Source organism: Acinetobacter sp. YH16032 (genome assembly GCF_013417345.1).
Lineage (GTDB): Bacteria > Pseudomonadota > Gammaproteobacteria > Pseudomonadales > Moraxellaceae > Acinetobacter.
The window spans coordinates 1-57,671 of the sequence record NZ_VPEE01000010.1 but is presented as its reverse complement, the minus strand read 5'-3'; the positions used below and the strand labels follow the sequence as shown (position 1 = coordinate 57,671).

The following is a 57,671-nucleotide window of genomic DNA, read 5'->3' as shown; positions in this document are numbered from 1 at the left end:
GGCGTTTAGAAGGCTTCATCCACTCTGTTAAATGTTTGCTGTAATATTTGATTTGCTCGAGTGAAGTGAGCAGTTCACCAATTTTAGTTTCAGAAACCGAACGATTACCATAATCTTGGCTAATTGCTTCTGCAATTTGGTCCTGATATTTAATCAAAACTGCTTTAAGACGAGCCAAACGTTCAATACGCTGTTTTGCTGTCGGGTTCGGATAACGTCGATAGGCTGCTTTCTGAAGCGCTAGAAGATCATGTAAATGCTGAACTTCCGATGCTTCAGTCGTCATTAAATTTGTTTTTGTTTGACTGTTCATGACCAGTACCACTAATGTAAGGGTTGATGTGATTTTTATTTTTAGAGTAAATACTCTAAAAGTCAAGTCACTTTTATGTTAGCTTGGGCTAAACGTCATTATTCTTGTTATAGATGGTATTAGGATGTCGCATTCCAAAACGTTAAAAACCAAAGACCGAATCTTGCAAATTAGTTTGCAACTCTTTAACGAACGTGGAGAGCGATCTGTCACAACTAACCATATCGCAGCAGAGTTAGGTATTAGTCCTGGTAATCTCTATTATCACTTTCGTAACAAGCAAGAGATCATTAAAGAGCTGATGGAGCAATATCAGCATGCAACTTTAGAGCTGCTAGCATTGCCAGAAGACCGTGATGTAAATGCCAATGATAAAATCCGATACTTTCAAGTACTCAGTAGTCAGTTATGGGCCTATCGTTTTCTGCATCGTGATGTATATCATTTAACAGAAAATAATGATGACTTTAGAAAAATTTACCCGCGTTTCGCAGGTAAAGTGATGCAACAAGGTCAAAAGATTTACAGAGCCTTCGTCAATGCAGGTCTCATGCAAATGACAGAGTCTGAAATTGAAGCGTTGATCATCAACCTATGGATCGTCCTAACGAACTGGACGAATTTTCTCTATATGTCTGGTCATTTAAAAGATTCCAACCATTTAGATGAAAAGTGGGTTTGGCAGGCACTGCGTCAAATGGTGTTTCTTGAAGGTCCTTATTTACGTGGTGAAAGTCGTCAGACTTATGAGCGCTTGCTTGAAACGCTGGGAACATCTGAATTATTTGCCAGTCTTTCTGCTGATCGAGAAGATTGATTTCAGCAAAGATAATTTGAAAGCATTAAAAAAAGAGTTAGAATACGCGGCTGTTTTTCAATTTAACTGTTAAGTGATATAAATCATCATGAATATGACAACTGCTAACACAGCACGTTTACTGATTACTTGCGAAGATAAACCAGGAATCGTGCAGGCTGTATCGAGCTTTTTGTATCATCAAGGGGCAAACATCACTGCGCTTGATCAATATGCAACAGAAGCTCAGGGCGGACGTTATTTCATGCGTGTTGAGTTTGAACTCGACAATTTGCAAAGCCGTAAGGAAAATATTCTACAAACTTTCGCCACAAACGTAGCTGAACGTTACAACATGCATTGGCGTTTAGCTTTAGTGTCAGATGTAAAGAAAGTCGGTATTTTGGTATCGAGAGTCGACCATGCCTTGCTTGAGCTTTTGTGGCGTCATGCACGTGGTGGATTACCTTGTGAAATCACTAAGGTTGTATCGAATCATGAAGATCTACGTGAGTCTGTGGAAAACTTCGGTATTCCTTTTGAAGTTGTGCCTGTCAATAAAGAGAACAAGCGCGAAGCATATGCAAAAATTGATGAGTTAATGCAAGGTAATGATTTACTTGTACTCGCACGTTATATGCAGATTCTTGATGAAGAGTTCGTCTCTAAGTGGGAAATGAAAGTGATCAACATTCATCATTCTTTCCTTCCAGCTTTTGTGGGTGCTAACCCTTATAAGCAAGCGTATGAAAAAGGAGTAAAACTGATTGGTGCAACAGCGCATTATGTGACAGCTGATTTGGATCAAGGTCCGATTATTGAACAAGATGTTGAGCGTGTCAGCCATGATTTTACAGTTGATCAATTACGTGAATTAGGTCAAGACGTTGAACGTAATGTCTTGGCGCGTGCTGTTAAGTGGCATTTAGAAGACCGTATCATTGTTGATGGTAATAAAACTGTGGTATTCCAGTGATTTTTAATTAAATATCACTGATTTATTAAGGCATGCATGAGCATGCCTTTTTTATTGATGATCAAAAAAACTCATCAAAACTGCAGAATTAATAGTTGCAAATGAAAACACTTCTCATTTATTATTGGCGTACTTTAATTGTACTAACCGATAAGTTTGATTGAAATCTTCCTTCTGAAGACAGTGTCAATGTATATCAGGTCATAAATTTTAATGAGCCCATCTCCCATTCCTATGATGCAAAATCCAATCTCAATGAAAAAGAAAGTGCTTACTTCGCTCATTGCAGTGGTGATCGGGCATATTGGTGTTTTATTTGCCGTGAGTCAGATGAAAACACCTGAATTAAAACCTATTGATAAAGATCCAATTAAGGTTCGTTTTGTTCAGATTAAAGAGGATGCGCCACCGCCGCCACCTCCTGTTGAACCTGTGAAACCTCAAGTTCAACCAAAACCAGAACCTAAAGTCGTTGAACCACCTCCTGTGGTTAAACCCAAAGTCATTGCTGAAAAGCCTAAACCTGTCGAACAAAAAGCAATTGTTCAAGAAGATAAATTAGAAAAGCAAAAGCAGGAACAACAGCGGTTAGAGCAAGAACGTAAAAATCGTGAGTTGCTGGAACAGCAGCGACGAGAGCAAGCATTGCGTGACCAACAGCTACGTGAGCAACAAGAACGTGAGCGCTTGGAAAATGAAAGACGCGAACAAGAACGTCGTGAGCAGCAAGCACGTAATACACCAAAGAATTTAAGTATTGGGCAAATATCATGGTCTCGTACACCGAAGCCATCATATACCAACCGAGATTTACAAGGTTCTGATCGTACTGTTGTAGTATCGATTGAAGCGGACACTAACGGTAATGTAGTGAATGCCAGAATCACAAAATCAAGTGGAATTGATTCGCTTGATCAAAAGATTTTACGCTCGGTGCGTAATGCAAAATTCAGACCTTATAAGGAAAATGGCGTGGCTTATCCGTTTAGAGCGGAACAACCATTTGAACTTAAGTTGAATTCTAACGGCTAACTTTTATTAGGAGTTCGAGTATGAACTTTTCAGTTTATTGGCAACATGCTGATGCAGTCAGTAAGACGCTTTATTTCGTTTTACTCGCAATGTCTATTGCGACATGGACAATTGTCGTTTTACGTGTGATGGGAACACGTCAACTGAAAGAAGTTGCTTATGCTCAACTCTCTAAAGCATTAGCAGGATTGAAAGCAAAACTCGCTCCTTTGGGATTTGAACAACGTAAAGCTGTTGCTGAGCAAGCTTTATTGCGTCAGATTGCTTTGGAAAAAGCATCTGCTGAAAAAGGTGTTGCTGTACTCGGAACAATTGCCTCACTTGCACCATTTGTAGGGCTATTTGGTACAGTATGGGGAATCTTCCATGCATTGGTTGCAGTAGGTAAAAGCGGTCAAGCAGGACTTGCACAAGTTGCAACCCCTGTGGGTGAAGCCCTGATTATGACTGGTATTGGTCTAGCAGTAGCTATTCCAGCAGTGATCGCATACAACATTTGTATTCGCTTTAATCGTACATTAAGTAATGAACTACAAGATCATGCTCACAGTCTTTTAATCGACACGATGCTGCAACAAGATTCTTCTGCGCAAAAAGTTGAAGTGAAAGCGACTCAAGAAAGTTACGTTGGAGGTCAAGCTTAATGGCTTTTCAATTGGGTGAAGACAACGATACAGGCATGACGGAGATGAACCTCATCCCGTTAATTGACATTATGTTGGTTTTGATGATCATCTTCTTGGTGACAGCGACCGTTGCTAACCCATCAATTCCATTAACTTTACCAAAAACGACAGCGGATATCATTGATCCGCCACCTGAATCGATTCAAGTAAGCATTAACTCACAGGGTGAGATTGCATGGGATTCAGAAATTATCAGCTTAGATGAATTGCAAAAAAGATTTAACGATGCCGGTGGTTCAGCACAACAACCGACGATTATTCTTAAAGCAGATAAAGAATCACGTTACGATACTGTTGCTCAAGTGATGTCACGTGCAAGCGAAGCCGGGCTTGCTGACATTGCCTTTGCCACAGATAATTAACTGATTAACACCAGAAAAGCGACCATAAGGTCGCTTTTTTTATACCTGTATTAGTCTTTGAGTAAACCTTCAAATTTAGAGCGAAGCTTTAAAAGTTTTGGTGGGATACTAAAATTGCAGTAGCCCTGAGTCGGGTTACGAGCAAAGAAATTTTGATGATATTCTTCAGCAGGGTAGAAGGTCGGTACTGAGCTTAGTTCTGTAACAATATCTAAACCTTCTGCTTTTAACTGTTGAATCGCTTTCTCTGCAATCTGGCGCTGTTCTTCATTAAAATAATAAATGACAGAGCGATATTGCGTACCTATATCATTACCTTGGCGATTGAGTGTGGTTGGATCATGTGTTGCAAAAAATACATCAAGCAATTGAGCAAAGCTAATTTGACTTTCATCAAAATCCACTAAAACCACTTCTGCGTGATGGGTGTCTCCTTTGCAAATGTCCTCATAGCTTGGATTGGCCGTATACCCACCCGCATAACCACTCACGACTTTAGTGACACCTTTGAGTTGAAGGAAAACTGCTTCAACACACCAGAAGCATCCGCCACCGAGCAAAGCTTGTTGCATGGGATTCACCTTATTGAGTTGCAATGACTGAAATAATGGGGTGTAGAATGAAAAAAGCAACCAGTGAAATGGTTGCTTAACTGTTAACGCGGTTGTATTGCAGACTCATACTGCAATACTGGATTACCATTCTCATCGAGTAGGCGAAGCGTTTTGTCATAGACTTGGAATGCCGCGACTTTTGCCAAGGCAGCATTATAGCGATTTGCAAGTTCTTGAGTATTCACACACATCATTTGTGTAGTTGCAACTTCACTCAAGCTAATTTTGTCAGCTTTAATGCTATATGCACCCATAAAACGGTTACAACCATCTGCACCACTCAAACGACTAGATGCTGCATCAAATTGAATACTTGGAACATTGTGTGCAGTAGGGTCGGTCTTAAATTCTGTTGCGCCAATATGTGTCAAAATCCAAGTTTTATTTTGCAATTGATTAAGTGCTTGTTGTTGCTTTTCAGCAGATGGTGTTGTGGTACACGCTGTAAAAAGTAATGCTGAGCCTATAACGGATACGGCTAAAAGTCGTTTTAACATATGAAATGCCCCTGTGTTATTTCTTTCTAATGTAAATTAAATTCAAGTCAATTTTATGTATATCAACTGAAACGCTAAGGTGCAAGCTCTGGCTGACTCTGAGGGAGACCCAGACGAATCAATTTTGAATAATTTTCACTACTTTGATATTTAAATTGATTAAATTGGTCTGTTCTTGGATTGACATGTGCCTTGTTGTACCATGTTTTGATATCCCAATGATGTTGTAATGCCCCCAAGTCATACAGATAATTAGGTAAATAACCTGAGGCTAATAATCGGTAGTCCACTGGCAATTCATGTTTGGAAATCGCTTGAACCATATCAAAAACCAAAGTGGTACAGTTACTGGTCAAGGTGTTATACCATTTTGGTTCCTGACTAAGTTGATCTGCTTGCTCTAAATATTCCTCAAATAAAGCTTTCATTTCAGCAGCTTCCATGTTGATTGGGAAAAAATAGACCTGCTCATTACGTACATTGCTACGTGTATAAATAATGTCTTTCTCGTCAGCAGCAACTAAACTGACTTCGTACTTTCTAAAAAAACCACCAATAGCAGAAAACTCTTCATCTTTTTCTTTGCGAATTTCAATCGAAAAGGTCAGTGGTTTAGAGTTTTTGAAATCAAAGCTGACTAAAGTGTGGGCGATTTGTGGTCCCATCCAATATGAAGTAATGATGTTAATGCCACTGATTTGATTCAAATCAATTTGACGTGTTTCCCAGCGTTCTTGATAGGTTCCGTCTTCATTCCATGCAAAATTACGCACATTGTGTAAAGTGACCCAATCACCTTGACGTTCATAATTGAGAATTCTTGCGACTTCAGGATTCCACTCACGGTCTTGTTTGGCAGGGATACTAAAATACCAAACTAAACTGAACGCAAAAAAGACAATGTATAAGACAACATCTTTACTACGGCTGAAAAAATGTTGTGTTGCATATATGCCTAAAACACTTAAGGCAAAAGCGACCCAAAAGCCAATGATAATACGACTGACTAACCAGCCAAATGGCTCTTGAACCCATAAGGCCATACATAACCAAATTGAAGAGAAGATGACAAATAAACTAAATAGGGAGTGAAAAGCTCCCTTTGCAAGCGCAAGAATAAACTCTCTTTTACCGATGTTATGCATTGTTATTGGCTATATGTAAGAAAGCTTTATTTTTGGTAGGTTGCGAACTCAAATGCAATATTTGTTTTGTCATCAATGTGTTGCTCTGATGCCACTTTTTTAAATTCAGGTGGAATCTCAGGATAATGAGCATCACCTTGAACGTCTAATTCAACATGCGTGAGTTCTAAGCGATCCGCAATAGAGATCGTTTGGCTAAAAATTTCTCCACCACCTATGATAAAAATAGATCCAGGCTTTTCTGAAGCTTTTACATCATGGACTGCCTGCTCAAGTGCACTCTCGATTGTATGCGCGATTTTTGTTCCTTCAAACTGCCATGACATATCTCGTGTAATGACCCAATTTACACGTTTAGGAAGTGTTCTACCCATAGACTCAAGTGTTTTACGTCCCATCACCACAACACCACCTTGGGTAATTTCTTTAAAATGTTTGAGATCAGCTGAAATATGCCATGGCAAATCATTTCCTTTGCCAATACAACGTTGCTGATCCATTGCAACGACGTGTACGACTTCTAAACCTTGAAATGCCATGATTATTCTTCCAGCGAATATGAGTTAAAGAGGGAAATGTAAAGTTGGATCACGATTGGTACCAACGGTGATCCAAAAAGACTTTAGTTAAAATCAAACCGCAACTGGTGCTTTAATTGCAGGATGCGATTCGTAATTTACGATTTCAATATCTTCAAATTTGAAATCAAAAATATCTTTAATTTCGGGATTCAGTTTGAGTTGGCACAATGGAAGTGGTTCACGTGTTAATTGAAGTTGTGCTTGCTCGAAATGATTGGCGTAAAGATGAGTATCACCACCTGTCCAAACAAAATCACCGACTTCTAGATCACAGACTTGCGCAATCATATGGGTGAGAAGTGCATAACTTGCAATATTAAATGGAACGCCAAGAAAAACATCAGCACTACGTTGATAAAGCTGACATGATAATTTTCCATCCTGAACAAAAAACTGGAAAAGCGTGTGACAAGGAGGGAGTGCCACTTGTCCAGCTTCTTTTGGGTTCCAACCTGATACGATTAAACGACGGGAGTTTGGATTGGTTTTAATTTCATTAATTAACCATTTGATTTGATCGAAACCATCTTGCTCGTATAAACCATCGTCTTTTTTAGTTGCACCAAAGTTACGCCATTGGTGTCCATATACTGGACCTAGCTCTCCTTCAGGACGTCCAAAACGAGCAGTCTGCTCAGCTGTCGACCATTCATCCCAAATTGTAACTTTATGATCTTGCAGATATTTAACATTGGTATCACCTTTAAGGAACCAAAGTAATTCAATCACGATTGAACGGAAGTGAACTTTCTTTGTGGTCAGTAGAGGAAAACCTTTAGAAAGATCAAAGCGCATTTGATGACCAAATACAGAACGAGTACCTGTACCAGTACGGTCGCCTTTATCGCCACCGTTGTCGAGGATGTGTTGTAGAAGGTCAAGATATTGGCGCATAGGTCTCTCTAATCAATTCGTTAATCAAAGCCTCTGATCACTTTCTTCAAGAAGAAGGAAGAAGTTGAAGGTTGGGGCAACTTGAAAATTGGAGTCATCATATCATCTTTTTTGTATTTTTTAGAATGTCTATACCGGTGTGACAAAAGTGAAAGAGGCATTAAAAAAGCACCTGTTTAAGGTGCTTTTTTAATGTAAAAACTATGCAGTTTGACGCCCTGTATGTACGGTGTCTATCAGCTCTGATAAGTCATAGCCAATGGATTGAGCATATGCTAGATACGCTTGTTTGATAGATTCATTTAACACAGGTTCACGGTGCAGAATCCAAAGATATTTTTGATTAGGTTCACCGACTAAAGCAGTTTGATAATTTTCATCGATCTTAAGTACCCAATAGTCACCTTTAGTGAATGGAATCCAACGAAATCCTTCAGGCAAAAAGCTGACTTCTAATTTGCCATGTGCAGCATCTACGACTGTGGCTTCGCCAATAGACTCATCCAGTTCTTTGTTGCCATCAAGACAACGATTTTGAACACGTACAGTTCCATCGCTGTTTAAGGTATAGACTGCCGAAATATCCGTACTGTCTTCAGGTTGATGCTTCATTGGTAAGCGTGCAATCTCATACCAAGTACCTAAATAGCGTTCAAGTTGGAAGTTAGATACGGTCGTTAAATTTTGACTCATTATGATGTACTCCATTTAATCTAAATTAGATACATCCTTTGAGTATAGGCACAGTTTTGGAGTAGAAATAATACTGTTCTGTAGCAAAGCGTTAAGTGAGTGCGATTAATTTATATTTATTTTCATTTGCTTAGTAGTTTTGAAATTCAGCGGGGTGTACGAGATGCATATAAACTCACTACGAATAATCCCACTGCGCTATAACCCATGAGTTGTACAAAAAGTGCAAAAAACTCTCTGCTATTTTGAAAGTTCAGCGCTGAAAGCATGAAGATAAAAAATACAATCAAGATGAAAGGACTAAAAGCATAATATGCTTTCAGCTGATGCTTTAGACGCTTAGATTGGATCAAAACATGATGAATAATGTGTAGACTTAAGCCTAAACATAAGCTCATTAGTGTCGATAGAAAATCAAGTTTTTTAATTTCAGCTGTCAACAGAATCACTACACACGTTGATATACAAATGATCAATTTAAGCCTGCGTGTGCATCGTTCCGAATACCAGAAATTTAACATAATGAAGTCTTAATGCTGATGTTGATGAAGTAGAGACAGTGGGGAAAATAAGCAAATAGATAAAGCCATAAATCCTAATCCTTGAACGCCAGGTAAAAGAATTTCTCCATCTTTTGCATGCATGAAAATCAAGGCAAGTAGCAGAGCGATAGGAATCCAAGTAAATAATCGGTACATCAACCCTGTTGGATGGTGTGAAGCGAAATGAATTTTACAGTAACGGCAAATAAGAAAAACGATACCTGTGCCCACAAACATTAAGATGGCATCAAAGTTAAGCGGTTGCATCCAATATAACGTAGCGGTAGCACTCGCGATCAAAATAAAAAATAAAGCTTTGTGCTGTATTGAAACTTTAGGATCAAACCAAAACTCGAGCATAGTAATCTGAATCAAAGTAAATAAGTCAAAACTCTAGCACAAAAAAAGGTGAACAAGATGTTCACCTTTGAGGGCATGATTTACTTATTTGCCATTATTTTGTAGAGGACCCCAGTCATATACTTTCTTTTGGTAGGCATACCAAAGCATCCATAGGCCGATGAGAATCATTGGAACTGTAAGGAATTGTCCTTTGCTCATCCATCCGATAAATAATTGACCATTATCTGGCTCACGGAAGAATTCAACTGTGAAGCGAGCGATACCATATCCAATTAAGAATAGAGCAGAAACAGCCATGCGTGGACGAGGTTTAGAACTAAACCACCACAGAACAATAAAAAGAATCAAACCCTCACAGAGTGCTTGGTAAAGTTGGGATGGATGTCGTACGAGTTGTAAAGGATCTGTAGGGAAAATCATACCCAATGCGAAATTTGGATCTGTGACTTGTCGGCCATAAAGTTCGCCGCCAATAAAGTTGCCAATACGACCAAACATCAGACCTGTTGGAACACATGGGGCAATAAAATCCAGTGTTTGGAACCAAGTCATTTTGTATTTTTTACACCACAATAACATGGCCAACATGACACCTAAGAAGCCGCCATGGAAGCTCATGCCACCTGTCCAAACTTGGAATAACCATATCGGATTTGCAAGGAATTGATCAAAACCATAAAAGAACACATAGCCTACTCGACCACCAATCACGACACCTAATGCACCGTAAAAGATGAGATCAGAGACCATGTCTGGTGTCCATCCTCGTTGCTTAGCACGGAATGTTGCCAAGCCCCACGCAAATAAAAATGCGAGTAGATACATGAGTCCATACCAGTGAACTTGTAATGGACCCACAGATATTGCCACTGGGTCAATAGAAGGATAGGTCAGCATTGCTTTTCCTTTATATTATGTTTTGTGTCGATTTTAACGGAAAGACTGAAAAAATGTTGTACATTCAATGTGTAAAGTTCTAAGGATGCAACGATGTGTATTGTAGCAATCGCATGGCAAGTGTTGGATGAAACACCATTATGCTTAATTTCAAATCGGGATGAGTTTTATCACCGACCTGCATCACAAATTCATAAGTGGGAAAATAGCCCAATTATTGCAGGTCAAGATTTACAATCTGGTGGGACATGGATGGGGATTACTGCTGCAGGGCGTTGGGCACTTGTGACAAATTACCGTGATGCAAATGATAAGAAGAAATATCCAACTTCAAGAGGACATATCATTCAGCAATATCTGGAGTCTGAATTAGCACCGATCCGATTTGCCCAAGAATTAGAAAAAAAGCAATGTGATTACGCTGGATTTAACCTTTTTATCGGAACCTCTGATCAAGCGGTTTATATGAGTAATCGTGGTGAATCTCCACAAGTGCTTGCCAAAGGTGTATATGTGGTTTCCAATGGTGTATTAAGTGATCCATGGGAAAAAACCAAACATTTGCGTAAACGCTTTACACAAGAGTTCTTGCCCTTATTGCAATTAAATCCCAATGATCAAAAAGCGTATGATTTAGAGTATGTCGTTTGGGATATCTTACAAGATGAAAGAAAAATTGATTTAGACTTATTACCTCAAACGGGCATATCAGTGGAAATGGAGCAGCTGTTATCTTCTACTTTTATACAAAGCCCGATATATGGAACACGATGCTCAAACTACCTGTTGTTGAAAAGAAACCAATGGACTTGGCTTGAAAAAACGCAACAAGGTGAGCATCAGAATCACATAGTCAAAATTGATCTGAATCTCTCAAAAAAAATGCCGACATCGTAGTCGGCATTTTCTATTTCAATGTTTGAATTAAGCAGCAGGAGGATTTTCTTTCTTTTCTAGACTTTCCCCAACAATCTCGCCACCATCTTTACGTGTAATCACGACCGTCGCAGAGCGAGGACGTGTACCTTTACCACCGCTGATAGTGTTGCTGTGATTTGCAGGCCAAGTGCCACCAGGATGCTGAACATTCACAAAGATTGCTTTATAGTCTGGTGTCATCGTTACACCTGTAATTTCACAGCCTGAAGGACCTGTTAAAAAACGACGTAACTTTGAATCATCAAGCTGTGCGCCAGCAGGAGTAAGTTGAGTGGCATTATTTGAACCAGCATTTGCAGAAGTCACTTTACCATCACTTACTTGACCTGGAAGTGCAGCGAGCATCATGCAATTCGTTTCATCTGTATAAGCGCCATCATCAGTCTGTACCCACAAGACACCACGTGGATCAAACCATAGGCCATCTGGACTTGAGAAATCATTTGCTGATGTGAGTCCAGATAGGTTTACACCCGGAAGTGAATCTTCTTCTGCGCCAAATAAGAAGATATCCCATACAAATGTTTTTGCTGTAACAGTATCACCAGTTTCACGGAAACGAATAATATGTCCGTTGATATTCCCGCGAGGACTACCACCTTTATCATTATCAGCATAATTACGAGGGTTGGCAGCATCAATCGTATGCTCACTTCCACGTAATGAGTTATTGGTTAAGGTGACATAAACCTCACCATTCTCTGGGTTTACTGCAACCCATTCTGGACGATCCATTTTGGTTGCACCAACTGCATCACCTGCTAAACGGGCATTTACCAATACATCAGCTTGATCTGTAAATTTGTATTTTGAATAACTAGCAATTAATGGATTGGAGATATTGAGTTCAATCCACTCACCAGACGTCTTTTGAGTTGCTTCATTAAAGTTAAATTTAGCAACATAGAATTTACCGTTATTCATATATTTATCACCAGCAGCATAACCGCCGTTGATATCTTTAGGGTCCCAAACCGCATCTGAAACAAATTTATAGATATATTCGCCTTGAGAGTCATCCCCCATATAGAAGGCTAGTGGTTGCCCAGGAATGGCACGACTCACACGGCAATCTTCATGAGCGAAACGTCCAAGAGCTGTACGTTTTACTGGGCGCTGACGACCATCAAATGGGTCAATTTCAACAATCCAACCAAATGTATTTGGTGAGTTTCTAAAATCTTGAGTTGCAGAAGATGCAGAGACTTTGGTTAACCAGCGCTCATAGACATCTTGAGGGAACAGTTGTGCTTGAACAGTGTGCCACTTATAAGAACTATTTGAAGCAATTTTATAACGTTTTAATGACTCCAAATCCTTTTCAGAACGATCTTTATCATCGCGAGTAAAGTATTGGTTAAAGTTTTCTTCGGTGGTTAAGTACGTGCCCCAAGGCGTATAACCGTTACCACAGTTATTGATCGTACCTAATGTAAATGTGCCTTCTGGACTGATCTTGGTCTGCACCAATTCATGCCCTTTTACAGGACCAGCGAAATCGATTGGTGTTGCAGCTGTAATTCGACGGTTGAATACAGAGCGTTTATTTAGAGTGACTTGTTGAGTTGTTGGATTTTTTTGTACTTCAATCACTGAAACGCCGTGACAGTTGATTTCACGTAATGCTTCATCTTCAGAACGAATATCCGCTGAAATGGTATTATTCGCTGGATGTAAAATTGCTTTGTTATCTACATATTCATGGTTGAGTACCAGTAAACCTACATTTGACTCATTTTGATCATAACGGCTATTTTTCATGCCGAAATATGTCATACCGTCATGACATTCACCTGAACGCATGGTAAATGAAGCACCACTCGGAATATTATCTGCATCCCATTCAGGCATACCTTCAAAAAGCGGGTCTCCTAGTGCATAAATAACACGTGCTTCATATCCTTCAGGCACTGTGAATTCATTTTTAATATTTTTATCAACCGCTTTAAATGTTAGTTCAGTTGGCGTTTTTGATTTGTCGAATTCAGGTAGTGAAGGATTTGAGTTGTTATTGTCATTGTCGTCACTGTTACAGCCTGCGACTGAAGCTGCTACTGTCAATGCTACTGCACCACCAGCAGTCTTCTTAATGAGATCTCTACGCGTAATTTGCTTTTCAAGTAAATGGTTAAATTCTGGATTCCCCGAATCATTGCTATCGTAATCATCGTTAAAAGGTATTAAATCAGTCATGTTCGTTCCTAGCATCTTGCTTGGTAGTTTTTAGCGTCACAAACAACTTAATGCGCAATCATGACAATCAAATGATAGATTTATGTCAGTTGAATTAAGCTTTTATTTAAAGAGTATGAAAAAGGCGAGTCTTAAGACTCGCCTATGTTTAAAAGTGTCAAAATATCAAAGTATTGACTTTGCTCTTCTATTTTCGAGTAATTTTCCAAAGAAAAGTCCCAATTCAAATAACATCCACATTGGTATCGCCAACATAATCATCGATAGTGCATCAGGTGGCGTCACAAACATAGAAACGAAGAAACAACCTACAATAATAAAACGTCTTTTTTCAACCAATTGTTCTGTAGTAACTACCCCAATCATAATGAGTAATAAAGTCACAATTGGAATTTCAAAAGTTAAACCAAAAACCAAGAATAACTTTAAACAGAAACTCAGATAGCTATTAATGTCAGTCATGGGTGCTACCGTTTCAGGTGCAACGCTAATGAAAAAATGTAAAATCGAAGGGAGGGCTACAAAGTAAGCAAAAGCAACACCCGCATAAAATAATGTAATACTTCCGATGAGTAATGGTAGAGCTAAAGCTTTCTCATTTTTATATAGCGCCGGTCTGACAAAAGCCCATATTTGATAAATGATAAATGGCATGGCGATCATTAGAGCAACGAAGAAGTTTAACTTAAATGGTGCCATAAATGTCGCGGTGACATCAGTTGCAATCATTGATGAATTTATTGGGAGTTGAGCTCTAAGAGGCTCAGACATCATTTGATAGCTTTGATTTGCAAATGGTAATAAACAAAAGAATAAAACGAGAATGACCCCAACTATTCTAAATAAATATTTTCTTAAAATAATAAGATGCTTGGTTATTGGCATTTCTTCAAGCTGAGGATTATCTTCATTTGAAGAGATGATATTTGGGAGAGTATTGTGACTCATACTGCCTCCGCTAAGACTACATACGGTTTATTGTGTTGCGCCGAATTTTGAATATGAATAAAACTTTGCTTAGGTGTAGCGTGTCCTCTAAAAGGAACTGCTGTACTTTGCTGAACGCTTAAATACACATAAATAGATCTTGTTTCAGAGAGAACCTGTTGATCGATAGGTGGATTTAAATATTCATCGCTTAATACTGTGTGTTTTTCAATTTCCTGCATTTGCGCTTTCATTTTTTCTTCTAATTCTTGAATGCGCTTCATTTCAGTCTGCATTTGTTCTTTAAGTTCAGACATTCTTAGTTCACGATCAATATCATTTTGTACATTGCTGACCATACGCTTAATTTTGCCATACCATTTACCAGCAAATCGCGCACCCTCAGGAAGCTTTTCAGGTCCAAGAACAAGCAATGCAATGATGCCAAACATTAATAGTTCAGCCATACCAATATTCAGCATTACTGTTACCTACCTTTAATGTTTCGCTGTTGAGTTCAAATCATGAGATGTTTGATGTTCAATCGTGCGTGGTTCTTTTAATTGAGCAGATGTGCTCTGGTCTTCGTCATCCTTAATTGATTTTTTAAAATCTTTAACCGCACCACCAACATCTTTACCCAAATTTTTTAGCTTAGACGTACCGAACAAAAGTAAAACGACAATTGCGAAAATAAGTACGTGCCAAATTGATAATCCAGCCATGATATATTCCTTATTGAAAATGATCTTGAATGATTTCAACAGTTCTTTATGACAGCAAGTTGACGGAATTATTTCAGTTTGAAGTCATGGATTTTTTATGTGTGCAAGAGACTTATTCTGAAGTGAAATAGATGTTGTGCTAAGATGAGAAAAAATCTATTTCATATTTAATATGGTTCTTCTACTCCCACTAGTCTCCTTTCTCATCGGCTATTTTGGCGTAGAATATTTACAAAAAATTCGTCCCTTTATGGCGATGTTGTTGGCGAAAGTGCTGATTCCTCTCATCATTATTTACAATATGGTGTTTTACCAAGAGGGCAGTATATGGTTGATGTTATTTAGTTTTATCGCTTCATTTTTGCTGTATTTATTTGTTTATTACCGTACAAAAGACAAATTAGTCTCCTTATGTTCCAGTTACCTGAACATGGCTTGGCTTGGCTTTCCATTTGCATTCGCTATTTTTGGTGCGCAAGCATCTAGTCCTATGGTTGCACTTTATGTCGGGGGCTCTATTTTTGGTAATATTTGTGCAGTGACCGTATTAAGTGCTGAAAAGCAGTCTGCGATGGAGATTTTGAGAAAATTGACTTTCTCTCCACCGATTTTAGCTTTATTAGTTGCTGGTTTTCTTTCGTTATGGAATGTTAGTCATTTTCAGCAGAATGCAATGATTCAATCATTGTATATATTGGATAAGTGGTTAATGACCTTTACAGGGATGTGTGTCCTTGGGATGTGGTTATCTCAAGTAAAAATTCACTTGTCCGATTTAATTGAAAGTTTAAAACTTGCTTTGATTAAATTTCTATTTGGTTTAGTGTGCTGTGCGGTAGCCTATTTTCTTCTACCGATTCCTCACGAACTGGTTGTTATTGCACTGATGTCTATGTTTTTTTTATTACCACCCGCAGCGAATATTGTTGCTTTAGAAACACATTATTCAGGAACAGGTGTTTCAGCCCAATATATCGCAGCGGGTACCATCGTAAGTTGCATGACAATTGGTTTATTTGCCATGGTTTATCATGGACTGATCGTTTAGTTCGTTTCGAGGCTTGCTTTGAATAACTGCATGGCTTGACCACGATGACTGATCTTATTTTTGTCTTCTTTGGTCATTTCAGCGCTACTAATATTGAGTTCAGGTAGCCAAAACAGTGGGTCGTAGCCAAAACCATTTTTGCCACGTGCTACTTCCAAAATTTCACCTTTCCAGATTCCTTGGAAAATCTGAGGTAAAGGATCTTCAGCGTGTTGAACTAAGGCGAGTACACACACAAACATCCCTTCAATCACGTCACCATTGTTACGTAATGGTGCTAAATCTGCCAGTAATTTAGCATTATTGGCAGCATCATCGCCATGCTCACCAGCATAACGTGCAGAGTAAATACCAGGAGCACCACCAAGTGCAGGGACGCAAATACCTGAGTCATCTGCTATAGCTGGTTTACCCGAAATCTTAGAAGCATGTCGTGCTTTGATAATGGCATTTTCTACAAAACTTAACCCATCTTCCACCGCATCCTCAATGTTCAGTTGTCCTTGAGGCACAACGTTAACAGGGAGTTTTAATTCTTCAAATAACTTTTCGAACTCAGCTATTTTCCCTTTATTGTTGCTCGCTAAAACCAAAGTACCTTGATCTAACCAATCTTTAGACGCCATGTTGAATCACTTTCTGTTTCAAATTTGAAGCTATTCTAACGGATATTTGCGATGATACAGATGAACTCATCTTTAAAATAACCAATCATTAAACATGAGAAATTTAAATAGCATTCATATTCGTCAAGCAGAGATCGCAGATGTTGAAAATATTGCGTCCTGTATTGCTTTAGCTTTGAACCACTTTGATGAAATACCAAAAAGTAAGTCCCTATTTTCAAAATAAGCTCTTGTATCGCACATCAATCATCAAGAGATAAAATACTTTGTTGCAGAATTAAAGCAGTCGCTTGTTGGGATGATTGCTTACAAACAACCCACTCATATTTTTCATTTTTTTGTTCATCCAAATCTGCAATTTCAAGGCGTTGGAACTCTTTTATTTAATTATGTGTTAGATCAATTAAATCAAACGGATATCCAGCAGATAACAGTCAATGCGCATATAGGGGCTGTTCATTTTTATAAAAAATTAGGTTTTACTTCACAGAGTGAAGTGGACATATTCGAAGATCTGAAATTCATAAGAATGAAGAAGATGATCGAATAAAAAAAGCACCGATAGGTGCTTTCTTCAAACTTATAAGCGTTACTAACGGCTTTGAATCCATTGATCAGCACGATCACGTGCAGTACGAATTTGTTCTGGTGTCAGGTTGGCAGCCAAAGCCGTCTTTTTTGTCTCAGACATATTGATCACTTTATTATCTAACATGCCATCACGTGTAGAAAGCTCATACCATTGGTAAGCACTCATATAGTTTTTCTTTTGCTCTTCCATAACGGCTAAATTGAAGCTTGCACGATTGTCACCATGACTTGCTGCTTTTTCGAAGTATTGGCGAGCTAAGGTTTCATTTTTAGCAACACCAATACCGTCAGCATACATACGACCCACATTCAGCTGAGCAGATGAAATACCTTGATCGGCTGCTGCCTTATACCAAACGAAAGCTTGCTTTAGGTCTTTAGCAACATCTTTACCATGTTGATAATGTGTTGCCAGATAAAACTGGGCAGCCGGTTGACCTGCTCGAGCAGCTTTTTGGAGCTCCGATACAGGCATACGTGAATACTGTGCAGCTAGTGCAGAAGTTGATGGTTGTTGAGGTACATAATCTGCATGAACTTGGAAACTCAACAACCCTAGAAATAATGAAGTACCTAAGAATAACTTTTTCATAGAGCGCTCACTCGATAAATCGCGACCTCGCCAAACAAGTTCGGGATATGCTTGCTGAGCAAACTCCCTTGTTGATTCCCATTCACGGCTAAACGGTCAATAATTTTAATTTGATTCTCAGCACAAAGTGCTTCGAAATCCTTAAACGTGCACAGATGGATATTTGGAGTGTTATACCACATATAGGGTAAGGCATCCGAAACAGGCATTTTCCCTTTTAAAGCAAGGAAAGAGCGTGTTTTCCAGTGTGCAAAGTTAGGAAAAGTAATAATTGCTTGTTTCCCAACACGCACCATATCGCGCAAAAGCACATCAGGTGCATCTACAGCTTGCAAAGCTTGTGCCATGACAACATAGTCAAATGACTGGTCTGCAAAGCGTCCCAAACCGAGGTTCAAGTCTTGTTGGATGATATTTAACCCTCGACTGACTGCAATTGCAATCTTTTCTTGATCGATTTCTAATCCGTATGCACGAATGTTGTGCTTTTTGCTCATATGAGCCAGTAACTCACCATCGCCACAACCAAGATCTAAAATGCTTGAATCAGGTTTAATCCATTTTTCTGCAAGCTTCTGATCGATACGCATTACACGGTCTCCTTAGGGGTTGAAGCAAGATGGTCTACACCACCTAAGAAAGCCCTTAAAGTTTTGACATATAAAGGGATAGGGAACAAGAACGAGTCATGACCTTGTTCTGCATCAATATCAACATAGCTCACAGGCTTATGATTGGTAATCAATGCATCCACAATCTCAACAGATCGGGAAGGAGAGAATCTCCAATCCGTAGTAAATGAAATCACAAGGAATTTACATTTTGTATTCGACATTGCTTTAACTAAAGATTGTTCATACTCACGAGAAGGATCGAAGTAATCCAAAGCTTTAGTCATGATCAAGTAGGTGTTCGCATCAAAGTTACGACTAAATTGTTCACCTTGATAGCGAAGATAACTTTCAACTTGGAATTCAACATCGAAACCATACATGAATTTGCCAGATTTTAAATCACGACCAAATTTTTGTTTCATGGCTTCTTCAGAAAGGTAGGTAATGTGACCTACCATCCGCGCTAGAATAAGGCCACGTTTAGGATAGCTGTCTTTTTCTAAATAGCGACCATGATGAAAATCAGGATCAGACAAAATGGATTGGCGCGCGACCTCATTAAACGCGATATTTTGCGCTGAAAGTTTAGGTGCACTGGCAATAATGACACAATTATTTAATCGGTCAGGATAATCTACAGACCACTGAAGTGCCTGCATGCCTCCCAAAGAGCCACCAATAATAGAGTGCCAAACAGTGATACCAAGACGATCAGACAGCATTGCTTGAGTTTTAACCCAATCGCGCACGGTCACTAATGGAAAATCTGGACCATAAGGACGATTTTCATTTTCAGGATTTGGGGAGGTTGGTCCTGTTGATCCGTTACAACCACCAATATTGTTTAATGCCACCACAAAAAATGTATTGGTATCAATTGCTTTGCCTGGCCCAATACAAGCATCCCACCAACCTGCTTTTTTATCATCTTCATGGTGATAACCAGCAGCATGATGATGACCAGAAAGCGCATGGCAGATCAAAATTGCATTAGATTTATCTGCATTGAGTGTGCCATAAGTTTCGACCATCAATTCGAAACGTGGTAAAACGCGGCCACATTCTAATGCGAGTGGTTCTTCAAATTGGAACTTTTGTGGAACAACAATGCCCACTGAGTCAGCTGGAAAAGACACAGGATAAATTCGCCTAAAATCTTAAGTATGAATAAATAAAAGGATACCACTTGAGGGTATCCTTCTAAAGTCATTTTCGTGCTAAATATTATTGCTAATATTTATACTGCCGCAGCGATCACTTGATCTGTGCTCAAAACACCTTGATCAATTAAACGATTTGTACATGCAATAATTCCTTCAATAGATGAAGTCACGATGTTGTCATGTACACCAGCACCGAATGCTGATTTACCTGTACCTTTGACTTGAAGTTCAATTAGTGCCAACGCTTTAGCATTTGCACCAGAACCAATGCTACGTTCTTCATAGTTCACAACATCGATTGGCAACTGTAAAGCATCTAAAATTGCAGAGATTGGTCCGTTGCCTTCACCACGTAGATGTTGAACTTGACCACCGACTTCAATATCTAATTCAATGACTTGATTGCCATTTTCATCAGATAATCGATAGTTTTTCGCGACATAATGTTTATCTTTCTGATTTACATATGTACTTTGGAATAAACTCCAAATTTGCTCAGCAGAAACTTCTACGCCTTCTTCGTCAGCTACCTGTTGCACGACTTGCGAGAACTCAATTTGTAAGCGACGTGGTAATACGACGTTGTAGTTCGACTCTAACAAGTATGCGATACCACCTTTACCTGATTGTGAATTGACACGAATGACTGCATCATAATCACGTCCCAAATCTTTAGGATCAATTGGTAAGTAAGGCATGTCCCAAATTTCTTCGTTTTTCTGGAACTCAAAGCCTTTTTTAATCGCATCTTGGTGTGAGCCAGAAAATGCAGTAAATACTAAATCACCCGCATATGGATGACGTGGATGAACGGGTATACCTGTACATTCTTCAATAGTAGAAATGATTTCATTAATATTTGAAAAATCTAGATTTGGAGCGACACCTTGGGTATACATATTTAATGCAATCGCTGCAACGTCAACGTTACCTGTACGTTCACCATTACCAAATACACAACCTTCCACACGATCAGCACCAGCCATGATCGCTAACTCGGATGCTGCAATACCGCATCCACGGTCATTGTGACAGTGTACAGAAATAATGACACCATCGCGGCGTTGTAAGTTGCGATGCATCCATTCAACTTGGTCAGCGTAAACATGAGGCCCAGAAACTTCTACAGTCGCTGGTAAATTCAAAATAACCTTATTATCTGGACGAGCGTCCCAAATTTCAGTGACAGCATCACAGACATCTTTTGCAACTTCTAATTCAGTTGCGGTAAAGCATTCAGGAGAGTATTGGAACACCCATTCAGTTTCAGGGTATTGCGCTGCATATTCTTTCACTTTTTGAGCCGCATTCACCGCTAAGGCTTTTGCACCCGCTACATCAACATTCAATACTTTTTGGCGGAATGTTGGTGAGTTTGAATTATAGATATGCACAATTGCACGTTTTGCACCTTGTAATGATTCAAATGTACGTTGAATCAAGTGATCACGAGCTTGAACTAATACTTCGATATAGACATCATCTGGAATATGATTTTCTTCGATTAATTTACGGGTAAAGTCAAAATCAATCTGTGAGGCAGATGGAAAGCCAATTTCAATATGTTTGAAACCAATTTTCACCAACATTTGGAACATTTTGAATTTTTGTTCGATGTTCATTGGTTCGAAAATAGCTTGGTTACCATCACGAAGGTCGGTGCTCATCCAGATAGGCGCTTTATTAATTTCGTTATTTGGCCATTGACGGTCAGGTAAGTCTACACGTTGGTACATGCGACGGTATTTTTTGCTTGGATCAGCCAACATCATGAGATAACTCCTTTCATAGCACAACATGCTTGGGTCTTGTGTAAAGGCACTGCGCTATTTATATCGATTGTGTCTATTCTATCAATTTACAAGTGGCTTACTGCATCATTTTGCTGAATTCTCTAAAAATCTTTTGAATATATAGAGCTTAGCTATACCGTCACAGTGCTTGTAAATTCTTTCTTTTATTATAGTGCGATCTTCAAGAGAATTATTCCCTGATTTAGATCAAAGTATGATGAATGTGAAATTTTTTTTCACAATATATTTTTTTTTAATAAAATTTTTCATTATAAAAATTAACGATGAAAAATAAATTAGAGTTCTGCCCATTTTCGAATTAAATTGTGATAGAGGCTCGTGAGTTTGATGACTTGCTCATGTTGATCTCCTAATGCCATACGAAGTTGCTGAATAGATTGATCTAAAGTAAATAACATATGTCGATTTGAATCATCTCGAATCATACTTTGTACCCAAAAAAATGATGCCAAGCGACAACCCGATTGGATAGAAGTGACCTCATGTAAGCTAGTAGATGGATAAAGTATCAAATCTCCTGCAGGGAGTTTGACTTCGTGATATCCATAAGTATCTTCAATGACTAATTCACCGCCGTCATATTCGTGCGGATCACTCAAGAATAAGGTACAAGATAAATCTGTTCTCAAGCGTTCTTGTGAGCCTTGAACTCTGCGAATCGAGTTGTCGACATGAAAACCGAATGATTGATGCTGTTCATAGCGATTAAACAGAGGGGGGATGATATCTAGTGGAATTGCTGCTGATAAGAATAAAGGATGTTGACCTAGGGATTCTAAAATAATATCACCTAGATGTTTGGTCAGGGGATGATCATTAGAAAGTTGCTGATTATGTTTCACTGTTGCAGAGAGTGTTCCAGCTGTTACCTTTCCATTGACCCAATCTACTTTAGACATTTCTTCACGAAAATATCGAACTTGTTCGGGGCTTAGAATATTTGGAATATGATGAATCACTACGATCACTCACTGCTTTAGGTGATGAAAAGCATAGCTCGTATAGAGCTATGCTGAAATGAAATTAAAACTTGAAATTTAAAGACAATACAGCATTTCGACCTTCAGCTTCAGTTGCATAATGTGAAGCATAAGCTTTCGTGAAATAACGTGTATCTGAGAGATTATTGACGTTCAATTGAAGATCAATATCTGAATTTACTTGATAGCGAGCCATGGCGTCATAACGAACATAGCCTGGTACAAATTTGGTATTTGCAGCATCTCCATACACTCGATCCATAGCTAAAACACCAGCACCTAATTGTAATTTAGGGAGAACTTGGTAAGTTGTCCACAAAGTGGCAGAGTGTTTTGCGACATTTTGGACTTGGTTACCATTAGTTGGGCTAGCCGAATAACTTCCATCGCTATTTTTGACATAACCTGCATCAACAATTTCACTATCTAAATATGTGTATCCTGCAGATAAAGCCCATTTATTTGTGATATTGCCGTTTAAGCCTAATTCAACGCCATCAACACGTGTCTCACCAATATTTCTTGTAAATCCATCACTATCTAAAGCGCGAGTATTTTCTTTTTCTGTACGGAAAATAGCAGCTGTAAGATTAATTCTGTTATTCAAAAGGTCCCATTTGGTTCCGATTTCATAGGTTTTGACTTCTTCAGGTTTGAGGTTGTTAATTGCTCTTGCTTGTGCATCAGTTGTATTGCGTCCTGGGACACTTAACCCTTCTGAACCATTACCAGCATCGATTCCAACGGGATTAGCTGAAGTCGCATAGCTTGCATAAATTGATCCATTTTCTCTTGGTTTAAAGGTTAATCCAGCTTGATAATTGAAGAAATCGTGTTTTGAATTATATTTTGTTCCTGCTTGAATTGCTGAAGTGCCTGAACCAGTATCTTGATTGTATTTCATTTCAGTTTCGAATTCATCCCAGCGAATACCAAGGTCAAGGAGCCACTGAGGATTAAGCTCAATATTATTTAGGGCATATACTGATTGTGTTTCAGATTTAATCTTCATGACATTTGGATTCGCTTGAACTTTACCTAGCCAAGCATCATTCGAATTGGGGTTATAAAGATCAGTACACCAACCATTTGAAATATTTAATGAGCATGCATTATTAGCACCACTACCGCCTATTAACGTGGTATTAGGGTCGGTTACAATGTTTGTGCCGCGTTCAGAATCTTGTTTACTGTATTCAGCACCCAAATTGAAATTATGTTTTATGATGCCTGTTTGGAATTTACCTGTTAATGCGAGTTGATCTGTAAAACTGTCAGTGTTTGTTAGGTTGGTATTTAGACGACGCCAAACTTTTCCATTTGCGACGTTGCCCTGACTGTCATCTGGTTGAGTCCATAAGTAATTATTTTTTGATTTGCTATAGACAGCAGTATTCGTCAAGCTTAGATTTTCGCTAAAATCGTGCTCTAGCTTAAGGGTCCCACTTTGATTTTCTTGCTTTTGAAAATCACGATTTAACCAACCGTAGTATGTACCCTGTTTAACATCAACGGGTGAGCCGACGGTCGCTTTTCTGTCAGTGTCGTATTTATATGGAATACCTGAATCTGGCTTATCATCAGACTTTAGGTAGTAGTAGGCTAGTGTCGCTCGAGTGGGCGTGTCTAACCCAAAGCTAATACTTGGTGCAATACCAGCACGTTCATATTCAGCGCCATTATGTTGTCCCGCTTTTTCATTCTGGTGACCCATTGCCACGACACGAGTCGCAATACCATTCCCAAAATCTTTATTTGCATCTAATGTGATACGTGCATAAGCATCAGTACCGCCAGCAACAGAGCCTTGGAAAGCATCTCCAGATTTGGCTAATTTGGAAATTAGGTTAATACTACCACCCGTAGAACCTCCACCACCTAAAGTAGAGGCGGAGCCTTTGGTGACTTCAACCTGTTCGACAGCAAACATTTCACGGTTTTGAGAAGTAGAGTTTCTTACACCGTCAACGTACATTGAACTTTCAGAGTTATAACCACGGATAAATGGACGGTCACCATTTGGGTTGCCACCTTCGCCCGCACCAAGTGTAATTCCTGGAACAGTTCTTAAAGCATCAGACAGCGTAGTCACTTGAGTATCTTGTATCTGTTTTTGAGAAATAACAGAGATTGATTTTGGGGTATCGAGTAAGGGAGCAACGTATTTAGCGTTTGAGGATTTGTCGACTTTAAATGACTGCTCTGATTGAGCCTCTGATTTAATTGTTTCTAAATGCGCTGTATCTTCTTGTGCAAAAGTTTGACCTGAAATAACAGCCAATGACGTTGCTATAGCAGATGAAACGATTTTTTTACGTGTTGTGATAAAGGCCATGTTTAACCTGATATGAATTTGTTTTCAGGTTGAGAATAATAATGATTCTTTTTTAGCTTTAACGGATCTTAAAATTGATATTTGCGATTTAAGTCAAACTAAATAACGGAAGCTTAAATGTAATAATGTAATATTATGTATATAAGTAAATGAATTTAAATAATATTGGAAAAATTAAAGTTTCTACATTTTTGTATGGCTATTTTTAATAGGGAATTTTATTAAAATAAAAAACCCTGCTAGCGCAGGGTTTTGCTAGAGAGAATCTACCTAGAATTAGAAATCATATGAAATAGATAACCAGTAGTTACGACCAGCTAAGTATGTGCCTTCAGAGCTACGTCCAATTGAAAGATATTTATAAGCTTGTTGAAGATCGCCGTTAATATCTACATATTCCATATTTTGAGTAAAGTCTTTATCCAATAGATTGTTTACTGCAGCATTAATACGAATTTTATCGTTCAGTTGATAACTTGCACCAAGATTAAATAAATTATAACCAGAAAATTCGTTATTGGTTTGTTCCAAAATACTAATTGAGCCAGCGTCTGTAGGTTCACTAGTAAATCGAGGACGACCAGATTGATATTCATGTTGTAACCATAGGTCTAAAGAGTCATTAATGTGCCAAGTAGATGTTAGGCTAGCTAAATGTTTCGCAGTAGACTCTAAAGCATATCCTTTGTCTTGACCTTTAGTTATTTCTGAATCGGTATAGGTGTAAGCCGCTTTTAAGCTCCATTCTGGAATAATTTGATAATTTAGGGATGTCTCTAAACCATAAATTTCTGCTTCATCCGTGTTGAAACTCTTGCTATAAGAAGTTGCTTTATCACTAAGATTAGAGCAATCATTGGTGTTACAACTGAACGTTCTAGAAACGATCTTGTCTTCAACAACGTTGAAGAATGCAGTTGCTGTAAGGTTAAAATTATCAGAAGGTTGATAATTAAATCCAAGCTCATAGTTGATTGATGTTTCAGGATCTAAATCTGGATTTCCAAGACTCGGTGTAGCACCTTGACCACTATAACCATTGATTCCGTCGTAAAGATCCTTAGCGGATGGTGTTTTATAACCTGTACTTACGCCACCTTTGATCGTTAGTGCATCATTGGTGTTCCAAACTAAATAAGCCCGCGGACTAAATTGTCCACCAAATCCGCTATGATCTTCGAAGCGACCACCGAATGTGAAAAATAAGTTGTCTTTGAGTTGCCATTCATCTTCAGCGTAGAGAGACCAAGTATCCTGTGTAAATTCTTTTCCTATACCTGCAATATCATCTGCAATGGTTGTATCTTTGTATTCAGTACCAACTGTTAATTTATGACTTTTGATTGGTGCAACAATATGAGAGTCAATCACAAGATCTTTATTTTCGAGTTTTCGAGCTTGACCTGCTAACTCTGGGAATGCATCTGTTGGAATGGTGCGACCTTGGGTCTCTGTTGTGTTATGGCTTAGATAAGTTTTCCACAAACCAAAATCATAGTTACCATCATGACCAAGTGCAAATTGAGTTCGATTGAACTCAAGCTCATCGTTATAGCCTGCGATACCACCACGAGAAATAAAGTTTCCTAAACGTTGATCTGTGTTGTCATAGCGTTGGCTAGAATAAAAACCATCGATCCATAAAGCATTTTGTTCATCTAATTTAAAGTCTAATTTTGCACCATAATCATAATTATCTGCTTTAGTTGGGCGTGGATCACGGCTAGTCGAACCCTCAACAATACGTTCAGAACGTTGACGATCCAAATAGCTACCTCTTAATTGTAAACCTAAGCGGTCATTAATAAGTGGACCATTAATCACAAAACTAGATTTCCAAGAGTCTGCTTCAGCATTACTTTCCATAATGTTGCCACTCGTTGTGACATTTGCTGACCACTGATCTGCAACTTTTTTAGTAATGATATTGATCACACCACCCATTGCTTCTGAACCATAGCGAGTAGCCATTGGTCCACGGATAACTTCAATTCTCTCAATAGCGGCTAGAGGCGGTAAAAAACTATTAGAGGTTTCACCAAAGCCATTAGGTGTTACATCTGATGAGGTTGTTTGACGGCGTCCATCAATAAGAACTAAGCTATAGTCATTACCAAGACCACGCATCTTAACGTTAAGGCCAGATGTTTTCCCAACTCCAGAACGAATATCAATACCAGGGACATCTGATAAAAGATCAGCGATGCTTGTCGCATTTTTCTTTTCAATATCTTCTTTAGTTACAACACTAATAGATGCAGGTGCATTTTTAATATCCTGCTCAAAACCCGCAGCAGAAACGACAATTGTCGAAAGTTGATGAGCACTACTTTCATTTGAGGTATTTGCAAATGTTACACCGCTAGACAAAGCGAATAATGCAACTGTAAGAGGTTGAAGCTTAAACTTACTCATATTATGTTCTTCCGCTGGTATGAGTGATGCTTGAGGGCATGATCAAATTTGATGCAAATATTAATGATAAACTTTATCATTTGCAATAAAAAACAAACAATAATTAAGAAATATGAATTGAATATGGTCAAACCTTGTGAGCAAAAAAAATATTCTCAGGTTCATAAAAAAGATGGTTTGAAAAAGGTATTTTGTATATCTTTGATTGTTGTCATATAATGTGGCACTTTAAAAATTGCAATTACTATTTCTATATCGAGGAAGCCATGCAAGTAACTTCTGAAGCGGTTTCGGGCGTAGCCCGTCGTTTAAATGTATCTGTACCGACGAGCCGTGTTAATGAGCAATTCGAAGCTCGTTTAAAACGTACTGCTAAAACAGTTAAGATCAACGGCTTCCGTCCAGGTAAAGTGCCTTTAAATGTTGTTCGTCGTGAATACGGCGCGAGTATTTACCAAGAAGTGGTAAATGATGTTATTCGTGACACAGTATTCGAAGCAATTCAACAAGAGAAAATCAATGCTGTAGGCATGCCTAACATTGAAAAAGTTGAAAACAAAGAAGATGCTTTAGTTTATGAAGCAACTGTTGAAGTTTACCCAGAAGTTTCAGTTAAGTTTGACGGTTTAGAAGTTGAACGTAAATCTACTGAAGTAAATGATAAAGATGTAGATCAAATGATCGAAAATCTTCAAAAGCAACGCGCGACTTGGACTGAAACAAAAGGCATGGCTAAAAAAGACATGCAAGTTACTTTTGATTTCGAAGGTTCTATTGACGGCGAAAAATTTGAAGGTGGTTCTGCTGAAGACTTCAAACTTGTATTAGGTTCTGGTCGTATGATCCCTGGCTTCGAAGACGGTATCGTTGGTATGAAGAAAGGCGAAGAGAAAGTAATTGATGTAACTTTCCCTGAAGATTACCAAGCAGAAAACCTTGCAGGTAAATCAGCTCAATTCAAAATCACAGTTAAGCTTGTTGAAAAACAAAAGCTTCCTGACGTAGATGCTGAATTCCTAAAAATCTTTGGTTTAACTGAAGAAGAAGGTGTTGAGAAGTTAAAAGCTGACGTTCGCAAAAATATGGAACGTGAAGTGAAAAACGGTCTTCGCAATCAAGTGAAAGGTGCAACTTTTGATGCGCTTGTAGCTGCAAATGAAATCGAAGTACCTGCATCTATGTTGTCTCAAGAAATTGACCGTCAACGTCAACAAATGATCCAACAGTTTACTCAACAGTTTGGTGCTCAAGGCGCTAAAGCATTTGATTCAAGCATGCTTCCAGATGAATTATTCAAAGAGCAAGCTGAAAAATCAGTAAAATTAGGTGTTTTGGTGAGCAGTATTCTTGCTGAAGCAAAAATCGAAGTTGATCAAGCACGTGTAGAAGCTTATATCGAAGATATGGCGACTTCTTATGAAGATCCTACAGAAGTTATTGAATACTTCAAAAATGATAAGCAACAACGTGCACAAATCGAAGCTGTTGTTTTAGAAGACCAAGTTGTAGATCACATCTTAGCGTCTGCTAAAGTAACTGATAAAGCTGTTAGCTATGAAGAATTGTTGAAAGAACAACAAGCTCGTCAACAAGGCTAATCGGTTATCCGAAGGAAGAGGCGCTTAACGCGCCTTTTTTCTTGTAAAAAATATGGATCAACTTGTCCTGTATTCACAAAGCCTAATTAAAAAATATCTGATATTTAATGGTGAATATTTTGCATTTTCGACAATTATCCCTCATATTGTGAAAATGTATTGAGTGACAAAAAATTCAGGAATAAATAACGTATGTATGTTCCAACAATTGATAATGCTTTGGTTCCAGTTGTCGTAGAGCAATCATCTCGTGGTGAGCGTTCTTTTGATATTTTCTCGCGTCTTTTGCGCGAACGTGTAATTTTCTTAACGGGTGAAGTTGAAGACAATATGGCGAACTTAATCGTTGCGCAAATGTTGTTCTTAGAAGCTGAGAATCCAGAAAAAGATATTCATCTGTACATTAACTCACCTGGTGGTTCAGTGACTGCGGGTATGGCAATTTACGATACGATGCAATTCATCAAACCAGATGTCGTGACATATTGTATGGGCCAAGCAGCCTCAATGGGCGCTTTTTTATTGAATGCTGGTGCTAAGGGTAAACGTTACTGCTTAGAAAACGCTCGTGTTATGATTCACCAACCATTGGGTGGTTTCCGTGGTCAAGCTTCAGATATTGAAATTCATGCACGTGAAATTCTATTTATTAAAGAGCGTTTGAACCGTCTAATGGCTGAACACAGTGGCCAAGATTATGAAACTGTTGCACGTGATACAGACCGTGATAACTTTATGACCGCTCAAGCTGCAAAAGAATATGGTTTGGTCGATGAAGTTTTAACGAAACGTCCGCAACTTTAAGCTGTAAAGCATAGAAATTTATTTGGAGTGAAGATGTCTGAAAATCCTCAAGGACAAAAGCATTGTTCATTTTGCGGTAAAACGCAGTCTGAAGTGGGTAAACTCATTGCAGGCGAGGACGCTTACATTTGTAATGAATGTGTAGATGTATGCTTAGATTTAGTTCAGACGAGCCAGCAAGTCGAAACTGGTGAATGGGCAACTCGTCCATTACCTAAGCCGCATGAAATTCGTGCAGCTTTAGATCAATATGTGATTGGTCAAGACACTGCGAAAAAAACGCTCTCTGTTGCGGTATATAACCACTATAAACGTCTTAAAGTGACTCAATCAACTGCAAAGTCAGAAGATCGTGTAGAACTTGCTAAAAGCAATATCTTACTCATAGGACCAACAGGTTCGGGTAAGACTTTGTTGGCGCAAACTTTAGCGCGCTTATTAGATGTGCCATTTGCGATGGCTGATGCAACGACATTAACTGAAGCTGGTTATGTTGGTGAAGATGTTGAGAATATCGTTCAAAAATTGCTACAAAAAGCAGATTACGATGTTGAGAAAGCACAGAAGGGTATCATTTATATCGACGAGATCGATAAGATTACCCGTAAGTCTGAAAATCCTTCAATAACACGTGATGTTTCAGGTGAAGGTGTTCAACAAGCGCTTTTAAAAATGATCGAAGGCACGGTAGCTTCAATTCCACCTCAAGGTGGTCGTAAGCATCCACAGCAAGAGTTCATTCAAATTGATACGTCTAATATCCTGTTCATCTGCGGTGGTGCATTCTCTGGTTTGGAGCGTGTCGTGCAACAGCGTCAAGAAAAAGGTGGAATTGGTTTCACTGCTGACGTGAAGACTAAAGATGACTCTAAGAAGTTATCTGAATTATTTAGTCAGGTAGAAGCTGCCGATCTTGTGAAATTTGGTTTAATCCCTGAATTCATTGGTCGTCTGCCAGTGATTGCAACGCTCGAAGAATTGGACGAAGAAGCATTAATGCAAATTTTGACTGAACCAAAAAATGCATTAACGCGTCAGTATCAATACTTGTTCGAAATGGAAGATGTTGATCTATTATTTGAAGATTCAGCATTGCGAGCTGTTGCGAAAAAAGCACTTGAGCGTAATACAGGTGCACGTGGTTTACGTTCAATTCTTGAAAACGTCTTACTCGATACGATGTACGATTTACCAAGTCGCTCTGATATTGGTACTGTTGTGATCAATGAAGCTGTGATCAATGAAAATGCTGAACCAGAATATCGAACTGAGCGCCAACCTAAACAAGAACAACAAGTTGAAGAAAAGGTCGATTTAAAGATTTTAGATACTAAATCTGCTTAATTGATTGTAATTCATCTGAAACGCGTAAAAAGTCCCACTTTTTGCGCGTTTTTTGTTTTTAATCTCGGATTGAGATGATAATCTAACGATAACAAAAATATGACATAGAATAAAAAGTATTCGTGATGAGGGATAATCATGCGATCAACCGTAGCAGTGTGTGCTTTGAGTCTGTTTCTTGTGGCATGTCAGACACATAAAGGGCTTAACGAAAATAATCAAACTCATGTGGTTTCAACGTTAAAACCGGTAGATTTTAGTGAGAAAAAAACTTTTGTATCTCAGAAGCTAGCTCAATATAAAGTTGCAGGATTTGATCTGGGCTCATGGGTAAATCAAAAACCAGGACAGTTTTTCAGCCGTGTAAAACCTCAACATCAGCAAGCCGCAGTGTTGTATCTGTACCGTCCTGATAGTAAGTGGAATCGTCAGGAAATTATTGCACCGAGTTTTTTTCTAAATGGTAAGCGCATTCCGAGTTTAATCAGCAATCATTATTATTGGATAGAGCTGGCTGAAGGGGATTATCAACTTAGTATCAGTCGACCTTTAACTGTGATGCATTTTCAAAAACCTTTGGTTGCAAGTTTTAGTGTTAAAGCGGGGCAGCAGTATTTCTTAAAATATGAAGAAGAACAGTTTCGAGGTGGACCAAATGGTAGTGAAGATCTCCTCAGAGTTGGACCATTGATGCAAATGCCAACAAAACAGGCATTAAGAGAAATTGGCATGACTCAGTTGAAAACGCCTGGGCTTAACTATGTTGCCGTTATTCAACCGAACGGAACATTGCAAAAATCAAAAGAAAAAATTAAAAATAAAGAATATAAAGCCAGTGATGATGTGCGCTTAACAGAACCTTTTAAGATATATGATCCACGCACATGGTAACTCTGATTCAGCAGAATGGTTTTTAGCTTATTTCGAGTCAGTATGAATACTTTGTTTTTGTAGTTGTTCTAATTTCTTTTGGACTTCAGCAAAATTCTTTTCTGTAGATTGTAAAGAGCCTGCAAGTTGTTGATTCAGGATTTTCATGGATTCTTGAGCAACAAGTGGACCTTTATTTAAAATGGATTGACCTGTTGGAGAGGAATAAAAGTCGATCTGGGCTTGAACTTCTTGGGCATCATAGACATCTTTATAAATTTTGAGATAGATCGGTTTAAGTTTTTCCCAAGAAGTTTGCTTAATATTTTCTTGGTGAATTTTATCAGCCAGTTCATTGGCAATAACTTGTTGTTGTGGTGTTAATTTTTCGGCCTTAACAATATTTTGAACAATGCTATAGGCCTGTTGATCAATTTGAGGTCGGATTTGTTTAAGCGTACTTTGTAAGAGCTGATCTAAATTCAATACTTGTATGAGTTTTTCGATTTGTTGATCAGTCGCTTGAGCTGCCATAACCGCAGGTGAGCAGATCATGCATCCGCTCAAAAATAATGTTCTTAAAATTTTCATGAGTATTCTCGGTATAAAAAAGCACCCTAATGATAGAGTGCTTTTTGAACTTGAGACAAGTCGAATATTATTTATTGTGCAGCTGCATCTACAACTGGAATTTTACCAATTTTAGCCTGCCAAATTTTTGGTGCAGTTGCGTGAACTGATGTACCTTTAACGTCTACTGCAACAGATACAGGCATATCTTTAACCACGAACTTATAGATTGCTTCCATACCTAAATCTTCAAAAGCGACAACTTCCGCTTCACGAATTGCTTTAGATACGAGATATGCAGCACCGCCTACAGCCATGAGGTAAGTTGCTTTATTGTCTTTAATTGCTTCGATCGCAGCAGGACCGCGGTCCGCTTTACCGATCATACCGAAAAGACCAGTTGCTTCTAAAACTTGACGTGTGAACTTATCCATACGTGTTGCAGTTGTTGGACCTGCAGGACCTACAACTTCGTCACCCACTGGATCAACAGGACCAACGTAGTAAATGAACTTACCTTTAAGGTCTACAGGAAGCTCTTCACCGTTGTTTAACATATCAACCATACGTTTGTGCGCAGCGTCACGACCTGTATAGATTGTACCGTTAAGAAGAAGTGTATCACCAGGTTTCCAAGAGTTCATTTCTTCTTGTGTGATGTTATCTAAGTCAACACGTTTAGAAGAAGATGAGTCCCAAGTGACTTCAGGATAGTCTTCAAGTTTAGGTGCAATAATATTTGCAACACCTGTACCGTCTAGTGTGAAGTGTGCGTGACGAGTCGCAGCACAGTTCGGAATCATACCCACTGGTTTGCCCGCAGCGTGACAAGGGTAGTCTTTAATTTTGATGTCTAGAACAGTCGTTAAGCCACCAAGACCTTGTGCACCGATACCTAAAGCATTTACTTTCTCGAAGATTTCGATACGAAGTTCTTCAAGTTTATTTTGCGGACCTCGACGAAGTAGTTCGTCCATGTTGATCTCTTCCATCAATGCTTCTTTTGCAAGCATCATGGCTTTTTCAGCAGTACCACCGATACCAATACCAAGCATACCAGGAGGACACCAGCCTGCACCCATGGTTGGTACAGTTTTCAGTACCCAGTCCACGATTGAATCAGATGGGTTTAACATTGCAAGTTTAGATTTATTTTCTGAACCACCGCCTTTTGCTGCAACAGTGATATCTACTTTGTTACCTGGAACAAGTTTATGGTAGATCACAGCAGGGGTGTTGTCTTTCGTATTCTTACGGCCAAAAGCAGGATCAGCAAGTACAGATGCACGAAGTACGTTAGAGTTTTCTAAGTAACCTTGGCGAACACCTTCGTTAATCGCGTCGTCTAAGCTCATTGTTAAATCAAATTTAACGTCCATGCCCACTTCAACGAATACGTTGACGATACCAGTATCTTGACAGATCGGACGGTGACCTTCGGCACACATACGTGAGTTGATTAAGATTTGTGCGATCGCATCTTTGGCTGCTTTGTTTTCTTCACGGTCATACGCACGACTCATTGCTTGGATGAAGTCTTGTGGATGATAGTAAGAAATGAACTGAAGCGCATCTTTAACGGATGTGATCAAGTCGTCTTGCTTGATAATAGTTGTCATACAAATATCTCTTGAGCGGGCTGATAGCTAGCGGGCTAAATTATAAGACAAAATGATTCAATTGTGGCTTTTTTGCTGAGGAATTGGGCGAAAGTTTAATTGGGAACACTGAGGGTTATTTTTCTAAATAATTTAAAAGAGGTTAGAGTTAGTTCTAACTTTATTAACTCATATAAAAGCAGGATTAATGAATAAATTAATCCTGTTTGGAAATAAATTTTATTTTTAAAATTCTTCAATTTTTTAAGATTTCGAAGTCAAGCTACATCTTGCTTATGTTGCTGAAAATCTGAATTATTTTTTGCCGTTGGTCTATATGGTGCATCTTTCAATCCTAGGTTTTCTCTTAATGTTTCACCTTCGTACTCCGTTTTATGTAAACCACGCTGTTGTAAAATAGGTACAACATGATCAACAAAATCTATAAAAGTACCTGGTGTGTAAGATGGTGAAATCAAGAAGCCATCGGCTTCTTCACTATGGAAAATTTCTTCAATCTGATCCGCTATTTGTTCCGCAGTTCCAATCAGTTGAGGAAGTAAAACACCTTGAGCGTAAAGTTGACCTATATCACGAATGGTTAGATTATCTTTATCAGAAAGCCGTTTAGCGAGGTTGAACAAGCCTTGCGAACCTGGTACCTCAATGTTGGAGATACCTTCATCTAAATGATATTGAGAAAAATCATGATCAGTATGAGCTGACAAAGTAATTAAACCAGAAATTGGGTCAGCCTTTTCATTGTGAAATTTTTGCTGAGCTAGTGCTGCTTCTTTAGTTTCGCCGATAAATGGAATGAATGCAGGAAAAATCTTAATTTGATCAGGATTACGACCATGGGAGATCGCTCGACGTTTCAGATCTTGATAAAATGCTTTACGACCTTCACTGGTTGGATCAATTTCAAAGATCGCTTCTCCCCATTTTGCAGCAAAATCACGACCACGATCTGATGCCCCAGCTTGGAAAAATACTGGGCGACGTTGTGGAGATCTAGGAACAGAAAGCGGACCTTGCACATTGAAGTTGCTAGTTTTATGCCCTGTAATATTGATCTTGTTAGGGTCTGCAAATGTACCAGATTCTTTGTCTGCAAGTATTGCATCTGCTTCCCAACTGTTCCAAAGTTTCAAAGCGAGGTCAACAAATTCCTCAGCACGGTCGTAACGTAAGGATCGGTCTAAAATATCTAAGTGTCCAAAATTTTTGCTCTCAGCTTCATTTAATGAAGTAACAATATTCCAGCCTATTCTACCATTTGATAAATGATCAATCGTTCCGAACGCACGAGCGATGTCAAATGGACTAAAATGTGTGACTGATTTAGTGACAGCAACCCCTAGATATTTTGTAACAGCGGCAATACTTGTTGCAACGTGAAGAGGGTCGAGGCTTGCTGTAAATTGAACGCCTTTTTGAATCGATGCTTCAATTGAATTCCCAAATCGTTCTGGAAAAGCAAGCATGTCTGCAAAAAAGACAAAATCAAATTTCCCCCTTTCTAATGTCTTGGCAATTTCGTGATAGTAGGAGGCTCGTGTAAAATCAATTCGACTTTCAGGATGTCGCCACGCAGAATGACTATGCGTGACATGTGAAGCCATGGTGAAACCAGCAAGATGAAGTTTTTTCGACATGGATTGATGCTCTCATTATGAATACATCTACCTTAATGTGATTGTTTTTTAAAAAAAATAATTAATTTAGAAATCTTTTTATAATAAAAATATTTATGATTTAATGAATAGTTTATGTATAAAAATTAATCTCAACGAATTAAACCAATATTAATCCAATGCTTAAAAATACGTTGATAAATATCATAGATAAATAAAAATATTTGAGATCCAAATTTTTTCCAAATATAAATCCCAAAAAAGTTGATGATAAAAGCAAGATAAAATGCACCGATCATATCAAGAGGGAAGTGAACGCCAAGATAAATACGCGACCATGCGACACTTAATGCAAATACAAAAAAAATTGCGGCAAGTTTAAAACATCGAGAAAATAAAAAACCAAAAGCTACAGAGCTGAAAAATAACATATGATCGCTAGGAAATGATCCATTTGCTTTGTGTTCAAGTAGCGTCATTCCTATGGGGATGGCAAAGGGGCGAGGGCTATAAATAAAGTGAGAAATTAGCTGACTTGTAGCGAATGCTAAAATAGTCACAAAGAATATTCTAAGCAGAGTTTCTTTCGTATTTTTACTGACTAAGAACCATCCAATAAAGAAAAAACAGATCACAAAATAAAACAGATCATGTGCAATAAAAAATGCAAATCGAATTAATCCTGTTGATGAGTCAGGAGAAACGTTGAGTACATCGAATAGAAAATAATTAAATTGTTGTAGGGTCATGAATGAAGATTAAGAATGAGATGAACTATCTTTATCAAAATATTACTTGAAACGTACGGTTAATTTGTCATTTTATGTGTACCATAGAAACGTTTTGAAGATGCCTTTTTAATCATCACAAAAAGGCATCTAATTTAATTAAGCAGATTGTTGATCTGCTTGAATAGCGGTGAGTGCAATAGTGAAAACAATGTCATCGACCAAAGCTCCTCGAGATAAGTCGTTGACCGGCTTATTTAAACCTTGCAACATTGGTCCAACACTTACAACGTTTGCAGAGCGCTGAACAGCTTTATAGGTGGTATTACCTGTATTAAGATCTGGGAAAATAAAGACATTGGCGCGTCCAGCCACTTGAGAGTCAGGAGCCTTAGAACGTCCCACACTTTCGACAGATGCAGCATCATATTGAAGGGGGCCATCAATCAATAAATCTGGACGACGTTGTTTTGCGATGCGTGTTGCTTCAGCAACTTTTTCAACATCAGCACCTGTGCCAGATGTTCCTGTTGAATATGAAATCATGGCAATACGTGGATCAATACCAAACGCTTTGGCTGAGTCGGCAGATTGAATCGCGATTTCAGCAAGTTGCTCTGCATTAGGATCTGGATTGATTGCACAGTCACCATAAACATACACTTCATCTGGTAATAACATAAAGAAAACAGACGAAACTAAAGAGTAATCAGGTGCCGTTTTAATCAACTGAAATGCAGGGCGAACTGTATTGGCTGTGGTATGAACTGCACCTGAAACTAATCCATCCACTTGATCTAGTGCTAGCATCATGGTTCCAAGAACCACTGTATCTTGTAACTGTTCTTTCGCTTGCAGTTCATTTAACTTGCCTTTACGCAACTCAACCATTGGTGCAACATAGTTGTCCCGGATGAGATCTGGATCAATAATTTCTAAATCATCAGGTAATTCAATCCCTCGAGCTTTGGCTACATCTAAAACTGCTTCTGGTTTTGCCAGTAAGATACAGTGAGCAATACCACGTGATTGGCAGATCGCGGCTGCTTGAATCGTACGAGGTTCATCACCTTCAGGAAGAACAATTCTTTTCTTCGCTGCAATTGATTTTTGTACCAACTCATGACGGAATGCAGATGGAGAAAGTCGTGGTTGGTATGAGCCATTCAGCAACTGCGTTACCCAATCCGCATCAATATGGCTAGATACAAATCGAGTGACTTGTTCAGCGCGAGCAGTATCATCTACAGGAATTTCATTGCTTAAATTAGCCAATTGAGTCGCTGTTTCAAATGTACTCAGTGGTGTGTGTAAAATAGGTAAGCCCTGTTTTATCGCAGCTTGGCAGAAAGCCAGTACTTGTTGATTAGGCGCATAATGTTCAGTCAGTACTAAACCTGCAAGAGGAATACCATTGCTGCTTGCTAAACTACTTGCAAGTAAGACATCAATACGATCTGATGCGCTAATAATCAGTTCTCCTGCCGTGAATTTGTGCAGTTCGCGCTCGATATTTGAAGCGATCAGGCTACTATGCAGAACACGTCGTTGTGCAGCCTCACCTAAGTTAATCCATTCTGCTTGAATATGTTGCGCGATATCAGACATTCGCGGCACACTTAAAGTATTACTAAATGGTACTAATGCAATAACAGGAAGTTGTTTGGAACCAATCAGTGGATGTGTTTTTTGAATTTCCCCAACAAATTGTTGAGTCTCTTGTGTCAGACGCAGACTTGGATCAATGGTCACTGGAATCTGTGCAGACTCCTCGGACAGACCTTTGGTTCGCATGAACAGCACACCAGCTGTTCGGTTGCTGTTTGCTCCACCAAAATTACGTAATTGGGTTTCTACTTTTTCTGCTGTATAGGCTGGTTGTTTGATATCAGCATTGCTCACAATGATGACTTTCGCATCTAGTGCTTGAGCAAGTTGAGCATTCAGTTCAGATGCAAAACTATCACGACTGTTTGGAACTAACCCTTCCACAATAATAAGATCATGTTTTTTAGCAATTTGACGATGTAGACGAACAGCTTCTTCTAATAACTCATCACTTTCACCAGCATTTAATTGCTGAACTACATTTTGATATGAGATTGGTTCAACTGTTTCGTTCTGAGAAACATGGCGGAATAACGCTGTGGTGCGATCGAAATTTTCAGCATGTACTTCTTGTGAAAATGGCTTCACAAAACCAGCTTTTACACCTTGACACTCAAGTGCATAAATTAAGCCTAAACACGCTGATGTCAGACCTACACCTTCACCAGTTGGAACAAGTACAATTGTTTTCATATCATCAAAATCTATATCTAAAAATAAAAAATAAATATGTCTGCGTGGGCGACTACTTAAGCAGTCGTGGTTTCAAGTTCAGACTTTTTTTCAGATGAATTCACATCTCCGATTTGATTCACCACATGTTCTGTTTCTTGTGCAATACGTCCTTCTTCATCTGTAGGAATGACCCAAATTTGCGGACCAGTACCATTATCAATGCGACCTTCTGTACCGCGAGCTAATTGGTCATTTTTTTCTTTACTAAAGTTAAAACCAAAATGTGGCAAATAAGATAATGTTTTTTCACGAATAAATGCTGAGTTTTCACCAATACCACCTGTGAAGAATAAGCCATCAAGACGAGGTAAACCACAGCTAAGTGCTGCTAATGATTTAGCAAGACGATAGCAGAATACTTCAATAGCAAGTGCAGCATCTTCATTGCCTTCTTCTGAAGCTTCGATAAGTGTTCGCATATCGTTTGACAGGTTTGAAAGTCCTAATAAACCAGATTGGCTATTGAGCATTCTGTCAATTTTGTAAATGTCCCATCCTAGGTTTTTGGCTAAAAAATTATGTAAACTTGGGTCTACATCACCACTACGGGTACCCATCACTAAACCTTCGAGTGGCGTTAATCCCATAGAGGTATCAACACTTTTACCATTCCAAATTGCACAAGTAGAACTACCATTGCCTAAATGAGCGGTGAGCCAACCACCTTCACGGAAACTACCAGCAAGCTCAGAACCACGATCTGATACATAGGCATGGCTCGTACCGTGGAATCCATAGCGGCGAACATTATGTTCAGTGTATAAAAATTTTGGTACCGCATAACGATAGGCATGCGCTGGCATTGTTTGATGGAACGCTGTATCAAACACTGCAACCTGCGGTAAGTCTGGGAACAAACGTTTAGTCGCTTCGATCCCAACGAGATGTGCAGGATTATGTAATGGAGCTAAAGGTGTTGCTTCACGGATTTTTTCAATAATTTCATCGGTGATTAACTCTGCTTGAGTTAAAGAACCACCATGTACAATACGATGACCAATGGCATCAGGCTTGTGATTCGCTAAGCGAGATAATCCAACTTCAAGTGCTTCTTTATGGTCTGCATTTGGAATACGAATATCAACTGGTTCGTTGCCTACAGTCACGCCTTTGATGCGCGCTTCTGGCGTACCTAAGTTTTCAGCAAGACCGTGAATTCGGAAATCTTGATCTTTAAGTAATAATGCAAACTTGATCGAAGAAGAACCGCAATTGATGATAAGAACTGAATGAGGCATGGTGTGTTCCTTTACTGGCAATTTTAATATTTCGTTTGTTTTCTTCCAAATGAACAAAAAATGTTATTTCTTGATCGTGAAGCATTTGTATCATGCGTTTTTTTATTGTCCTAGATAGACTTTAGGTGATTAGACTTAAGCACTATCGACCACTAAGGCGATAATAATTAAAATTTATAGTCTTTCTTTATTCATTTATTAAATAAATGATGGTTATGTTTTAATTAAATTGTATGCGTAAAACATAGCATGTATTGTATTTTTTATATACCACTTCTGGTTTGTAATTGATTTAATTTATACGTTTTTTATTTCGTTATGAAGAGTTGAATCACTCAAAAACAAAGCCCTTTACTCAAAGGGCTTTGTTTTTTTAAGTTAGATTTATTGACGGATTTGGCCATCGCCTAAAACAATCCATTTTTGTGAGGTGAGTCCTTCTAATCCGACTGGACCTCTGGCATGAATTTTATCTGTTGAAATGCCGATTTCAGCACCTAAACCATATTCAAAACCATCAGCAAAACGAGTAGAGGCATTAACCATGACCGAACTTGAATCGACGCGAGTAAGGAATTTTCGGGCCGTGCTAAAGTTTTCAGTAATAATCGAATCAGTGTGATGCGATCCGTATTTATTGATATGCAAAATTGCTTCTTCAACGCCACTGACCACTTTAACCGCTAAAATAGGTCCTAGATATTCCTCATACCAGTCTTCTTCGGTCGCAGTTTTAATCTGTTCACCTAAAATTGCTTTGACTTTCAAGCAACCACGCAACTCAACTTGTTTTTCAGCATAAAGTTCAGCAATGCGAGGCAGAAAGTCATCAGCAACTTTTTCATCAACCAGCAGCGTTTCCATGGCATTACATACGCCATAGCGATGAGTTTTTGCATTTAACGCAATTGGCAATGCTTTTTGTAGATCTGCTTGGGCCTCAACGAAGACGTGACAGTTACCATCAAGATGTTTGATTACAGGAATAGTCGCTTCACGTGTAATACGTTCAATTAAGCCTTTGCCACCACGTGGAACAATAACGTCAACATACTCAGAGAGGGTAATCAATTGCCCAACTGCAGCACGATCTGCTGTATTGACAACTTGGACTGCGTTAACTGGTACACCAGCTTGCTCTAAACCTTTTTGAATTGCGGTAGCAATGGCTTTGTTTGACTCTAATGCCTCTGAACCACCGCGAAGAATGATGGCATTGCCAGACTTAATCGCTAAAGAGGCTGCTTCTAGAGTGACGTTAGGACGTGATTCATAAATCATACCTACGACACCTAAAGGCACTCGCATTTTTCCAAGCTGAATACCAGACGGGCGATAAGCTAGGTCAGTAATTTCACCAATGGGATCAATTAAACTGATGACATCTTTAAGACCTTGTAACATTCCACTGAAGCGTGTGGGTGTAAGTTCCAAACGATCGAGTAATGCGCTGTCTAAATTGTTTTCATGACCACGAGTCATGTCTAGTTTATTCGCAGCTAGAATTTGAGCTTGATGGTCTTCCAAAGCGGTATGGATTGCCGTCAAAGCATTATTTCGTTCAAAAGTCGAAGAGCCAGCCAAAAAGCGTGAAGCTTCACGCGCATTCTGACCGACGACTTGCATGTACTGTTCGATGGAGTCTTGCATAGCAGTTTAACTGATCATTTTAAAATCTCATTCAAATAGTAGCAGCGCAGATGACAACAATCTATGTTTATCAGCGAAAAAAGCTAAGTTGATAAAACTTGTAACTATTTTTAGAACCTAACGGCAGTTAAAAAAGATAAAAGGTGAATTCTTGCATTGCGCAGATTTCATGCATCTGTATAAAATGAAATGAATGTTAATTATGTTGCATAATCATAACGAATTGAGAGTATGATCAAATTAACGGCTGTGAAAACAAAACAATAAAGCCAAATGGAGATAAGGGAATGAATTCCATGATAAAAATGGAGCTTGAAGATTATTCAGCTGAAGACAGCACTCATTTTTTTGATCTGTACCATAAAAATAGTTTTAAAGAGCCGCCACGAACCACATGGATTGATGGCTGGAAAATTGAATATATGGCGATCGCATCGCCAGAAACACTGTACCAGACGCCAACGCTGATTGTCGGAGGCGCATTTCAAAATTTTAATTCATATAAATATTGCGTTGAACAGCTCTTCGAGAAAGGACCTGTTATTTTAATCGACTTACCATCTTTAGGTTCAAATCAACAAATCCACAATCGTGATACTGGAATTTCTGCTGGTACTCTAGAGCTACCAGAGCTTTCAAAAATGTTAGGTCAATGGTTGGATTTGGTGGAGATTAAGAAAGTCTCTGTCATGGGGATGTCATTAGGCTCTGTGGTTGCTTCCTGTTTTGCTCATTATCGCCCAGAACTGGTAGATCGATTGATTCTGATGGGCGTCATGCAGAAGACGCGTAAAAGCTGGCGTATGTTGCTTGAAGAGTCATTAATATTGATGCAAGAGCAACGTATGGATGAGTTTGGTCAGGCTGTCATTTTGTACTTGGTGAATCATGCAAAATTAGATCAAACGCGTATGTCTCCAACAGCTAAACGACTTTTTTATAAGCAGATGTCTGAGTTTGATATCGCTGAGCGTGAGCGATATGAAATCAACTGTAATCGTTTATTGCGTCTTTCCCATGTTCCAATACCGATGTGTAAAACATTGGTAGCATGTGGTCAATTCGATAGTTTTACTTTGCCATTTGAGAATGCGAATTTTGCCTTGCAATGTCCTGATGTTGAGTTTGCAATGATTGCAAATGCGGATCATGTGCCTCAACTGCAACGCCGAAAAGAAACCATGAATCTTTTTACCAGTTTCTTAAAAGGCGAATCGATTCATAATCTAGATGGGATCATTTATTTAGATAAAGACCAAATGCAATCTTTGGATCGTAGAGGAGAAGTTCGATTTGCCCTTAAAAATGCACATTCTGTTTTAATTCATCAAACAAATGCACAACGTTTTGAAGTTGAAATTAAAGACCTGAATTACTTTGGTGTATCATTCTTTTTGGATGACCCATCTCAAGTTGAAGTATTACAGGCAAATGCTCGAAGTTTTGCAATTGAATTTGAGGATGAGCAAGGACATTTTGCTGTCGAATGTTTAATGTTCGATTTTATTGGAAATGAAGTAAGAGCATTATTCAAGCATGGTTATTTTGAAGTAGCTGATCGCTTACTTCAATTTATAGATACCCATAAACACAATGACAGCGTGGATTAGGCTGTCATTGAATTCATTTGAATCAAAAAATAGATACTTCGTAATATTGCTACGAACGAATCATTATTTTATTGCATGAATCATCCATACTAGATCACCAAGATGCTGATCTGTATCCATATTTTGATTCTTTTTTTCAAAATACAGTTGAGGTTGAATGACTTCAACTTCAGTAAAACCTGACAGTTTAAAAAAGTGCTGTACCTCTAAAGGGTCTTTAAAGTGGAAGGTAAATGCACTTCTTGAAGCGTATTTGAGTAATTTGCTGCTCGACCAAATTAAGTTAGCCAGTTTATGTTGCACAGGCTCGGGATAAAGGTCAGTTAAATAATGAAGCGTTTGGAATGGTTGACCAAAACGCACAATCGAATTCAGCAATTGTTTGAGTAAATCTTGATTAAAATAATTGATTAATCCTTCACTGATAATCACTAGCGGTCGTGTTGGGTCGAATTCGTCAAAAGCTGTTTTGAAATCATCCGTGAATAAGTCTGCTGATAAAACTTTAGGGCTTTCGGGATCGATTTTATTCAAAGCGGATTGTTTTGTGGTAGCCATGTCTGGTAAATCTAATTCGCGATAATCTATTTCGGGATAATGGGATCTAAACCACCAACCACGAGGTGAAAGTCCCGCTGCAATTTCTAAAATTTGCAGGTTTGGATATTGTTTGATTAATAATTTTAAGTGATCGTCTAATAATGTATGTCGTGTCTTCAGGGTTGAACGCATACTTCCACCGATAAACTTCTCAGCCATACTTTCAAAAGGGTGAGCGAATTGCACCAACGCTTTACCTTTCGAAGTCGCAAATGCTTCGTGAGAGATACCCATTTGGTACCAAATATAGCCAGTGTAGTGAGCAGTAAACGAAATATGACGGTGCTTTGATTGTTTTGATTGAGACATACACATCCTTGGCTATGATTATTATTGGATTGGTCAAGATAAAGGGAGCATTAGAATGCTCCCTGTATTATTAAAATGATTGTCTAAAATCTTCAATGACCTTTTTGACAGATTTCCATTCGTTGCCTAAGTCAAGTTGTTCACCAATGCGAATCTCTTGAATCTTACCGCGCATACGCTCTAAGCGTTCTTGGTTCGGCAATGGATAACTCTCTATGGCACTGAGCGCGACACATGCAGATTCCCGATTATTGCAGACTAAGCCCATATCACAGCCAGCTTCAAGCGCGGCTTTGATGCGAGCATCTGCACCACCTGCAACACAAGCTGCTTGCATACTTAAGTCATCAGAAAACAGGACACCGTCAAACTGAAGTGTTTCACGAAGTACTTTTTGAACCCAATACTGAGAAAAACCAGCAGGATTTGGATCTACTTTTTCATAAATCACATGTGCTGGCATGAGTGCGTCAAGTTGAGGTTGGAGTTGAATAAAGCTTTGCATATCTTGAGCTTCAATTTCAGCATAACTTCGTGTATCCACAGCTGCCGCAATATGTGAATCTGCTTTAACCGAGCCATGGCCAGGGAAGTGTTTCCCCGTGGTTGCCATACCAGCGCGTTTCATACCTTGCATAAAGGCTTGGGCTAAAGGGATGATATCTGAGATATTTTTAGCAAAAGCACGGTCACCAATAACATCGCTGATGTCGTTAAGGTCTAATACAGGTGCAAAGCTGAAATCGATCCCGACTGCAAGAACTTCGGTAGCCATGAGCCAACCGCATTGTTCAGCCAATTCAATTGATCGTTCTGGCTGACTTAAATAGAGCTCACCGAAACGTCCCATGGCAGGAAGGAGAGTGAAGCCTTGTTTTAAACGTTGTACGCGTCCGCCTTCTTGATCGACTGCAATTAAAATATCGGGACGAACTTGGCGCATATGATCCGTTAAGGCGCGAACTTGTTGAGGTGATTCAATATTTCTTCCAAACAAAATGACTCCACCAACTTGTGGAGATTGTAGGAGTTGAATATCTTCTTGATTAAGTGTTGTGCCCTCAATATCAAGCATCAATGCGCCAATCATAGTGGAATCCGTGATTCTAATTTTAAAAGAGAAAACAATACCCGAATTTTGCAATGATTTGCTACATTTTCTCCGTACAGATTATGATAAAACTATACGGCAGAAATAAAAAAGTTGTTTAAGGTTTTGAATATTAATATTTCTATCTGAAAACAATAGTGTAAATTTGGTTTATCCAAGGAAAGACAAATTCGTTATGAAACTTCAAACAATCGCTTGCGCGGTAGCCATTGCCACTGGTGGTTTATTTTTTGGTCATACAATTAATGTTGCGATCGCAGCGAATGAACCAGCGGTTCAACAGGTTCAGAATATAAAGCCCACACAAGAACAAGCTTTAGTTTCAAGACAATTAGCAACTTTGGTGGATCGTCAGCACTATTTAAATATGCGTTTAGATGCTACGACCTCACAACGTATTTTTGATATGTATATTGATAGTCTTGATCCTGACCATAGCCTTTTCTTGGCAGATGAAGTGGCAAACTATAAGAAAAAATACGGACCAACTTTTGGAGCCGCGCTCAAAGCGGGTAACCTTGAAGGACCTTATGCCATTCACGCTCAATATCGTGATCGTTTAAAGTCATTCTATGAGTTTATGTTGGCGGAGTTAAAAAAACCGCAAAACCTAAATCAACCTAATGTGTTTATCGAGTCTGATCGTGAAAAGGCTCCATTTTTCAAAAATAAAGCTGAGCAAGAAAATCAATGGCGCAAAATGCTGGTGTCTCAGTTAATCAATTTAACGATTGCTAAAGAAGAAGATTTGGCTAAGCAAAAAGCGTTGAAAGATGATCCTTCTTTAGCAGCAGGGCAAGATCTCACTTCAGCTGAAGATTTAACGCCAGTTCAGACTTTGACCAAGCGCTATATGCGTCAATTAGAACGTATGAAGCGTACAAAAAGCGATGACGTTTTAGAAAAAACGCTCAATGCTATGTTAGCGACTTATGACCCGCACAGTAATTATTTCCCACCAATCGATGCGATTGAGTTAAATCGTCAGACCACATTGCAGCTTGAGGGGATTGGTGTGTCGATCCGTCCAGAACGCGGGAATGAAGACTATACGCGTATCGAGACGATCGTAGATGGTGGTCCTGCGTTTAAGACGGGACAGGTCAAGTCTGGTGATCGTATTATTGGTGTCGCGCAAGACGGTGACAAAATGGTCGACGTCATTGGATGGACCAGTTCTGAAATCGTTGGATTGATCCGAGGTAAGCGTGGGACTAAAGTCACCATTAAATTGCTCGGACCTGGAGCATCTATGAGTCAGGCACGTACCGTAACTATCGTACGTGATGTGATTCAAGAAGAGGATGCGGGTGTACGTTCAAGAACAGTTGAAATTGTACGTGATGGCAAGAAACATAAAGTTGGAGTAGTCGAAATTCCATCGTTCTATTACAACTACCGTGCCCGTCGTGCTGGTGAAAGCTATCGTTCAGTATCTGAAGATACCAATAATGCATTGAAAAGTTTAGCTGCGCAAAATGTCGATGGCATTATCGTTGATCTTCGTAATAACCCTGGCGGTTCACTCGAAGAAGTGGCAAAAATGATTGGGCAAGTGATTAAATCTGGTCCAGTGGTTCAAATTCGGGATGGGAATGGTAACGTCAGTGTCTTCGAAGATCGTGATGGAGGCGCTCAAACCTACGCAGGTCCATTGGCTGTCATGGTGAATCTGGCTTCTGCATCAGCAAGTGAAATCTATTCAGCTGCTGTGCAGGATTATGGTCGTGGGATTGTGATTGGAAGTACTACGACAGGTAAGGGTACAGCTCAAGTTCAATTGGACAGCTTAGCGTATGGTCAAGCGACATTGACGCAACGAAAGTTTTACCGTGTTACTGGTGGAAGCACACAAAATAAAGGGGTTGTGCCTGATATTCAATTGGTTGATATCTACGATGAAGAGTTTGGGGAGCGTAAAGCTAAGAATGCTTTAGAGTGGGATACCATCCCTACAGCTCCTTTCAAACGTGAGGGAGAAGTGCAAGCCTTTGTACCAAAATTAGCTGCTCATTCAATACAGCGTGTTGCGAATGATATTCAATTTAAGTATTTAGAAGCGCGTAAAGCGATTTCGCAGAAAGCTAAAGAGAATAAACAAATCGTGTTGGATATCGATCAACGTAAAGCTGAACTCATCGCTTTGGAAAAAGAAACGTTGGCAGAAGAAAATAAACGCCGTATAGCAATGGGTAAAACTGCTTATCCAAATTGGGAAAGTTATCAGGCATCGATGGAAGCTTTGGCTGAATCGCGTGCTAAGATGAAAACTAATCAACGCCCACCTTTACCTGAAGAAGAGGCATTTGTCACTGAATCAGCTCATATCTTGCTCGATTACATTGCCTTGCAAAAATAAAAATATTTATTGTTAAGTTTTACTTAAAAAATGGCGTATTTCGATACGCCATTTTTTATGGATATCGCCGAAAAACAACTTGACGTTCAATGAGATGGTGATATTGTTGTAGGCGACAAATGCTCATTAAAAAGTTGAACCTTCTTACATTTATTTACTGTACTTTTGGGGTTTAAATAAAATAAAAACAGGTTCAGGTACGGATAAGTCTCTATATGATTCATATGAGTTACGATTATGCAATGGTGGCGGGTTCTGCTGTGGCGGCAGTGATCGTCTGCTTTATTGCTATTTCATTTGAACAACTCATTAGTACCCACAAAAACCCAGTTGGTCAAAAAGTGCTGCTCGGTGTAAGTGGCATGATATTTGGTCTTGCGATTTGGGTCATGCATTTTGTTGGAATGCTGGCTTGTCATTTACCCGAAGATCATAGTTTCGATATAGGTTTAACGCTATTCTCTTATGTGATCGCAGCTCTCGCTTCAATTTTTGCCATATGGCTCACGACTAGATCTACACTTCCTTTGGCTAGATTGGTTTTGGGTGCACTTCTGATGGGTTTCGGTATTTCAGGTATGCACTATACTGGAATGGCGGGATTGATCGTTCCCAACTACATTATTCGTTATGACACCATTTTGGTGATTTTTTCTGTACTGATTGCTGTATGTGGTTCAGGATTGTCATTCTGGCTGATGTTTAAATATAAGCGTACCTATCACAATAAATTGGCTTTCAAGCTTGCCGTGGCATTCATGATCGCTTTTAGTATTGTGGGAATGCATTATATTGGTATGGCGGCTGCGACTTTCCAACCCGTGGATGCCAAATATGCAGCATTGAATCAACTCCATGAAGGTCAAGGTTTATTACTTTTTGTCATTATATTTGTCACCTGCTTGGTTTTAGTGGTCAGTTTTTTTGTCGCTATTTTAGAATTACGACTTGAAGAGCGAAATCAACAATTAATCAAAATGAATAAGGAATTGGAAAGCCTTGCCCTTCAAGATAATTTGACCAAACTTCCAAATCGACTTTTTTTGCTTGATTACACCACTTCATTATTTTCACTACACCAATCTAAAGATCATAAAGTTGCATTCATTTATATTGATTTAGATCGTTTCAAGGCAGTAAATGATGCTTTTGGACATCATATTGGTGATCAGCTTTTAGTGAATTTAGCACATCGACTTCATGCATTACTCGAAAAAAACCAAAAATTAATTCGTATTGGTGGTGATGAGTTTTTATTGGTTGTTGAAGACTTTTCTACAGACCAAATTGATCAAGTTGCCAATCTAGTATTGAGTAAAATCCAAGAAGGCTTTGTGATTTCTGGGAAGGAAATCAATATCTCAGCAAGTTTAGGTGTGGTCTATTATCCAGATCATGGTGCTGATTTACATGATTTGTTGGTGAATGCTGATGCTGCAATGCTGATGTCCAAAGAGCAAGGTCGCAATACTTACAGTGTGTTTAACTATTCATTAGATCAACAAGAAATCGCACGTAGCCAATCAAAACTTATTAATGATTTGTATCGTGCTGTTGAAGAACAACAATTCATTTTATTTTATCAGCCGAAATTCACAGCAGATTTTAAAATTTGTGGCGTTGAAGCTTTAATTCGTTGGAAGCATCCAAGTCTAGGACTTCTAGCACCAAATATGTTTATTGAGGGTGCGGAGCAAACAGGTCTTATTATTAAAATGGGCTACTGGGCTCTTGAACAAGCGTGTATACAGATTCAAGCTTGGCAAAAAAAGAAATTGCCTTTCTGTCCGATCGCTGTAAATTTATCAGCTGTACAATTTGAACATAAAGCGCTGGTAGATACATTAAGATGTTTAATCACGCAATACCAGATCGATCCAGCCCATTTAATTATTGAGATTACTGAATCGACAGCAATGCATCATATCGATGTCAGTATTCGTACTTTTGAGAGCCTACGTAATTTGGGGATTGGGCTTGCGATTGATGATTTTGGAACTGGTCATTCTAGCTTCTTATATTTAAAGAATCTCCCGGTAGATGAGCTTAAAATTGACCGTGAATTTATTCGAAATCTTTCACCCAATACTAAAGATGAAATTATCTTAGAAAGTATTATTGTATTGGCTAAACGTTTAGGTTTGGTGGTGACAGCTGAAGGCGTTGAAACTCAAAAACAAGCCGATATCTTAAAACGTTTAGGTTGTCAGCAATTACAAGGCTATTTATTGGGTATGCCATTACCTGTGGATCGTTTAGAAAGCACATTTAAGAACTATTAACTTCTGGTCAGTTTCTGATTCATCACATTCACATTCGGTATTGATCTGCTACAATATCGCCAATTTTTATTTTGATCTTTTTTGATCTTCTAAACTGCATGTCTGCAGTAGGTGTTATTCATGAGCTTTAAGCAAGAGTTAGCGGAGCAAGTTGCTCAGCGACGTACATTTGCCATTATTTCCCACCCCGATGCGGGTAAAACCACAATGACGGAAAAGTTATTGTTGTGGGGGCAAGCGATCCAAGTTGCAGGTATGGTAAAAAGCCGTAAATCTGACCGTGCTGCGACATCAGATTGGATGGAAATGGAAAAAGAGCGTGGTATCTCAATCACGACCTCTGTGATGCAGTTCCCTTATAAAGACAAAATGATCAACCTGCTCGATACACCGGGGCATGAAGATTTCTCTGAAGATACATATCGTACCCTTACAGCCGTAGACTCAGCATTGATGGTGATTGATGGTGCGAAAGGTGTCGAAGATCGTACGATTAAATTGATGGATGTGTGTCGTATGCGTGACACACCGATTATTTCTTTCGTTAACAAAATGGACCGTGAAATTCGCGAGCCACTCGAGCTCCTCGACGAAATTGAAAACGTCCTGAAAATTAAATGCGTACCTTTAACTTGGCCTTTAGGCACAGGCCGTGACTTCGCGGGTGTTTTTAATCTGATCGAAGAAAAATTCTATGTCTATAAAGCAGGTTTTGGTTCAACCATTACAGATATCGAAATTCGTGACGGTTATGACCATGCTGACCTTCGTGAAAAAGTCGGTGAATTAGCTTGGGCTGCATTTGAAGAGTCACTAGAATTAGTTCAAATGGCAAATGAACCGCTTGATCGTGAAGAATTCTTAGCAGGGCGTCAAACTCCAGTATTGTTTGGTACAGCGTTGGGTAACTTTGGTGTAGACCATGTCTTAAATGCATTTAGTGAATATGCACCACCACCAAAAGCACATCCTACCCAAGACCGTAAAGTTGAAGCGACTGAAGAGGGTTTCTCTGGTTTTGTCTTTAAAATTCAAGCCAATATGGACCCTAAACACCGCGATCGTATTGCTTTCATGCGTATCTGCTCAGGCAAATATGAAAAAGGCTTGAAAATGAAGCATGTGCGTATTGGGAAAGATGTGCGTATTTCAGATGCATTAACGTTCTTGGCGGGTGATCGTCAGCATCTAGAAGAGGCATGGCCAGGTGACATTATTGGTTTACATAACCATGGTACGATTCAAATCGGCGATACTTTCACTTCGGGTGAAAACTTGCAATTCACAGGTATTCCTCACTTCGCTCCTGAAATGTTCCGCCGTGTTCGTTTAAAAGATCCTTTGAAATCGAAGCAACTCCAAAAAGGTTTAAAAGAGCTTTCAGAGGAAGGTGCAACTCAGGTATTTATGCCACAAAACAGTAATGATCTTATTGTAGGTGCTGTGGGTGTTCTTCAATTTGAAGTTGTAGCTTATCGTTTAAAAGAAGAATACAAAGTGGATTGTATTTACGAGCCTGTGAGCATTAATACAGTTCGTTGGGTTTCATGTCCAGATGAGAAAAAATTTAATGAATTTAAGAAAAAAGCACATGACCAACTTTCAGTTGATGGTGGTGGGCATTTAACGTACTTAGCACCTAGCCGTGTCAATTTACAATTAATGCAAGAGCGTTATCCTGATATTGTTTTCCGTAATACACGTGAACATTAATTTTGCTTGAAAATGTAAAACAGCTTCCTCGTGAAGCTGTTTTTGTATCAGAATAACCAATGCTTTAATTTTGGTTGATTCTTGTGATTACTCTAAATTTACAAAAAAAACGATTGCGTATTCTTCTTGCTACCTTAGTCATTGGGGTGGCATCTTGTGAAAAACAACCAAAGTCTACGACACAAAAGTCAGGGCAGTCTGCCCAAGTTAAAAACGCTGATGTGTTACCTTACTTAAATGATGACGCGTTTCAAGTTGAAATAAAGAGCGAAAATTGTACAAAATCGGTCTGCGAAAAAATTGAAATTTTAAGTCTAAAAACAGCAGATCAGTGGGTCAATCAACAACTTAACAACCATTTGGCTTTTGTGATTCAAGATCAAATCAATGAAAAAGAAAAATTGAGTTTGGATCAATCCATCGAAACCTATATAAGTCGATCTGAATCATGGATGAAGGAGTTTTCACTGAATCAGCCTTATGAGTTGGATATACTGACGCAAGTCGCCACCCAACGAAATCAATATGTGTTGATCCAATTCATTGTTAACACAAAACAAGCTGAAGTGATCGTTAAAGATCGTGGTTACTTTATGGTATTGGATCGAAAGCAGAAAAAAGTTTTACAGTTGCAGGATGTGATTCAAAAGAACCAAATAAATGATTTTGAAAGAATACTTCAAGTGTCCTATCAAAAATGGTTAAAGGCCCAGAGTGGTGAAGTGAGAAGTATCGCTCCAGTGAATCTCAGCTGGCAAAATCAGGAATGGTTCTTTGATGGTGAAGGGATTGGTGTTCATATTCGTGCGAACGAAATTGTCAAAGGTGGTGAGCAATTGGATATCTATTTGAATCATGCTCAAACCAAGCAGGTGGTTGTACCGCAGATCTTTCAAAAGATGTTTTGAAATATTACAAATATTGTAATGTAGCATATACAATTGCAGTTAAACCCATACAAACGAAGCTTGAGCTATCAATTTCATCGGGTTAGGCTTAAATCAATGATAAATGACCGTTTCTCCTCAAGGTTGTGAGATGTTAAAAAATAAAATAGTTTGGACTGTATCTGTACTTACTGCCGCAATTACGCTGAGCGCATGTCAGCCAAAAGGGGACGGGCCTAAAGAGTCACCTGACACTCAAACTCAAGCAGCATCGGAAGTTCAGATACTCGTGCTTCAGGGTGAAACTGAAAAAGTGCCTGTTCGGTTGGTAGAATGTGATGGTAACAATTGTCCAGAAATTTCAATTGATCGATTGAGAACGAATCAATTTGTGTTAGATGGCTTAATTGATCAAGCGATTATCAAAAATTTACAAGAAACGCTAGAGTTGTTCGAACCTGAGCAGACGCTGCCTAAAGACAAAGATACTCAAGCCGTAAGTGAAGTTGTTGAATATAAAACTGCAGCGCAGTTACTTGCAGAGCAGATTCAGCCCTATATTGATAACTTTGTGGGTTTAGATAAAGAGTTAAAGCACTTGGGGGTTGGACATCAAATTAGTTTGAGTATTAGTCCTAAAATTTTAAATTCACAAGGACCACTTGCAACCGTCGTATTGAATACGAGTAACTATTTAGGAGGTGCACATGGTTCTTCTTCACAAACTTACTTTAATTTTGATTTGAAACAGCAGAAACAAGTGTCACTAGATCAAATTTTAGTGAAAGACCAAAAGAATAAATTAAATCAATTGGCCCATGATGAATTTAAAAAATGGGTCATAGATTCGCAGTTAGCAGATAACGTTGAAGAGTATGAAGAGGCTTGGAAATTTAAACTCACTGATAATTATTATTTGGGTAAGAAGGGTTTAATTCTTCAATACGGTGAATATGAAATTGGTCCTTATGTGGTGGGTTTGCCAAGACTTACGATTCCTTATGAAAAGCTACAGGGTGTGATTAAACCTGAAATGCTGGAGGCTGTTCATCCTTCGGTTCAAGTTGCTGTACCTCAAGCTGCAGGTGAAGCAAAATAACATGTCCATGCCACGTTTGTTTGATACGCATACGCACTTTGATGTAGAAGATTTTGACTTCGATCGTGAGCAACTTGCGTATCAGGCTAAACAGAAGGGAGTGGATGCCCTTGTACTGATTGGGTTTAAACACCAACGCTTTAATACATTGATTGAAACACACCATTGGTTAAATGGTTTAGATCAGGCACCGAGGAGTTATCTCGCTCCTGGTCTACATCCTTTTTATATCGAACAACATCAGCCTCATCATCTAGACGATTTAAAAAAAATTCTTGAAGTACAACAATGCATCGCCGTTGGTGAAATTGGTTTAGATACTTTTCTCAAGCAACATAAGCAGTCAGAAGTTTTCGCTAAGCAACAGGATTTTTTTGTGCAACAACTCGATTTGGCTCAACAATTTAAGCTTCCTGTACTGTTACATATTCGAAAATCTCATGCTGAAGCATTAAGGCTGTTAAAAGCAAAGCAATTTGTTCACGGTGGTATCGCCCACGCATTTAGTGGAGGGGTAGAAGAAGCAAAGGCATTTATTCAACTTGGATTTAAGTTAGGGGTCACGGGACAGATTACCAATCCCAATGCTAAAAAATTACACCAAACAGTTCAGTATGTTGGTATTGAACATCTGGTCATTGAAACAGACTGTCCTGATATGACGCCATTATGTTGTCAAGTTTCAATTGAACACCGTACCCGTAATACACCACAAAATTTAATTTATGTTTTAGAAGGTTTGGCACATAGTTTAAATACAAGAGTTGAAGACATTGCGCAACGTGTTTGGGAGAATAGTGTGTCTGCACTCAACCTAAAAAATGAACTGAAATTGTCGTGAGTTCAAAACTCTCTATTCCTCTGAAGTTTTGCTAAAATACGCCTTTTCCAAATAGTGTTAGAGCAATATGACTGACTTAGTTCATGATGATGAATATGAACGCCGTTTTACCGGTGTAGCCAAAATTTATGGCGAAGAAAATTTTCAGCATTATGAAAACAGTCATGTCATGGTGATCGGTATTGGCGGTGTTGGCTCTTGGGCTGTCGAAGCTTTGGCTAGAACAGGTTTGGGCGAGCTCACACTAGTGGATATGGATTCTGTTGCAGCATCGAATATTAATCGTCAGTTACCTGCGATGACATCAACATTAGGTCATGAAAAAATTGAAGTGATGTCAGAGCGTTGTCGCCAAATCAATCCACGTATAAAAATCAATTTAGTTGATGATTATCTAACGCCTGAAAATGTAACAGAGATTTTGAGTTCAAATCCAGATGTTGTGTTGGATTGCATTGATGATGTCAAAGCAAAACTCGCATTGATGCTACATTGCCGTTTCAATAAAGTCCCCTTGATTGTATCTGGTGGTGCTGGTGGTAAGTTAGATCCACTCAAAATTCGGGTCGCAGATTTGTCAAAAACAGAATACGACCCGATGCTGGCAAAATTAAGAAGTCAGTTACGCTCAAAAGGTATCTGTAAAAAGCCGAAAGAGAAGTTCGGTATCACCTGTATTTATTCGGTGGATAATCCTTTTTCGAATGCTGATGTTTGTGCGAGTGCTGGGTTAAGATGTGGGGGCTATGGTTCAGCCGTGGTGGTGACATCAAGTTTTGCAATGGTAGCTGCGGCTGAAGTGTTAAAACGATTAGATTCGATTCAAGCAAAACAAGCCTAAAAGTGATTATCAAAAAAGGTCTCTATCAAGAGACCTTTTTTACTGATGATATTTGTTTATTCAGCATTGATTTTTAAGCTTTCTTGTTCAGCATGTCTTTGAATGGCTTGTTGCATACCGATTAAGGCATTTTCAATATCTTTTAATGTTTTCGCGTTACCCCCACTCAGGGCTTGTCGCCATTTTCGTGCACCAGGAAGGTTTTGAAATAAGCCTAAAATATGACGTGTAATGACTGAAAGTGGTGCACCATCAGCTAAACGTTTTGCAATATATGGCATCATTTCCTGCATGATCTCAAAACGATCAGGTGCTGACAAATTCCATAATTGTCCTAGTTCAGCCAGTAGATAAGGATTGTGATAAGCCTCGCGACCAATCATGACACCATCCACATGTTGTAAGTGTTGTTGAGTTTCAGCAAATGTTTTGATCCCACCGTTGATTTCGATCAATAGTTCTGGGCGATCTTGCTTTAAGCGATAGACATCTTCATAACGTAAAGGTGGAATGTCCCGATTTTCTTTCGGTGACAAACCTTGTAGTAAAGCAATGCGTGCATGCACGATAAAATTTTGACATCCCGTTTTTGCAACGGTATCGACAAAATGCAGCATCTCCTCATAAGATTGCATATCATCGATGCCGATTCGGTGTTTTACCGTGACGGGGATATCAACTGCATTTTGCATTTCAGCAATACATTCAGCAACCAGCTCAGGCTCAGCCATGAGGCAAGCACCAATTTTATTGTTTTGAACACGATCACTAGGGCAACCAACATTTAAATTGATTTCATCATAGCCCCAATCTTGAGCCATTTTAGAACAGGTTGCGAGGTCTTTAGGATTTGATCCACCAAGCTGTAACACAATAGGGTGTTCTTCTTTGCTGTAATCTAAATGACGTGCTGCATCGCCAAATAAAATTGCGCCTGTGGTCACCATCTCGGTGTACATGATGATATTTGGATTGAATAGACGTGCAAAAAAGCGGTAATCACGGGTCGTCCAATCCATCATTGGGGCGACGGAAATTCGAGGCTGTAAGGATTGGATATCAGACATGGTGAAACCTAGATTGAATAAATCGTGAAAAGCTCGGCATCTTACCATAATTTAAAAAATGGTTCATTGAGGAGGGGCATGAAACACTTGATAATTCAGGTAATATTAGACAGATACGCCCAGAATTTAATAATGGAACTAAAACACATTATTTATTTGATAAGAATGGGTAATATACTGGGAAATGGTGATATGAAAATATTTTTATCAGATGTACAACAAGTATTCAGCGGCTTATTGACCCATAAAATCAGTCGAGAGGAAGCTGAAGAGTGGGCAAGAATAAGGATGAATGCGCTTGACCATAATGAATTGTTTTTTGATCTTCCTACTGAAGAGAAGCTTCTATGGAAAGCAATAATTTATTTGAGTGGTGTAGCTTTAAAAATATCACCTGAGGAATATATGGAAGATGATGATGGTATCAAAGAGATGTTTAATACTTATTGGTCAAAGTGATGTGGCGTCATGTATTAAACTGGACGGTATATTTAGCCAGACTTTGAGGAAGTTTAATACACTGCTTTATCTAATAGATGAAGGATGTGTGGATATGGGCTATGAAGCCAAATGTGGGTTTTCAAAATGATGAGTGGTTTTAAAAACCCAGGAGACTTTTTACTCATTTTGGCTTATTTTTTTATTTTTCAGGCTACATTGACTCTCTTTGGTTGGCAATTAAAAGAGAAAAGAGAAAAGATATTGAACTGGAATATTGTAATTGGCTCGCTTCCATTTGTACTCAGTATTGAATTGTTGTTTGATCACTATCAGAATTCATTTTTTGGGGAACTAACATTAATTCTCACTTATTTTTGTATATGTTTTGCTTTAAATACATTTTTTTGGATATTTAGTTTTTTATTTAAATTAATTCTACTTAAAATTAGATGGTATTTTTTTTCTTATATCAATGTTATAGGCGGTTGGATATTTTCAATATTAATTTAAATATTATCAGAAGCTTTGGCTTTTTTTATATAAATCTTTTTATATGAATAAATCTTTATTATAGGAAATATAATTTTTTATTTTAATTGATTTGAATCAGGCGGTTATGAATTATTGTTTGCAACAAAGCCTCTTGGTTATTAAGCTGTCATTAAAAAGTAAACATGTATTCTTTTCCGAATTGGTTTGATACTCTCTCCACCCATTGCTCTATTTTATCAGCTGTCATGACTTGAAAATCTCGCCAATAATATTTCATCTGCTTCCA

Annotated in this window: 54 protein-coding genes and 1 pseudogene (1 of these 55 running past the window's edge); 22 read left to right on the top strand and 33 right to left on the bottom strand. The window is 38.7% G+C overall.

All coding sequences use genetic code 11. The features are described 5' to 3' along the window. On the bottom strand, nucleotides 1–313 hold the beginning of the coding sequence (locus FTV32_RS07775; protein ID WP_035266754.1) for a coniferyl aldehyde dehydrogenase. 1,136 nt of this gene lie to the left of the window's left edge; the window shows 313 of its 1,449 coding nt (coding positions 1–313); it begins with the start codon at nucleotides 311–313; its stop codon lies beyond the left edge, outside the window. A gap of 124 nt (nucleotides 314–437) precedes the next feature. On the opposite strand from FTV32_RS07775, the gene FTV32_RS07770 reads away from it, so the two are divergent. The 5 genes from FTV32_RS07770 (at nucleotide 438) to FTV32_RS07750 (ending at nucleotide 4,165) form a co-directional block, all read left to right on the top strand. Next, nucleotides 438–1,130: a TetR/AcrR family transcriptional regulator gene (locus tag FTV32_RS07770; protein WP_035266753.1), complete on the top strand. Its 693-nt coding sequence runs from the start codon at nucleotides 438–440 to the stop codon at nucleotides 1,128–1,130. A gap of 88 nt (nucleotides 1,131–1,218) precedes the next feature. Continuing rightward, the gene (gene purU / locus FTV32_RS07765) at nucleotides 1,219–2,085 is read left to right on the top strand and encodes a formyltetrahydrofolate deformylase (protein ID WP_035266751.1); all 867 of its coding nucleotides are present in this window, start codon (nucleotides 1,219–1,221) and stop codon (nucleotides 2,083–2,085) included. 213 nt (nucleotides 2,086–2,298) lie between these two features. Then, complete coding sequence (locus FTV32_RS07760; RefSeq protein ID WP_092766747.1) at nucleotides 2,299–3,117, top strand: energy transducer TonB; 819 nt, start codon at nucleotides 2,299–2,301, stop codon at nucleotides 3,115–3,117. A gap of 20 nt (nucleotides 3,118–3,137) precedes the next feature. Next, on the top strand, nucleotides 3,138–3,761 hold the full coding sequence (locus FTV32_RS07755) for a MotA/TolQ/ExbB proton channel family protein (protein WP_180028347.1): 624 nt from the start codon (nucleotides 3,138–3,140) through the stop codon (nucleotides 3,759–3,761). Next, a complete protein-coding gene (locus tag FTV32_RS07750; RefSeq protein ID WP_035266746.1) occupies nucleotides 3,761–4,165 on the top strand; it encodes a biopolymer transporter ExbD in 405 nt (134 codons plus the stop codon). The genes FTV32_RS07755 and FTV32_RS07750 overlap by 1 nt, the downstream gene beginning before the upstream one ends. A 50-nt stretch (nucleotides 4,166–4,215) precedes the next feature. Here the strand turns inward: FTV32_RS07750 and msrA are convergent, their stop codons facing one another. From msrA to lgt, 9 genes are all read right to left on the bottom strand, one after another. Next, entirely contained in the window at nucleotides 4,216–4,737 is a 522-nt protein-coding gene (gene msrA, locus FTV32_RS07745; protein WP_035266744.1) for a peptide-methionine (S)-S-oxide reductase MsrA, read from the bottom strand. Between the two features lie 83 nt (nucleotides 4,738–4,820). Then, the gene (locus tag FTV32_RS07740; RefSeq protein WP_180028346.1) at nucleotides 4,821–5,276 is read right to left on the bottom strand and encodes an META domain-containing protein; all 456 of its coding nucleotides are present in this window, start codon (nucleotides 5,274–5,276) and stop codon (nucleotides 4,821–4,823) included. Between the two features lie 74 nt (nucleotides 5,277–5,350). Beyond that, complete coding sequence (locus FTV32_RS07735; RefSeq protein WP_092766749.1) at nucleotides 5,351–6,421, bottom strand: DUF4105 domain-containing protein; 1,071 nt, start codon at nucleotides 6,419–6,421, stop codon at nucleotides 5,351–5,353. A gap of 26 nt (nucleotides 6,422–6,447) precedes the next feature. Next, nucleotides 6,448–6,960, bottom strand: coding sequence for a dihydrofolate reductase (locus FTV32_RS07730; protein WP_180028345.1), 513 nt, complete (start codon nucleotides 6,958–6,960; stop codon nucleotides 6,448–6,450). A 93-nt stretch (nucleotides 6,961–7,053) separates the two neighbouring features. Continuing rightward, a complete protein-coding gene (thyA, locus tag FTV32_RS07725) occupies nucleotides 7,054–7,896 on the bottom strand; it encodes a thymidylate synthase (protein WP_179998673.1) in 843 nt (280 codons plus the stop codon). Between the two features lie 201 nt (nucleotides 7,897–8,097). Beyond that, a complete protein-coding gene (locus tag FTV32_RS07720; RefSeq protein ID WP_180028344.1) occupies nucleotides 8,098–8,589 on the bottom strand; it encodes a lipocalin family protein in 492 nt (163 codons plus the stop codon). A gap of 146 nt (nucleotides 8,590–8,735) precedes the next feature. Further along, nucleotides 8,736–9,038 carry a hypothetical protein gene (locus FTV32_RS07715; RefSeq protein WP_180028343.1) on the bottom strand — a complete coding sequence of 101 codons (303 nt, stop codon included), beginning with the start codon at nucleotides 9,036–9,038 and terminating at the stop codon, nucleotides 8,736–8,738. Nucleotides 9,039–9,119: 81 nt separating this feature from the next. Then, nucleotides 9,120–9,491 (bottom strand): hypothetical protein, encoded by a 372-nt coding sequence (locus FTV32_RS07710; protein WP_180028342.1) that lies wholly within the window; start codon nucleotides 9,489–9,491, stop codon nucleotides 9,120–9,122. Nucleotides 9,492–9,575: 84 nt separating this feature from the next. Further along, nucleotides 9,576–10,391: a prolipoprotein diacylglyceryl transferase gene (gene lgt, locus FTV32_RS07705; protein WP_035266733.1), complete on the bottom strand. Its 816-nt coding sequence runs from the start codon at nucleotides 10,389–10,391 to the stop codon at nucleotides 9,576–9,578. A 93-nt stretch (nucleotides 10,392–10,484) separates the two neighbouring features. Between lgt and FTV32_RS07700 the strand changes: the two genes are divergently transcribed. Then, entirely contained in the window at nucleotides 10,485–11,288 is an 804-nt protein-coding gene (locus FTV32_RS07700) for an NRDE family protein (RefSeq protein ID WP_092766752.1), read from the top strand. Between the two features lie 27 nt (nucleotides 11,289–11,315). Here the strand turns inward: FTV32_RS07700 and FTV32_RS07695 are convergent, their stop codons facing one another. The 4 genes from FTV32_RS07695 to tatA form a co-directional block, all read right to left on the bottom strand. Beyond that, a complete protein-coding gene (locus FTV32_RS07695; protein WP_092766753.1) occupies nucleotides 11,316–13,523 on the bottom strand; it encodes a PhoX family phosphatase in 2,208 nt (735 codons plus the stop codon). 165 nt (nucleotides 13,524–13,688) lie between these two features. Continuing rightward, a complete protein-coding gene (tatC, locus tag FTV32_RS07690) occupies nucleotides 13,689–14,471 on the bottom strand; it encodes a twin-arginine translocase subunit TatC (protein WP_092766754.1) in 783 nt (260 codons plus the stop codon). Beyond that, nucleotides 14,468–14,932 carry a Sec-independent protein translocase protein TatB gene (gene tatB, locus FTV32_RS07685; protein ID WP_051586559.1) on the bottom strand — a complete coding sequence of 155 codons (465 nt, stop codon included), beginning with the start codon at nucleotides 14,930–14,932 and terminating at the stop codon, nucleotides 14,468–14,470. The genes tatC and tatB overlap by 4 nt, the downstream gene beginning before the upstream one ends. Before the next feature lie 15 nt (nucleotides 14,933–14,947). Then, nucleotides 14,948–15,175: a Sec-independent protein translocase subunit TatA gene (gene tatA / locus FTV32_RS07680; protein ID WP_035266725.1), complete on the bottom strand. Its 228-nt coding sequence runs from the start codon at nucleotides 15,173–15,175 to the stop codon at nucleotides 14,948–14,950. Between the two features lie 172 nt (nucleotides 15,176–15,347). Between tatA and FTV32_RS07675 the strand changes: the two genes are divergently transcribed. Then, nucleotides 15,348–16,223, top strand: a complete 876-nt coding sequence (locus tag FTV32_RS07675; RefSeq protein ID WP_180028341.1) for a permease — start codon at nucleotides 15,348–15,350, stop codon at nucleotides 16,221–16,223. On the opposite strand, the gene rdgB is transcribed toward FTV32_RS07675, so the two are convergent. Next, the gene (gene rdgB, locus FTV32_RS07670) at nucleotides 16,220–16,849 is read right to left on the bottom strand and encodes an RdgB/HAM1 family non-canonical purine NTP pyrophosphatase (RefSeq protein ID WP_092766756.1); all 630 of its coding nucleotides are present in this window, start codon (nucleotides 16,847–16,849) and stop codon (nucleotides 16,220–16,222) included. The genes FTV32_RS07675 and rdgB overlap by 4 nt on opposite strands. A 241-nt stretch (nucleotides 16,850–17,090) precedes the next feature. Between rdgB and FTV32_RS17755 the strand changes: the two genes are divergently transcribed. Beyond that, the gene (locus tag FTV32_RS17755; RefSeq protein WP_180028369.1) at nucleotides 17,091–17,399 is read left to right on the top strand and encodes a GNAT family N-acetyltransferase; all 309 of its coding nucleotides are present in this window, start codon (nucleotides 17,091–17,093) and stop codon (nucleotides 17,397–17,399) included. Between the two features lie 42 nt (nucleotides 17,400–17,441). Here FTV32_RS17755 and FTV32_RS07660 read toward each other — a convergent pair whose 3' ends face one another. The 7 genes from FTV32_RS07660 to FTV32_RS07630 all read right to left on the bottom strand — a co-directional run bounded on the left by FTV32_RS07660 (nucleotide 17,442) and on the right by FTV32_RS07630 (nucleotide 27,353). Next, nucleotides 17,442–18,032, bottom strand: a complete 591-nt coding sequence (locus FTV32_RS07660) for a tetratricopeptide repeat protein (protein ID WP_180028340.1) — start codon at nucleotides 18,030–18,032, stop codon at nucleotides 17,442–17,444. After that, nucleotides 18,029–18,622 (bottom strand): methionine biosynthesis protein MetW, encoded by a 594-nt coding sequence (gene metW / locus FTV32_RS07655; RefSeq protein WP_092766759.1) that lies wholly within the window; start codon nucleotides 18,620–18,622, stop codon nucleotides 18,029–18,031. The genes FTV32_RS07660 and metW overlap by 4 nt, the downstream gene beginning before the upstream one ends. Beyond that, nucleotides 18,622–19,782 (bottom strand): homoserine O-acetyltransferase, encoded by a 1,161-nt coding sequence (locus FTV32_RS07650; RefSeq protein WP_035265259.1) that lies wholly within the window; start codon nucleotides 19,780–19,782, stop codon nucleotides 18,622–18,624. Before FTV32_RS07650 ends, metW begins: the two co-directional genes overlap by 1 nt. Before the next feature lie 101 nt (nucleotides 19,783–19,883). Next, complete coding sequence (gene leuA / locus FTV32_RS07645; RefSeq protein WP_035265262.1) at nucleotides 19,884–21,581, bottom strand: 2-isopropylmalate synthase; 1,698 nt, start codon at nucleotides 21,579–21,581, stop codon at nucleotides 19,884–19,886. Between the two features lie 317 nt (nucleotides 21,582–21,898). Continuing rightward, nucleotides 21,899–22,582 carry a Fe2+-dependent dioxygenase gene (locus FTV32_RS07640; protein WP_180028368.1) on the bottom strand — a complete coding sequence of 228 codons (684 nt, stop codon included), beginning with the start codon at nucleotides 22,580–22,582 and terminating at the stop codon, nucleotides 21,899–21,901. Nucleotides 22,583–22,646: 64 nt separating this feature from the next. Further along, the gene (locus FTV32_RS07635) at nucleotides 22,647–24,938 is read right to left on the bottom strand and encodes a TonB-dependent siderophore receptor (RefSeq protein ID WP_180028339.1); all 2,292 of its coding nucleotides are present in this window, start codon (nucleotides 24,936–24,938) and stop codon (nucleotides 22,647–22,649) included. Between the two features lie 276 nt (nucleotides 24,939–25,214). Beyond that, a complete protein-coding gene (locus FTV32_RS07630) occupies nucleotides 25,215–27,353 on the bottom strand; it encodes a TonB-dependent receptor domain-containing protein (RefSeq protein WP_180028338.1) in 2,139 nt (712 codons plus the stop codon). A 266-nt stretch (nucleotides 27,354–27,619) separates the two neighbouring features. Between FTV32_RS07630 and tig the strand changes: the two genes are divergently transcribed. From tig to FTV32_RS07610, 4 genes are all read left to right on the top strand, one after another. Beyond that, complete coding sequence (gene tig / locus FTV32_RS07625) at nucleotides 27,620–28,951, top strand: trigger factor (RefSeq protein ID WP_180028337.1); 1,332 nt, start codon at nucleotides 27,620–27,622, stop codon at nucleotides 28,949–28,951. Nucleotides 28,952–29,143: 192 nt separating this feature from the next. Further along, nucleotides 29,144–29,755, top strand: coding sequence for an ATP-dependent Clp endopeptidase proteolytic subunit ClpP (gene clpP / locus FTV32_RS07620; protein WP_035265270.1), 612 nt, complete (start codon nucleotides 29,144–29,146; stop codon nucleotides 29,753–29,755). 33 nt (nucleotides 29,756–29,788) lie between these two features. Next, nucleotides 29,789–31,099: an ATP-dependent protease ATP-binding subunit ClpX gene (gene clpX / locus FTV32_RS07615; protein ID WP_035265272.1), complete on the top strand. Its 1,311-nt coding sequence runs from the start codon at nucleotides 29,789–29,791 to the stop codon at nucleotides 31,097–31,099. A gap of 138 nt (nucleotides 31,100–31,237) precedes the next feature. Then, on the top strand, nucleotides 31,238–31,990 hold the full coding sequence (locus FTV32_RS07610) for a DUF2846 domain-containing protein (RefSeq protein ID WP_035265274.1): 753 nt from the start codon (nucleotides 31,238–31,240) through the stop codon (nucleotides 31,988–31,990). Between the two features lie 27 nt (nucleotides 31,991–32,017). Here FTV32_RS07610 and FTV32_RS07605 read toward each other — a convergent pair whose 3' ends face one another. The 7 genes from FTV32_RS07605 to FTV32_RS07575 form a co-directional block, all read right to left on the bottom strand. Then, nucleotides 32,018–32,560 (bottom strand): DUF2059 domain-containing protein, encoded by a 543-nt coding sequence (locus FTV32_RS07605; protein WP_035265277.1) that lies wholly within the window; start codon nucleotides 32,558–32,560, stop codon nucleotides 32,018–32,020. Between the two features lie 71 nt (nucleotides 32,561–32,631). After that, nucleotides 32,632–34,158: a fumarate hydratase gene (locus tag FTV32_RS07600; protein WP_180028336.1), complete on the bottom strand. Its 1,527-nt coding sequence runs from the start codon at nucleotides 34,156–34,158 to the stop codon at nucleotides 32,632–32,634. A 257-nt stretch (nucleotides 34,159–34,415) separates the two neighbouring features. Then, nucleotides 34,416–35,795 (bottom strand): LLM class flavin-dependent oxidoreductase, encoded by a 1,380-nt coding sequence (locus tag FTV32_RS07595; protein ID WP_180028335.1) that lies wholly within the window; start codon nucleotides 35,793–35,795, stop codon nucleotides 34,416–34,418. Between the two features lie 131 nt (nucleotides 35,796–35,926). Next, on the bottom strand, nucleotides 35,927–36,523 hold the full coding sequence (locus FTV32_RS07590) for a phosphatase PAP2 family protein (RefSeq protein WP_180028334.1): 597 nt from the start codon (nucleotides 36,521–36,523) through the stop codon (nucleotides 35,927–35,929). 138 nt (nucleotides 36,524–36,661) lie between these two features. Further along, a complete protein-coding gene (pta, locus tag FTV32_RS07585; RefSeq protein WP_180028333.1) occupies nucleotides 36,662–38,803 on the bottom strand; it encodes a phosphate acetyltransferase in 2,142 nt (713 codons plus the stop codon). 56 nt (nucleotides 38,804–38,859) lie between these two features. Then, complete coding sequence (locus tag FTV32_RS07580) at nucleotides 38,860–40,083, bottom strand: acetate/propionate family kinase (protein ID WP_035265285.1); 1,224 nt, start codon at nucleotides 40,081–40,083, stop codon at nucleotides 38,860–38,862. A gap of 384 nt (nucleotides 40,084–40,467) precedes the next feature. Next, nucleotides 40,468–41,733: a glutamate-5-semialdehyde dehydrogenase gene (locus FTV32_RS07575; RefSeq protein WP_035265287.1), complete on the bottom strand. Its 1,266-nt coding sequence runs from the start codon at nucleotides 41,731–41,733 to the stop codon at nucleotides 40,468–40,470. Nucleotides 41,734–42,020: 287 nt separating this feature from the next. On the opposite strand from FTV32_RS07575, the gene FTV32_RS07570 reads away from it, so the two are divergent. Continuing rightward, the gene (locus FTV32_RS07570) at nucleotides 42,021–43,343 is read left to right on the top strand and encodes an alpha/beta fold hydrolase (protein ID WP_035265288.1); all 1,323 of its coding nucleotides are present in this window, start codon (nucleotides 42,021–42,023) and stop codon (nucleotides 43,341–43,343) included. Between the two features lie 63 nt (nucleotides 43,344–43,406). Here FTV32_RS07570 and FTV32_RS07565 read toward each other — a convergent pair whose 3' ends face one another. Together FTV32_RS07565 and nagZ are read right to left on the bottom strand one after the other, a co-directional pair. Then, nucleotides 43,407–44,252 (bottom strand): class I SAM-dependent methyltransferase, encoded by an 846-nt coding sequence (locus FTV32_RS07565; RefSeq protein ID WP_035265290.1) that lies wholly within the window; start codon nucleotides 44,250–44,252, stop codon nucleotides 43,407–43,409. A gap of 70 nt (nucleotides 44,253–44,322) precedes the next feature. After that, nucleotides 44,323–45,342, bottom strand: a complete 1,020-nt coding sequence (gene nagZ, locus FTV32_RS07560; protein WP_035265292.1) for a beta-N-acetylhexosaminidase — start codon at nucleotides 45,340–45,342, stop codon at nucleotides 44,323–44,325. A gap of 196 nt (nucleotides 45,343–45,538) precedes the next feature. On the opposite strand from nagZ, the gene FTV32_RS07555 reads away from it, so the two are divergent. The 7 genes from FTV32_RS07555 (at nucleotide 45,539) to FTV32_RS07525 (ending at nucleotide 55,385) form a co-directional block, all read left to right on the top strand. Continuing rightward, nucleotides 45,539–47,722, top strand: coding sequence for a carboxy terminal-processing peptidase (locus tag FTV32_RS07555; RefSeq protein ID WP_180028332.1), 2,184 nt, complete (start codon nucleotides 45,539–45,541; stop codon nucleotides 47,720–47,722). Nucleotides 47,723–47,937: 215 nt separating this feature from the next. Continuing rightward, nucleotides 47,938–50,004, top strand: a complete 2,067-nt coding sequence (locus FTV32_RS07550; RefSeq protein WP_035265296.1) for a bifunctional diguanylate cyclase/phosphodiesterase — start codon at nucleotides 47,938–47,940, stop codon at nucleotides 50,002–50,004. A 120-nt stretch (nucleotides 50,005–50,124) separates the two neighbouring features. Next, nucleotides 50,125–51,717 (top strand): peptide chain release factor 3, encoded by a 1,593-nt coding sequence (locus tag FTV32_RS07545; protein ID WP_035265298.1) that lies wholly within the window; start codon nucleotides 50,125–50,127, stop codon nucleotides 51,715–51,717. Nucleotides 51,718–51,800: 83 nt separating this feature from the next. Next, nucleotides 51,801–52,625 carry a hypothetical protein gene (locus tag FTV32_RS07540; protein ID WP_180028331.1) on the top strand — a complete coding sequence of 275 codons (825 nt, stop codon included), beginning with the start codon at nucleotides 51,801–51,803 and terminating at the stop codon, nucleotides 52,623–52,625. A 130-nt stretch (nucleotides 52,626–52,755) separates the two neighbouring features. After that, entirely contained in the window at nucleotides 52,756–53,703 is a 948-nt protein-coding gene (locus FTV32_RS07535; RefSeq protein ID WP_180028330.1) for an RsiV family protein, read from the top strand. A 7-nt stretch (nucleotides 53,704–53,710) separates the two neighbouring features. Next, entirely contained in the window at nucleotides 53,711–54,544 is an 834-nt protein-coding gene (locus FTV32_RS07530; RefSeq protein ID WP_373683323.1) for a TatD family hydrolase, read from the top strand. Nucleotides 54,545–54,611: 67 nt separating this feature from the next. Continuing rightward, entirely contained in the window at nucleotides 54,612–55,385 is a 774-nt protein-coding gene (locus tag FTV32_RS07525) for a ThiF family adenylyltransferase (RefSeq protein ID WP_180028328.1), read from the top strand. Nucleotides 55,386–55,441: 56 nt separating this feature from the next. Here FTV32_RS07525 and dusA read toward each other — a convergent pair whose 3' ends face one another. Continuing rightward, nucleotides 55,442–56,452 (bottom strand): tRNA dihydrouridine(20/20a) synthase DusA, encoded by a 1,011-nt coding sequence (dusA, locus tag FTV32_RS07520; protein WP_035265303.1) that lies wholly within the window; start codon nucleotides 56,450–56,452, stop codon nucleotides 55,442–55,444. A gap of 192 nt (nucleotides 56,453–56,644) precedes the next feature. Here dusA and FTV32_RS07515 point away from each other — a divergent pair, with 192 nt between their 5' ends. Next, entirely contained in the window at nucleotides 56,645–56,911 is a 267-nt protein-coding gene (locus FTV32_RS07515; RefSeq protein ID WP_035265382.1) for a hypothetical protein, read from the top strand. Between the two features lie 126 nt (nucleotides 56,912–57,037). Next, a complete protein-coding gene (locus FTV32_RS07510) occupies nucleotides 57,038–57,403 on the top strand; it encodes a hypothetical protein (protein WP_180028327.1) in 366 nt (121 codons plus the stop codon). 151 nt (nucleotides 57,404–57,554) lie between these two features. Here FTV32_RS07510 and FTV32_RS07505 read toward each other — a convergent pair. After that, a pseudogene (locus tag FTV32_RS07505) lies at nucleotides 57,555–57,671 on the bottom strand (transposase); the annotation flags it as partial.

What these genes read in the sequence shown, in the direction of transcription:
- tig (WP_180028337.1), top strand. Translation starts at nt 27,620, where the DNA reads ATGCAAGTAACTTCTGAAGCGGTTTCGGGCGTAGCCCGTCGTTTAAAT.
- FTV32_RS07730 (WP_180028345.1), bottom strand. Translation starts at nt 6,960, where the DNA reads ATGGCATTTCAAGGTTTAGAAGTCGTACACGTCGTTGCAATGGATCAG.
- FTV32_RS07770 (WP_035266753.1), top strand. Translation starts at nt 438, where the DNA reads ATGTCGCATTCCAAAACGTTAAAAACCAAAGACCGAATCTTGCAAATT.
- rdgB (WP_092766756.1), bottom strand. Translation starts at nt 16,849, where the DNA reads ATGGCGTCTAAAGATTGGTTAGATCAAGGTACTTTGGTTTTAGCGAGC.
- leuA (WP_035265262.1), bottom strand. Translation starts at nt 21,581, where the DNA reads ATGATGTTGGCTGATCCAAGCAAAAAATACCGTCGCATGTACCAACGT.
- FTV32_RS07570 (WP_035265288.1), top strand. Translation starts at nt 42,021, where the DNA reads ATGAATTCCATGATAAAAATGGAGCTTGAAGATTATTCAGCTGAAGAC.
- FTV32_RS07525 (WP_180028328.1), top strand. Translation starts at nt 54,612, where the DNA reads ATGACTGACTTAGTTCATGATGATGAATATGAACGCCGTTTTACCGGT.
- purU (WP_035266751.1), top strand. Translation starts at nt 1,219, where the DNA reads ATGAATATGACAACTGCTAACACAGCACGTTTACTGATTACTTGCGAA.
- tatA (WP_035266725.1), bottom strand. Translation starts at nt 15,175, where the DNA reads ATGGCTGGATTATCAATTTGGCACGTACTTATTTTCGCAATTGTCGTT.
- FTV32_RS07740 (WP_180028346.1), bottom strand. Translation starts at nt 5,276, where the DNA reads ATGTTAAAACGACTTTTAGCCGTATCCGTTATAGGCTCAGCATTACTT.
- FTV32_RS07630 (WP_180028338.1), bottom strand. Translation starts at nt 27,353, where the DNA reads ATGAGTAAGTTTAAGCTTCAACCTCTTACAGTTGCATTATTCGCTTTG.
- FTV32_RS07710 (WP_180028342.1), bottom strand. Translation starts at nt 9,491, where the DNA reads ATGCTCGAGTTTTGGTTTGATCCTAAAGTTTCAATACAGCACAAAGCT.
- FTV32_RS07535 (WP_180028330.1), top strand. Translation starts at nt 52,756, where the DNA reads ATGTTAAAAAATAAAATAGTTTGGACTGTATCTGTACTTACTGCCGCA.
- tatC (WP_092766754.1), bottom strand. Translation starts at nt 14,471, where the DNA reads ATGAGTCACAATACTCTCCCAAATATCATCTCTTCAAATGAAGATAAT.
- clpX (WP_035265272.1), top strand. Translation starts at nt 29,789, where the DNA reads ATGTCTGAAAATCCTCAAGGACAAAAGCATTGTTCATTTTGCGGTAAA.
- FTV32_RS07550 (WP_035265296.1), top strand. Translation starts at nt 47,938, where the DNA reads ATGATTCATATGAGTTACGATTATGCAATGGTGGCGGGTTCTGCTGTG.
- metW (WP_092766759.1), bottom strand. Translation starts at nt 18,622, where the DNA reads ATGCGTATCGATCAGAAGCTTGCAGAAAAATGGATTAAACCTGATTCA.
- FTV32_RS07675 (WP_180028341.1), top strand. Translation starts at nt 15,348, where the DNA reads ATGGTTCTTCTACTCCCACTAGTCTCCTTTCTCATCGGCTATTTTGGC.
- FTV32_RS07605 (WP_035265277.1), bottom strand. Translation starts at nt 32,560, where the DNA reads ATGAAAATTTTAAGAACATTATTTTTGAGCGGATGCATGATCTGCTCA.
- FTV32_RS07660 (WP_180028340.1), bottom strand. Translation starts at nt 18,032, where the DNA reads ATGAAAAAGTTATTCTTAGGTACTTCATTATTTCTAGGGTTGTTGAGT.
- FTV32_RS07545 (WP_035265298.1), top strand. Translation starts at nt 50,125, where the DNA reads ATGAGCTTTAAGCAAGAGTTAGCGGAGCAAGTTGCTCAGCGACGTACA.
- FTV32_RS07720 (WP_180028344.1), bottom strand. Translation starts at nt 8,589, where the DNA reads ATGAGTCAAAATTTAACGACCGTATCTAACTTCCAACTTGAACGCTAT.
- FTV32_RS07610 (WP_035265274.1), top strand. Translation starts at nt 31,238, where the DNA reads ATGCGATCAACCGTAGCAGTGTGTGCTTTGAGTCTGTTTCTTGTGGCA.
- FTV32_RS07555 (WP_180028332.1), top strand. Translation starts at nt 45,539, where the DNA reads ATGAAACTTCAAACAATCGCTTGCGCGGTAGCCATTGCCACTGGTGGT.
- thyA (WP_179998673.1), bottom strand. Translation starts at nt 7,896, where the DNA reads ATGCGCCAATATCTTGACCTTCTACAACACATCCTCGACAACGGTGGC.
- FTV32_RS07580 (WP_035265285.1), bottom strand. Translation starts at nt 40,083, where the DNA reads ATGCCTCATTCAGTTCTTATCATCAATTGCGGTTCTTCTTCGATCAAG.
- msrA (WP_035266744.1), bottom strand. Translation starts at nt 4,737, where the DNA reads ATGCAACAAGCTTTGCTCGGTGGCGGATGCTTCTGGTGTGTTGAAGCA.
- clpP (WP_035265270.1), top strand. Translation starts at nt 29,144, where the DNA reads ATGTATGTTCCAACAATTGATAATGCTTTGGTTCCAGTTGTCGTAGAG.
- pta (WP_180028333.1), bottom strand. Translation starts at nt 38,803, where the DNA reads ATGAAAACAATTGTACTTGTTCCAACTGGTGAAGGTGTAGGTCTGACA.
- tatB (WP_051586559.1), bottom strand. Translation starts at nt 14,932, where the DNA reads ATGCTGAATATTGGTATGGCTGAACTATTAATGTTTGGCATCATTGCA.
- FTV32_RS07575 (WP_035265287.1), bottom strand. Translation starts at nt 41,733, where the DNA reads ATGCAAGACTCCATCGAACAGTACATGCAAGTCGTCGGTCAGAATGCG.
- FTV32_RS07595 (WP_180028335.1), bottom strand. Translation starts at nt 35,795, where the DNA reads ATGTCGAAAAAACTTCATCTTGCTGGTTTCACCATGGCTTCACATGTC.
- FTV32_RS07515 (WP_035265382.1), top strand. Translation starts at nt 56,645, where the DNA reads ATGAAAATATTTTTATCAGATGTACAACAAGTATTCAGCGGCTTATTG.
- FTV32_RS07590 (WP_180028334.1), bottom strand. Translation starts at nt 36,523, where the DNA reads ATGACCCTACAACAATTTAATTATTTTCTATTCGATGTACTCAACGTT.
- lgt (WP_035266733.1), bottom strand. Translation starts at nt 10,391, where the DNA reads ATGCTGACCTATCCTTCTATTGACCCAGTGGCAATATCTGTGGGTCCA.
- FTV32_RS07750 (WP_035266746.1), top strand. Translation starts at nt 3,761, where the DNA reads ATGGCTTTTCAATTGGGTGAAGACAACGATACAGGCATGACGGAGATG.
- FTV32_RS07695 (WP_092766753.1), bottom strand. Translation starts at nt 13,523, where the DNA reads ATGACTGATTTAATACCTTTTAACGATGATTACGATAGCAATGATTCG.
- FTV32_RS07755 (WP_180028347.1), top strand. Translation starts at nt 3,138, where the DNA reads ATGAACTTTTCAGTTTATTGGCAACATGCTGATGCAGTCAGTAAGACG.
- FTV32_RS07700 (WP_092766752.1), top strand. Translation starts at nt 10,485, where the DNA reads ATGTGTATTGTAGCAATCGCATGGCAAGTGTTGGATGAAACACCATTA.
- FTV32_RS07760 (WP_092766747.1), top strand. Translation starts at nt 2,299, where the DNA reads ATGAGCCCATCTCCCATTCCTATGATGCAAAATCCAATCTCAATGAAA.
- FTV32_RS07635 (WP_180028339.1), bottom strand. Translation starts at nt 24,938, where the DNA reads ATGGCCTTTATCACAACACGTAAAAAAATCGTTTCATCTGCTATAGCA.
- nagZ (WP_035265292.1), bottom strand. Translation starts at nt 45,342, where the DNA reads ATGATTGGCGCATTGATGCTTGATATTGAGGGCACAACACTTAATCAA.
- dusA (WP_035265303.1), bottom strand. Translation starts at nt 56,452, where the DNA reads ATGTCTGATATCCAATCCTTACAGCCTCGAATTTCCGTCGCCCCAATG.
- FTV32_RS07510 (WP_180028327.1), top strand. Translation starts at nt 57,038, where the DNA reads ATGATGAGTGGTTTTAAAAACCCAGGAGACTTTTTACTCATTTTGGCT.
- FTV32_RS07530 (WP_373683323.1), top strand. Translation starts at nt 53,711, where the DNA reads ATGCCACGTTTGTTTGATACGCATACGCACTTTGATGTAGAAGATTTT.
- FTV32_RS07600 (WP_180028336.1), bottom strand. Translation starts at nt 34,158, where the DNA reads ATGACAACTATTATCAAGCAAGACGACTTGATCACATCCGTTAAAGAT.
- FTV32_RS07735 (WP_092766749.1), bottom strand. Translation starts at nt 6,421, where the DNA reads ATGCATAACATCGGTAAAAGAGAGTTTATTCTTGCGCTTGCAAAGGGA.
- FTV32_RS07565 (WP_035265290.1), bottom strand. Translation starts at nt 44,252, where the DNA reads ATGTCTCAATCAAAACAATCAAAGCACCGTCATATTTCGTTTACTGCT.